Source organism: Selenomonas sp. oral taxon 149 str. 67H29BP (assembly GCF_000146365.1).
Lineage (GTDB): Bacteria > Bacillota > Negativicutes > Selenomonadales > Selenomonadaceae > Centipeda > Centipeda felix.
Genome location: NZ_GL397087.1, coordinates 429,472 through 487,142 on the forward strand (window position 1 = coordinate 429,472; position 57,671 = coordinate 487,142).

54 protein-coding genes and 1 tRNA gene (1 of these 55 running past the window's edge) are annotated in these 57,671 nt (G+C 58.3%); 4 read left to right on the plus strand and 51 right to left on the minus strand.

The window, feature by feature from the left end; genetic code table 11:
* Positions 1-38: 38 nt before the first annotated feature.
* The 16 genes from lexA to ychF form a co-directional block, all read right to left on the minus strand.
* Entirely contained in the window at positions 39-653 is a 615-nt protein-coding gene (gene lexA / locus HMPREF9166_RS02145; RefSeq protein WP_039980857.1) for a transcriptional repressor LexA, read from the minus strand.
* A gap of 92 nt (positions 654-745) precedes the next feature.
* Entirely contained in the window at positions 746-1,636 is an 891-nt protein-coding gene (locus HMPREF9166_RS02150) for a prephenate dehydrogenase/arogenate dehydrogenase family protein (RefSeq protein WP_009442396.1), read from the minus strand.
* Positions 1,633-2,646 carry a 3-deoxy-7-phosphoheptulonate synthase gene (gene aroF / locus HMPREF9166_RS02155; protein WP_009442397.1) on the minus strand — a complete coding sequence of 338 codons (1,014 nt, stop codon included), beginning with the start codon at positions 2,644-2,646 and terminating at the stop codon, positions 1,633-1,635. The genes HMPREF9166_RS02150 and aroF overlap by 4 nt, the downstream gene beginning before the upstream one ends.
* A 12-nt stretch (positions 2,647-2,658) precedes the next feature.
* Entirely contained in the window at positions 2,659-3,108 is a 450-nt protein-coding gene (locus HMPREF9166_RS02160; RefSeq protein ID WP_009442398.1) for an N-acetyltransferase, read from the minus strand.
* Positions 3,109-3,135: 27 nt separating this feature from the next.
* Positions 3,136-3,768 carry an endonuclease III gene (gene nth / locus HMPREF9166_RS02165; protein ID WP_009442399.1) on the minus strand — a complete coding sequence of 211 codons (633 nt, stop codon included), beginning with the start codon at positions 3,766-3,768 and terminating at the stop codon, positions 3,136-3,138.
* Complete coding sequence (locus HMPREF9166_RS02170) at positions 3,768-5,093, minus strand: PFL family protein (RefSeq protein ID WP_371137025.1); 1,326 nt, start codon at positions 5,091-5,093, stop codon at positions 3,768-3,770. The genes nth and HMPREF9166_RS02170 overlap by 1 nt, the downstream gene beginning before the upstream one ends.
* Positions 5,094-5,144: 51 nt before the next feature.
* Positions 5,145-5,417 (minus strand): ACT domain-containing protein, encoded by a 273-nt coding sequence (locus HMPREF9166_RS02175; protein WP_009442401.1) that lies wholly within the window; start codon positions 5,415-5,417, stop codon positions 5,145-5,147.
* 127 nt (positions 5,418-5,544) lie between these two features.
* The gene (locus HMPREF9166_RS02180) at positions 5,545-6,180 is read right to left on the minus strand and encodes a hypothetical protein (RefSeq protein ID WP_009442403.1); all 636 of its coding nucleotides are present in this window, start codon (positions 6,178-6,180) and stop codon (positions 5,545-5,547) included.
* Between the two features lie 20 nt (positions 6,181-6,200).
* Positions 6,201-6,674, minus strand: coding sequence for a hypothetical protein (locus HMPREF9166_RS02185; protein WP_009442404.1), 474 nt, complete (start codon positions 6,672-6,674; stop codon positions 6,201-6,203).
* 225 nt (positions 6,675-6,899) lie between these two features.
* Positions 6,900-7,688, minus strand: a complete 789-nt coding sequence (locus HMPREF9166_RS02190; protein WP_337956953.1) for an NYN domain-containing protein — start codon at positions 7,686-7,688, stop codon at positions 6,900-6,902.
* A 29-nt stretch (positions 7,689-7,717) separates the two neighbouring features.
* Positions 7,718-9,037 carry a dicarboxylate/amino acid:cation symporter gene (locus HMPREF9166_RS02195; RefSeq protein WP_039980858.1) on the minus strand — a complete coding sequence of 440 codons (1,320 nt, stop codon included), beginning with the start codon at positions 9,035-9,037 and terminating at the stop codon, positions 7,718-7,720.
* Between the two features lie 192 nt (positions 9,038-9,229).
* On the minus strand, positions 9,230-12,757 hold the full coding sequence (gene nifJ, locus HMPREF9166_RS02200; RefSeq protein ID WP_009442407.1) for a pyruvate:ferredoxin (flavodoxin) oxidoreductase: 3,528 nt from the start codon (positions 12,755-12,757) through the stop codon (positions 9,230-9,232).
* Positions 12,758-13,162: 405 nt separating this feature from the next.
* Complete coding sequence (locus HMPREF9166_RS02205) at positions 13,163-13,951, minus strand: enoyl-CoA hydratase/isomerase family protein (protein ID WP_009442408.1); 789 nt, start codon at positions 13,949-13,951, stop codon at positions 13,163-13,165.
* Between the two features lie 63 nt (positions 13,952-14,014).
* Positions 14,015-14,239 carry a hypothetical protein gene (locus tag HMPREF9166_RS02210; RefSeq protein WP_009442409.1) on the minus strand — a complete coding sequence of 75 codons (225 nt, stop codon included), beginning with the start codon at positions 14,237-14,239 and terminating at the stop codon, positions 14,015-14,017.
* On the minus strand, positions 14,236-15,189 hold the full coding sequence (locus HMPREF9166_RS02215; protein WP_039981535.1) for a magnesium transporter CorA family protein: 954 nt from the start codon (positions 15,187-15,189) through the stop codon (positions 14,236-14,238). The genes HMPREF9166_RS02210 and HMPREF9166_RS02215 overlap by 4 nt, the downstream gene beginning before the upstream one ends.
* Positions 15,190-15,340: 151 nt before the next feature.
* Complete coding sequence (gene ychF / locus HMPREF9166_RS02220) at positions 15,341-16,447, minus strand: redox-regulated ATPase YchF (RefSeq protein WP_006691359.1); 1,107 nt, start codon at positions 16,445-16,447, stop codon at positions 15,341-15,343.
* A gap of 219 nt (positions 16,448-16,666) precedes the next feature.
* Between ychF and HMPREF9166_RS02225 the strand changes: the two genes are divergently transcribed.
* Positions 16,667-16,879: a DUF1858 domain-containing protein gene (locus HMPREF9166_RS02225; protein WP_009442412.1), complete on the plus strand. Its 213-nt coding sequence runs from the start codon at positions 16,667-16,669 to the stop codon at positions 16,877-16,879.
* A 59-nt stretch (positions 16,880-16,938) separates the two neighbouring features.
* Here the strand turns inward: HMPREF9166_RS02225 and HMPREF9166_RS02230 are convergent, their stop codons facing one another.
* The 10 genes from HMPREF9166_RS02230 to HMPREF9166_RS02275 form a co-directional block, all read right to left on the minus strand.
* Entirely contained in the window at positions 16,939-17,757 is an 819-nt protein-coding gene (locus HMPREF9166_RS02230) for a class I SAM-dependent methyltransferase (protein ID WP_009442413.1), read from the minus strand.
* A 35-nt stretch (positions 17,758-17,792) separates the two neighbouring features.
* Positions 17,793-19,190 carry an AmmeMemoRadiSam system protein A gene (gene amrA / locus HMPREF9166_RS02235; protein ID WP_009442414.1) on the minus strand — a complete coding sequence of 466 codons (1,398 nt, stop codon included), beginning with the start codon at positions 19,188-19,190 and terminating at the stop codon, positions 17,793-17,795.
* A gap of 211 nt (positions 19,191-19,401) precedes the next feature.
* Positions 19,402-19,486, minus strand: a tRNA-Leu gene (locus tag HMPREF9166_RS02240).
* A gap of 15 nt (positions 19,487-19,501) precedes the next feature.
* The gene (locus HMPREF9166_RS02245; RefSeq protein WP_009442415.1) at positions 19,502-21,757 is read right to left on the minus strand and encodes a DEAD/DEAH box helicase; all 2,256 of its coding nucleotides are present in this window, start codon (positions 21,755-21,757) and stop codon (positions 19,502-19,504) included.
* Positions 21,754-23,079 carry an ATP-binding protein gene (locus HMPREF9166_RS02250; protein WP_009442416.1) on the minus strand — a complete coding sequence of 442 codons (1,326 nt, stop codon included), beginning with the start codon at positions 23,077-23,079 and terminating at the stop codon, positions 21,754-21,756. The genes HMPREF9166_RS02245 and HMPREF9166_RS02250 overlap by 4 nt, the downstream gene beginning before the upstream one ends.
* Positions 23,066-24,610, minus strand: a complete 1,545-nt coding sequence (locus tag HMPREF9166_RS02255) for a TerB N-terminal domain-containing protein (protein WP_009442417.1) — start codon at positions 24,608-24,610, stop codon at positions 23,066-23,068. The genes HMPREF9166_RS02250 and HMPREF9166_RS02255 overlap by 14 nt, the downstream gene beginning before the upstream one ends.
* Positions 24,611-25,022: 412 nt before the next feature.
* Positions 25,023-25,817, minus strand: a complete 795-nt coding sequence (locus tag HMPREF9166_RS02260) for an ABC transporter ATP-binding protein (RefSeq protein ID WP_009442419.1) — start codon at positions 25,815-25,817, stop codon at positions 25,023-25,025.
* On the minus strand, positions 25,817-26,698 hold the full coding sequence (locus HMPREF9166_RS02265; protein ID WP_039981537.1) for an ABC transporter permease: 882 nt from the start codon (positions 26,696-26,698) through the stop codon (positions 25,817-25,819). Before HMPREF9166_RS02265 ends, HMPREF9166_RS02260 begins: the two co-directional genes overlap by 1 nt.
* A 389-nt stretch (positions 26,699-27,087) precedes the next feature.
* A complete protein-coding gene (locus HMPREF9166_RS02270; RefSeq protein WP_039981539.1) occupies positions 27,088-28,074 on the minus strand; it encodes an ABC transporter substrate-binding protein in 987 nt (328 codons plus the stop codon).
* 24 nt (positions 28,075-28,098) lie between these two features.
* A complete protein-coding gene (locus HMPREF9166_RS02275; RefSeq protein WP_009442423.1) occupies positions 28,099-29,094 on the minus strand; it encodes an ABC transporter substrate-binding protein in 996 nt (331 codons plus the stop codon).
* Positions 29,095-29,355: 261 nt separating this feature from the next.
* Here HMPREF9166_RS02275 and HMPREF9166_RS02280 point away from each other — a divergent pair, with 261 nt between their 5' ends.
* From HMPREF9166_RS02280 to HMPREF9166_RS02290, 3 genes are read left to right on the plus strand one after another with little or no spacing between them, the layout of a single operon-like run.
* Entirely contained in the window at positions 29,356-29,913 is a 558-nt protein-coding gene (locus HMPREF9166_RS02280) for a DNA-3-methyladenine glycosylase I (protein WP_139062643.1), read from the plus strand.
* A complete protein-coding gene (locus tag HMPREF9166_RS02285) occupies positions 29,910-30,617 on the plus strand; it encodes an AzlC family ABC transporter permease (RefSeq protein WP_009442426.1) in 708 nt (235 codons plus the stop codon). The genes HMPREF9166_RS02280 and HMPREF9166_RS02285 overlap by 4 nt, the downstream gene beginning before the upstream one ends.
* Positions 30,614-30,946, plus strand: coding sequence for a branched-chain amino acid transporter permease (locus HMPREF9166_RS02290; protein WP_009442427.1), 333 nt, complete (start codon positions 30,614-30,616; stop codon positions 30,944-30,946). Before HMPREF9166_RS02285 ends, HMPREF9166_RS02290 begins: the two co-directional genes overlap by 4 nt.
* Positions 30,947-31,233: 287 nt before the next feature.
* Here the strand turns inward: HMPREF9166_RS02290 and HMPREF9166_RS02295 are convergent, their stop codons facing one another.
* The 25 genes from HMPREF9166_RS02295 to HMPREF9166_RS02415 form a co-directional block, all read right to left on the minus strand.
* Positions 31,234-34,425: a multidrug efflux RND transporter permease subunit gene (locus HMPREF9166_RS02295; protein ID WP_009442428.1), complete on the minus strand. Its 3,192-nt coding sequence runs from the start codon at positions 34,423-34,425 to the stop codon at positions 31,234-31,236.
* 12 nt (positions 34,426-34,437) lie between these two features.
* Positions 34,438-35,619 carry an efflux RND transporter periplasmic adaptor subunit gene (locus tag HMPREF9166_RS02300; protein WP_371137026.1) on the minus strand — a complete coding sequence of 394 codons (1,182 nt, stop codon included), beginning with the start codon at positions 35,617-35,619 and terminating at the stop codon, positions 34,438-34,440.
* Between the two features lie 171 nt (positions 35,620-35,790).
* Complete coding sequence (rnc, locus tag HMPREF9166_RS02305) at positions 35,791-36,507, minus strand: ribonuclease III (RefSeq protein ID WP_009442430.1); 717 nt, start codon at positions 36,505-36,507, stop codon at positions 35,791-35,793.
* Positions 36,504-37,754: a beta-ketoacyl-ACP synthase II gene (gene fabF / locus HMPREF9166_RS02310; RefSeq protein WP_009442431.1), complete on the minus strand. Its 1,251-nt coding sequence runs from the start codon at positions 37,752-37,754 to the stop codon at positions 36,504-36,506. Before fabF ends, rnc begins: the two co-directional genes overlap by 4 nt.
* Before the next feature lie 19 nt (positions 37,755-37,773).
* Positions 37,774-38,721 carry a nitronate monooxygenase family protein gene (locus tag HMPREF9166_RS02315; RefSeq protein WP_039980859.1) on the minus strand — a complete coding sequence of 316 codons (948 nt, stop codon included), beginning with the start codon at positions 38,719-38,721 and terminating at the stop codon, positions 37,774-37,776.
* 252 nt (positions 38,722-38,973) lie between these two features.
* Positions 38,974-39,204 (minus strand): acyl carrier protein, encoded by a 231-nt coding sequence (locus HMPREF9166_RS02320; protein WP_009442433.1) that lies wholly within the window; start codon positions 39,202-39,204, stop codon positions 38,974-38,976.
* A 34-nt stretch (positions 39,205-39,238) separates the two neighbouring features.
* On the minus strand, positions 39,239-39,982 hold the full coding sequence (gene fabG, locus HMPREF9166_RS02325; RefSeq protein ID WP_009442434.1) for a 3-oxoacyl-[acyl-carrier-protein] reductase: 744 nt from the start codon (positions 39,980-39,982) through the stop codon (positions 39,239-39,241).
* Positions 39,983-40,019: 37 nt separating this feature from the next.
* A complete protein-coding gene (gene fabD, locus HMPREF9166_RS02330) occupies positions 40,020-40,955 on the minus strand; it encodes an ACP S-malonyltransferase (protein ID WP_009442435.1) in 936 nt (311 codons plus the stop codon).
* 11 nt (positions 40,956-40,966) lie between these two features.
* On the minus strand, positions 40,967-41,914 hold the full coding sequence (gene fabK, locus HMPREF9166_RS02335) for an enoyl-[acyl-carrier-protein] reductase FabK (RefSeq protein WP_009442436.1): 948 nt from the start codon (positions 41,912-41,914) through the stop codon (positions 40,967-40,969).
* Entirely contained in the window at positions 41,914-42,918 is a 1,005-nt protein-coding gene (locus HMPREF9166_RS02340; protein WP_039980862.1) for a beta-ketoacyl-ACP synthase III, read from the minus strand. The genes fabK and HMPREF9166_RS02340 overlap by 1 nt, the downstream gene beginning before the upstream one ends.
* Positions 42,911-43,927 carry a phosphate acyltransferase PlsX gene (gene plsX / locus HMPREF9166_RS02345; protein ID WP_009442438.1) on the minus strand — a complete coding sequence of 339 codons (1,017 nt, stop codon included), beginning with the start codon at positions 43,925-43,927 and terminating at the stop codon, positions 42,911-42,913. The genes HMPREF9166_RS02340 and plsX overlap by 8 nt, the downstream gene beginning before the upstream one ends.
* 27 nt (positions 43,928-43,954) lie before the next feature.
* Positions 43,955-44,509: a transcription factor FapR gene (gene fapR / locus HMPREF9166_RS02350; RefSeq protein ID WP_009442439.1), complete on the minus strand. Its 555-nt coding sequence runs from the start codon at positions 44,507-44,509 to the stop codon at positions 43,955-43,957.
* 155 nt (positions 44,510-44,664) lie between these two features.
* A complete protein-coding gene (rpmF, locus tag HMPREF9166_RS02355) occupies positions 44,665-44,844 on the minus strand; it encodes a 50S ribosomal protein L32 (protein WP_006306287.1) in 180 nt (59 codons plus the stop codon).
* 15 nt (positions 44,845-44,859) lie between these two features.
* A complete protein-coding gene (locus HMPREF9166_RS02360; RefSeq protein WP_009442441.1) occupies positions 44,860-45,360 on the minus strand; it encodes a DUF177 domain-containing protein in 501 nt (166 codons plus the stop codon).
* Positions 45,361-45,424: 64 nt separating this feature from the next.
* Positions 45,425-45,964 (minus strand): hypothetical protein, encoded by a 540-nt coding sequence (locus HMPREF9166_RS02365; protein WP_009442443.1) that lies wholly within the window; start codon positions 45,962-45,964, stop codon positions 45,425-45,427.
* Positions 45,965-46,000: 36 nt separating this feature from the next.
* On the minus strand, positions 46,001-46,492 hold the full coding sequence (gene coaD, locus HMPREF9166_RS02370) for a pantetheine-phosphate adenylyltransferase (protein ID WP_009442444.1): 492 nt from the start codon (positions 46,490-46,492) through the stop codon (positions 46,001-46,003).
* Entirely contained in the window at positions 46,489-47,043 is a 555-nt protein-coding gene (gene rsmD / locus HMPREF9166_RS02375; RefSeq protein WP_039980864.1) for a 16S rRNA (guanine(966)-N(2))-methyltransferase RsmD, read from the minus strand. The genes coaD and rsmD overlap by 4 nt, the downstream gene beginning before the upstream one ends.
* 1,677 nt (positions 47,044-48,720) lie before the next feature.
* On the minus strand, positions 48,721-50,529 hold the full coding sequence (locus HMPREF9166_RS02380; protein ID WP_009442447.1) for a TIGR03986 family CRISPR-associated RAMP protein: 1,809 nt from the start codon (positions 50,527-50,529) through the stop codon (positions 48,721-48,723).
* Positions 50,522-51,124, minus strand: coding sequence for a CRISPR-associated protein Csx19 (csx19, locus tag HMPREF9166_RS02385; protein ID WP_009442448.1), 603 nt, complete (start codon positions 51,122-51,124; stop codon positions 50,522-50,524). Before csx19 ends, HMPREF9166_RS02380 begins: the two co-directional genes overlap by 8 nt.
* Entirely contained in the window at positions 51,121-52,497 is a 1,377-nt protein-coding gene (locus tag HMPREF9166_RS02390) for an RAMP superfamily CRISPR-associated protein (RefSeq protein ID WP_009442449.1), read from the minus strand. Before HMPREF9166_RS02390 ends, csx19 begins: the two co-directional genes overlap by 4 nt.
* Complete coding sequence (locus tag HMPREF9166_RS02395) at positions 52,494-54,098, minus strand: hypothetical protein (protein WP_009442450.1); 1,605 nt, start codon at positions 54,096-54,098, stop codon at positions 52,494-52,496. Before HMPREF9166_RS02395 ends, HMPREF9166_RS02390 begins: the two co-directional genes overlap by 4 nt.
* Complete coding sequence (locus HMPREF9166_RS02400; RefSeq protein WP_009442451.1) at positions 54,098-54,955, minus strand: RAMP superfamily CRISPR-associated protein; 858 nt, start codon at positions 54,953-54,955, stop codon at positions 54,098-54,100. The genes HMPREF9166_RS02395 and HMPREF9166_RS02400 overlap by 1 nt, the downstream gene beginning before the upstream one ends.
* A gap of 2 nt (positions 54,956-54,957) precedes the next feature.
* Positions 54,958-56,547 carry a hypothetical protein gene (locus HMPREF9166_RS02405; protein ID WP_009442452.1) on the minus strand — a complete coding sequence of 530 codons (1,590 nt, stop codon included), beginning with the start codon at positions 56,545-56,547 and terminating at the stop codon, positions 54,958-54,960.
* 95 nt (positions 56,548-56,642) lie between these two features.
* Positions 56,643-57,464: a CRISPR system precrRNA processing endoribonuclease RAMP protein Cas6 gene (gene cas6 / locus HMPREF9166_RS02410; RefSeq protein ID WP_009442453.1), complete on the minus strand. Its 822-nt coding sequence runs from the start codon at positions 57,462-57,464 to the stop codon at positions 56,643-56,645.
* Positions 57,465-57,512: 48 nt separating this feature from the next.
* Positions 57,513-57,671, minus strand: the 3' end of a protein-coding gene (locus HMPREF9166_RS02415; protein WP_009442454.1) for a hypothetical protein. Its footprint extends 207 nt past the window's final position; only the last 159 of its 366 coding nucleotides appear in the window; its start codon lies off the right edge, out of view — the gene reads right to left on this strand; it ends in the stop codon at positions 57,513-57,515.

A 57,671-nucleotide genomic window follows, 5' to 3' on the forward strand; every position in this document is an offset into this window, starting at 1 on the left:
AGCACCGTGCATTTTACACAGTGCTCCCCAGTGTCCTGTCAAATATTACGATAGAGCCCAATCACCTTGCCGAGAATCTGGACATCCGTCTCGTAGAACGGCTCCATGGAATCATTCTCGGGCTGCAGGCGGATGCAGGTCTTTTCACGGAAAAAACGCTTCACTGTCGCCGACTCACCGTTGACGAGCGCCACGACGATATCGCCGTTGTTCGCTGTCGGCTGCTGACGCACGAGCACGAAATCACCGTCGAAGATGCCGACGTTGATCATGCTGTCCCCCTGGATGCGGAGCATGAACACATCCTCCGCCGTCCCGAGAAGCCCGCGCGGGAAGGAGAATACATCCTCCACGTTCTGCTCGGCGAGGATCGGCTCGCCCGCCGTCACAACACCGACCAGCGGTACGGGGATCGTACGCCCCCACGGATTTTCCCCCATGATGTCGATCGCGCGCGGCTTCGTTGCATCACGGCGAATCATGCCGTTCTCCTCGAGCATCGACAGATAGCGGTGCACCGTCGAACTGGATTTCAACCCGACCGCCGTACCGATCTCACGAACCGAGGGCGGATACCCCTTCTCCACCAAGAACTCCTTGATGTAGTCCAAGATCTCCGACTGCCGCCGCGTGGATATTCTTGTCTTCTTCACCGTGATACCCCCTGACAGGTCCGCATACATACTATTATTGATATCATAGCATATATACGTTCTAAAAAAAAGGGGTAAGAGAAGATTTTCCACTAATTCGTATCAAATTTCTGCTCTGCATCGTGAAGGATACTGTCACGGCGTGCCTTCGAAGCGGAAAAATAGTCGTGGATCGCCTGTCGATCTCCTGCATCAATGGCCGTGATGACCTCCCCCATGATCGTCTGCAGCTCGCGCAGGGCATCCGTGATCGCCTCCGCGTTCGTCATGCAGATGTCCGCCCACATATCGGCATTCGAGGAGGCGATGCGCGTCGTGTCCTTGAACCCGCCGCCGATGAGCTTCAGGCAGGAGGAGAGATCATCCCCGCTGCGGTTGAGGAGGGTGACGAGGGCTGCCGCCGCGAGATGCGGCACATGGCTGATGACCGCGGCACAGCGGTCGTGCTGTGCGAGATCAAGTGTCGTAAATCGGGCACGCGTGAGGCGCAGGACATCCATCAGACGCTCCTTGACCTCCTGCGGGACGGCCGGATCGTCGATGATGACGTACGCCTTATGGGCAAAGAGATCCTTTGTCGCCGCCGCTACGCCGCTCTTTTCGCGTCCCGTCATCGGATGCCCCGGGATATAGTAGATATCCGCCGGCAGGATCTCATGCAGCTGCCGATAGAGTTCGCCCTTCGTACTGCCTGCATCCGTCAGGATCGCACCGCGTTTCAGATACGGCAGGATCTTCTGTACCATCGGAACAATCTGGAGGACGGGCGGGCTGAGGTACACGATGTCCGCATCCCCGACTACCTTCGCCAGATCCGCCCCTGCATAGTCCACTGCACCGCAGTCCATCGCTGCGCGCATGGACTGCTCCGAACGGCAGAGCCCTGTAATGCAGATCTCGTCACCGAGAGCCTCTTTGAGGCACAGCCCGAGTGAGCCGCCGATCAGTCCGACGCCGATGATGGCAAGCTTCGTCCGCGTCATGCGCGCCGCCCAACGGCAGGAGCAATCTGCCGCACCTCATCCATCAGCATCTCAAAGTTGCGCGGGATCAAGCTCTGATCGCCATCGGAAAGTGCCAGCTCGGGACGGCAGTGCACCTCGATGATGAGCCCGTCCGCGCCGACGGCGACGGAGGCACGCGCCAACGGGCGCACCATCTGCCACCGACCCGTCCCATGACTGGGGTCGGCAATAACGGGGAAATGCGTCAGCTCTTTGAGTGCTGCAATCGCGTTGAGATCCATCGTATTGCGCGTATAGGTCTCATACGTACGAATGCCGCGCTCACAGAAGATAATGTTCTCGTTGCCGCCCGCCGCAATATACTCCGCCGCGTTCAGCCACTCGCTGATCGTTGCGGAGAGCCCGCGCTTGAAGAGCACAGGCTTCTGCGTCTTGCCAAGTGCCTTGAGCATCTGGAAGTTCTGCATATTGCGCGCACCGACCTGCAGGAGATCGGCATACTCCGAGACGAGTCCGATGTCGTCCTTGTCCACAACCTCCGTAACAACGCGGAGTCCCGTCTTATCCGCGACATCGCGCAGGATCTTCAGCCCCTCCTCGCCGAGCCCCTGAAAGTCGTACGGGCTCGTACGCGGCTTGAACGCGCCGCCGCGCAGGAACTGTGCTCCCGCCGCCTTGACTTTGACCGCAGCGTCATAGACCTGATCGTAGCTCTCGACGGAGCACGGTCCCGCCATGATCGCCAGCTGCTCACCTCCGACAGGGAAGCCCGACACGTAGACAATGCTGCTCTCGGGGTGGAACTCGCGGCTGACGAGTTTGTACTTCTCCGTGATGCGCACCGTCTTTTCGACGCCCTCCATCATATTCATTTCGAGCCCTGAAATGAGCTGCTTGTCCCCGATCACCCCGATGATGACACGGTCCTCTCCCTTCGAGAGATGCGTGCGCAGTCCTGCCTGCTCAATCTTGGCGATCACATGGTCGATGTTCTCCTGCGTAGCTCCTGCGTTCATAACGACGATCATAGCGTACCTCCGTCATACCTTTATCATGGCGATTTCATCACAGTTCGGATACTTGGGGCAGTCGATGCATTCCTTCCAAACTTTCTGCGGCAGCTCCTCCCTGCTGATGCGAAGGAAGCCTAGGGTCTCAAAAAATGCCGGCTTGTAGGTGAGAGTAAAAAACTTCTCAATGCCGAGCGTATCCCCCTCATCGAGGAGGCGGCGCACGATCTCTGCGCCGATCCCCTGTCGTATATGCGTCGGTGCAATCGCCATCATGCACACCTCGGCGAGACGATCCCACATGATGCGCAGTGCCCCGACACCGACGACGGTACCGTTCTCCTCAGCGACGACAATATCGCGCAGGTTCTCATAGAGCGTATTGCGCGAGCGCGGCAGCATATCCCCCTGCGCCGCATAGTCCCGTACGAGCTGATAGATCGGCTCAACGTCGTCAAATTTCGCCTTGCGATAGATCACGCATATACCTCCTCTCTTCCCCGTATCCTATGCCGTGCTGCTCGGGCAGACTGCTGCGAGAGCACACGTATCGCAGTGCGGCTTGCGCGCCTTGCAGACCTGTCTGCCGTGCAGGATCAGCCAATGATGTGCGTCGCTCCAATCCGCGCGTGGAATCGCCTTCTGCAGCCCCTTCTCCACCTCGAGCGGCGTCGTACCGACCGCAAGGCGCAGGCGGTTCGCCACGCGGAACACGTGCGTGTCCACGGCGATGGCGGGCGTATGAAAGGCAACGCTCATCACGACATTCGCCGTCTTGCGTCCGACGCCCGGGAGCTTCTGCAGCGCCTCAAAGTCCGCCGGCACCTCGCCGCCGTAGTCATTCAGCAGGATATGACAGGTCTCTATGATGTGCTTCGCCTTCATGCGGAAAAATCCGCAGTCATGAATCTCCGCCTCAAGTGCGGCCTGTCCGAGCGCAGCAATCGCAGCAGGCGTATTTGCCTTTGGAAAGAGCCGTCCCGTCACCACATTGACGCGTGCATCCGTACACTGTGCCGAAAGGATGACGGCGATGAGGAGCTCGAACGGCGTCTGGAATGTGAGTGCGGGCTTTGCATTCGGATAGAGGGACCGCAGGATACGCAGCTGCTCCACCTTAACGGCCTTCGTGACGCGCATCAGTTCGTCAGGGCGCGCGTCGGCGCCGGGATACGCCCGCCGCGTGCAATGAACGCCGCCGAGCTGAAGGCACTGCGGACGGGGACGATGGGCGAGTAACCTAGGAGCCCACCGAAGGAGACCGTCTCCCCCACCTTTTTCCCGGGCACGGGAATGACGCGCACCGCTGTCGTCTTGTTGTTCACCATGCCGATCGCCGCCTCATCCGCAATGATGCCGGCAATCGTGCTGGCAGGCGTATCGCCCTCAATCGCGATCATATCCAGTCCGACCGAGCAGACACAGGTCATCGCCTCGAGCTTCTCGATGGAAAGACTGCCGCGCTGAACGGCGTCGATCATGCCCTCATCCTCACTGACGGGAATAAACGCCCCTGACAGGCCGCCGACATGAGAGGTCGCCATCAGTCCGCCCTTCTTGACTGCATCGTTGAGGAGTGCGAGTGCCGCCGTCGTACCGGGTGCCCCACACGCCTCGAGCCCCATCTCCTCCAAGATGCGCGCCACACTGTCTCCGACCTCCGAGGTCGGCGCCAGAGAGAGATCGATGATGCCGAACGGGACGCCAAGGCGGCGTGACGCCTCACGCGCGACGAGCTGTCCCACGCGCGTGATCTTGAACGCCGTACGCTTGATTGTCTCGGCGATCTCCGTGAAGTCCGCGCCCTTCAGATCCTCAAGGGCATGCTTGACCACACCGGGGCCGCTGACCCCGACATTGATGACGCGGTCGCCCTCGGCAACACCGTGGAAAGCGCCCGCCATGAAGGGATTATCTCCGGGTGCGTTGCAGAACACGACGATCTTGGCGCAGCCGAGCGCCTCCTGCTCGCGCGTCAGCTCCGCCGTGCGCTTGATCACATCGCCCATCTCGCGCACAGCATCCATATTGATGCCCGCCTTCGTCGAGCCGATGTTGACCGACGAGCAGACAATATCCGTCGCTGCCATCGCCTGCGGAATGGAGTCGATGAGCACGCGGTCGCCGTGCGTCATGCCCTTTTCGACGAGTGCCGAAAATCCGCCGATGAAGTTGACCCCGACCGCCTTGCCCGCGCGGTCGAGCGCCTCTGCCACAGGGACGAAGGAATCCGTCTGACACGCATCCGCTGCAATCCCGATGGGCGTGACCGAGATACGCTTATTGATGATGGGGATGCCGTACTCCGTCTCGATGTCCTCGCCCGTCTGAACGAGATACTCCGCCGAGCGCGTGATTTTCTCATAGACATTCTGACAGAACTTCTCGAGATTTGGATGGGCACAGTCCCGCAGGGAGATTCCCATCGTAATGGTACGCACATCGAGGCGGTTTTCCGTAATCATCCGATTGGTTTCACGGATGTTCTCAAATGTAATCAATCTGCCGCTCCTTGCTCAAATCTTGTGCATGACCTGGAAAATCTCCTGATGCTGAACCTTGATCTCGAGTCCCTGCTCCTCGCCCTTCTTCCGCAGAATCTCCTGCAGCTCCTTGAGCTTGATCTCTGCATCATCCGGCATCTCGGCAATCATCACCATGTTGAAAAAACCGTCCATAATATTCTGGTTCACATTCATGATGTTGACGCGTTGCTCGGCAAGAATCCCGCTCACCATCGCCACAATACCGACCTGATCCCGTCCGACTATCGTTACAACCAGCTTCATCTTTGCCACTCCTCATCCATTTGCCCACATGGGCTATGCAATATCCCCTGCATCATATCAAAAAAGACAGACAGCGTCAAATGCAAATACGGCATGAACCACACTGCAACGTGCTGTCCATGCCGCATCAAAGCCCCAGATCGCCCATCCGCATCTCCGACACATGATCGTCTGTGATGGAGAAGGAAAATCCGACCGTGGGATCCTCCTCGAAGAAATATATGTAGTCTTTTCCATAAATCATGCTCGGCTCGCCGTAGACACGCCGCAGCTCCTCGACGGGCGTGCCGATGCGTACGCCCTTGCCGGAGGCAATGGTATTGTGCGACCGTACGCGCACCATGCGCACTGTACCGTCCACCGTCTCGACGAGAAGGCCATCCTCATATCTGCAGGCAACGATATCCTTGCCCGCATAGCGCATGGATTTCTGCGATGTCGTCTCCTGCGGTGTTCCATAGCTGGCACGCACCTCTGCGTCCCCCGCACCGTACGCGATGCCGCCGAGGAGCAGTGATTTGCGTTCCAGCCGAACGGCCGAGGTCTGCTCCTCTGTACGGTGCTGGCGAAGCAGCTGTGCCTCACGCTTTGCCGCATCATCCGCCATCAACGTCTTTTTGACAGACTCACGTGCAATCGGTACATGTCCGCTATGCGTACCGTCCTGCGGTTCTTCCGCACAGCCCGGAAACATAGAATAGGCGGTAAGAACAGCTGCGGCTCCTGCGATGGCAATTCCCGCATACATTGCGTTCTTTCGCATCTTCACCGACCATCTCTCCCTCAGCGGATTGTGCCCACGCAGAACTCGGCAACGCGGCCGTGCTCGATTTCAAAGGTAAGACCGACGCTGTTATCCCCATCCACGCGGTAGATGTAGTCGTCCCCATGGATCACATCCGGCTGCCCGTATGCCGCAATCAGTGCACTCAGATCACTGCCGACCGTGATGTTATCCTGCGTATAGATGCCGTTGCGCGCACCGACCTCAATCTGCCGAACGACGCCGTCCACAAAGATGATGTCAAAATCGCTGCCGTACTCCCACTCGGTCACATGACTGCCCGCGTACATGGAGTCATACTTCGTCTCCACCTCGCGCGGCGCGCCGTAAATACTGCGCACATAGCTCTCCGACGCACCGTATGCAATCCCGCCGGCAGCGAGCGCATCCTGCGGCACCGACGCCTGCACAGCGGTCATACCGAGGAAACTGATGCCAAGAGCCAATCCTGCGATTTTGCTGTAAAAAATCATCACGTTCTCTCCTTATTTTGTTATTAATAAAAATATAGGATAAAACGCTGAAAAGCCTCTGAATATTTCCTTTCAGAGGCTTTTCATATCTTAGGGAAGCACGGATAAACTCCATACAAGTATCCTGACGCATCTTTTTCGCCCGTTTTTCTTGTGCCCTTTATACCGCTTATGCGGTCCCCCTTCCCCGTAAATAACGGGAAAACTCTGATGATCCGTGATTCCTTAGAGTCGATCTATGTCGATATACACCCGATTCTGTTGGACACAAAGGTGACTCTCGGCGAGTATATCCTTCATTTTTCGCGTTTTCCCATACCCTTTCCGTATCTCCGTGAGTGGGATGAGACGGCAGAAGAGATTCATATCGATCCCGCGTGCAAATGGGACTTCGAGCAGCCCGCTCTGTGTCTTGAGAAAACACGTCGTCATATCATACGCCTGCAACTTTTTCAACTCTTTGGACGAAAGCATCGCATGACATACGAGGTGGGCGCCCATGGGATCAATGTCAATGCGGTCAATCAGTCCGAGGTCGATCGCCAGCCGCTTGAGATGTTCCTCACGCATCTGACGCGCCGCCACCATAAAAACGCGCTTCTTATGTTCTGTCACTACCTTGATGGCGGGCAGAAAATCCCGATCATGGGAAAATATGGCGACCCCGCCGATCTCCGCTTCTTCGTAGATTGCACGTACAATGGCCGCCGTCATAAAGGTATCGGCACTATTTTTTCCGACGAAGGCGCGCACGTAGTTGTGTCCAGCAGCCCACTTGGGACAGACTTTTCCAAATACATCGATCTGAACGAGCTCATGATCTTCCTGCAGACGGCTGCATCCCTCGATAAACAGGCGTTGACTGATATTCTCTGCATCGATAAAAGCGTGTATTTTCATGAGGATGCTCCTCTGCTGTATGTGTCGCAAAACTCCACTCCTGTGTTGCCATACCTCTTTTATTCTACTTGCGAACGCCTGATTCCTTCTTTTTAAAAATGAACTGTTCCGCACGCAGCAGAACAGTTCTATGATATTTTTACTTACACGCTTGGAACCGGCACATCCTCGTCCGACAGAGTTCCCTCAAGGTCGTGATTTGTGATCGCGCAGACAGCCGAATCCGACCAGACATTTTCCGCCGTCTCAATCATATCGATGATCGAGTAGATCGGCAGGATGACCCCCATGAGCCCGACCGGTGCGCCAATCGACGCCATGAGAGAGAGCGTCAGAAAATAGCAGCCCATCGGAACGCCCGCATTGCCGACGGCGGCGAGCACGGCGATAAAGAGCCAGCTGATCATCGTGCCGAGCGAGAGTTCCATCCCTGCATTCTGCATGACGTAGAGCGAGGTCACGAGAATGAACGCAGCACAGCCGTTCATGTTGATTGTCGTGCAGATTGGCAGGACGAAACGTGTCACCGAAGGATGCGCCTTAAGACGCTGCTCGGCAGAAGCGGGTGTCACGGGGAGCGTACCTGCCGAGCTCTTTGTAAAGAGAGCGACCGCGACCGCCGGCATCATCTGGCGGAACACGCGCACGGGATTCAGGCCGCGTACAGCGAGGAAGAACGGAATGACAACGAAGAACTGAATCAGATTGCCGCCGATAACAACCGCGGTATAGACACCGAGCGAGCCAATGATGACACCCGCCTCAATCTGTGCCGCGAGCTGTGCGGCAAAGGCGAGAATTCCCACAGGCAGGACAGTGATCAGCGCGCGAATGAGCGTGAAGAGCAGCTCCTGCAGACCGTGAATCCCCTTGAGGAGCATCTCACGGTTCTCCGTCTTGGGGGCAAAGGCAAGTCCGAGCCCCGCCGCAGCCGCAACGAGCATGACCGAGAGGACGTTGCCCGAGACAAACGGAGCGAGCACATTGTTCGGCACGATGGAGAGAAAGTGATCGTAGTAGGACAGCCCCTCCAGCTTGCCCGGCACATCCGATGCGCCCGCGCCGACGACATCGGCGGGCAGGTTCGCAGGTGCGAGCCAGAGGAAAAGTGCTAGTCCGACCGCCGCCGCACAGATCGTCGTCAGCAGTGTGTAGGTGACGGCGTGGGCAAAGATGCGCCCCGTGTCGCGCTTCGTCCCAAGCGCGGCAAGCGTCGTGATGACGGCAAGAGCAATCGTCGGCACGGCGACGAACTGGAAAAGGCGCGTAAAGACGGTTGCGATAAAGCTGAACAGGTCGTTCAGTGCGGGCACGTTCGCCCAGCCAAGAATACCACCGACGATGAGTGCCGCGATCCACAGCGCGAGCTGACGCTTCTGCCCACTGAGCTTCGCGGCAGAGAGCGCGGCCTGCGCCTGCTGCTCCACCTCATCATGCGGCGTATGTTTATGTTGATCTGCCATAGAGAATCCCTCCATATCCCAAGATGTAAGAAATCGCTGATACGATGATGCTGAGCAGATCATCGATCTTCAAAAACATTGTTTGCATATTATATTTCTATGTTAATGATATGTCAAGTAAAAACTGCCGTGACAGCACGGCAGTTTTTCTCCGCAGGAGCAGCAAAGTGTACGAGAAAATCCGGTACGTCCTTATGCCTTACCTGCAAGTTTCTTGTAGTTGTTGTAGCGCGTCTCCGCGTCCTTCTGCGTCTTCTCAAAGAGTGCATCCGCCGCCTCGGGGAAGCTGCGCTGGAGATTGATGTAGCGGTTCTCACCCAGCAGGAACTCACGGAACTTCGAGAAGTCCGGCTCTTTCGAATCGAGGCTGAACGGATTCTTGCCTGTCTCGATAAGCTGCGGGTTGTAGCGATAGTTCGCCCAGTAGCCGCACTCCACGGCGAGCTTGCCCTCAAGCTGAGCACAGCCCATGCCCTTGCGGATGCCGTGATTGATGCACGGCGAGTACGCAATGATGAGCGAGGGGCCCGGATATGCCTCCGCCTCGCTGATCGCCTTGAGCACCTGATTCTGATCGGCGCCCATGTCGATCTGGGCAACGTAGACGTAGCCATAGGACATCGCCATCATGCCGAGATCCTTCTTCTTCGTCTTCTTGCCCGTTGCAGCAAACTCTGCAATCGCCGCCGCCGGCGTGGACTTCGACGCCTGACCGCCCGTATTGGAGTAAACCTCCGTGTCAAAGACCATGATGTTGATGTCTTCGCCCGAGGCGAGCACGTGATCCACACCGCCGTAGCCGATGTCGTATGCCCAGCCGTCACCGCCGAAGACCCACTGCGAACGCTTGACAAAGTAGTCGTTGTCACTGTAGATGCGGCAGAGGAGCTCGTCCGTCCCCTTCTCCTTCTCGAGCATCTCGCGCAGGAGGTCGGCGCGGTCGCGCGTTCCCTCACCGCTGTTGCGCTTTTCGAGCCAGAGCTGCATCGCCGCCTGGAGCTCCGCCGAGCCCTTCTTGGCCTCCAGTGCCTCCGTCACAGCGGCAGCGAGCGACTCACGTACCGACTTTGTGCCGAGCAGCATACCGAGACCATACTCTGCGTTGTCCTCGAACAGGGAGTTCGCCCATGCAGGACCGCAGCCCTTCTGGTTTTTCGTGTACGGAATGGCAGGTGCACTGGCGCCCCAAATGGAGGAGCAGCCCGTTGCATTGGCGATCATCATGCGGTCTCCAAAGAGCTGCGTGATGAGCTTGGCATACGGTGTCTCACCGCAGCCTGCGCACGCCCCAGAGAATTCAAAGAGCGGCTGCTCGAACTGCGAGCCGATCAGCGTTGTCTTCTTCATCGGGACATTCTTGACCGCGACCTTCGTCGTATCGACACCGTAGTCAAAGTACTTCTGCGCATCGCGGAGCTTGTCATCGAGCAGGGTCATATCAAGTGCCTTGCCCGGGCAGACCTGTGCACAGTTGCCGCAGCCAAGGCAGTCAAGTGTCGAAACGGCGATGGTGAGGTTCATTCCCTTTGCGGGACGCGACTTCACAGACTGCATCCCCTCAGGTGCTGCCGCAAGCTCTTCGTCCGTGGTCAGGATCGGACGAATCGTCGCATGCGGACAAACAAAGGAGCACTGGTTGCACTGAATACACTTCTCAGGGCGCCATACGGGGACAGAGATCGCCGTGCCGCGCTTCTCATAGGCTGTACCGCCCACGGGGAACGTACCGTCCTCCATGCTGAGGATCTCGGAGATCTTGAGCTTGTCGCCCTCCTGACGATTCATGACATTCTGGACGTTCGTGATGAATGCAGGCGTCTTCTCGTTGACCGGCACCTCTTCGTCCACAGCATCCTTCCACGCATCAGGAACATTGACGCGGTGCAGCGCCTCGATGCCCTTGTCGATCGCACCATTGTTCATGTTGACGACCTTCTCGCCCTTGCTGCCGTAGGAGGTGACAACCGCATCCTTGAGATACTTGACTGCATCGTCGAGCGGAATGATGTTGGCGAGCTTGAAGAACGCGGACTGCATGACCATGTTGAAGCGTCCGCCAAGTCCGAGCTCACGCGCGATATGAACGGCGTCCACCGTATAGAACTGGATGTCGTTGCGTGCGATAAAGCGGCGCATTGATGCGGGCAGATGCGTATCCAGCTGCTCATCCGACCAGAACGTATTGAGCAGGAACGTGCCGCCCTTTCTGAGTCCTGCGAGCAGGTCATACTGACGCACATAGGACTGCTGCGAACAGGAGATAAAGTCCGCACGGTTGATGAGATACGGGCTGATGATCGGCGACTTGCCAAAGCGCAGGTGACTCATCGTGATGCCGCCCGACTTCTTCGAGTCGTAGGCAAAGTATGCCTGCGCATACATATCCGTCTTGTCGCCGATGATCTTGATCGCGCTCTTGTTCGCGCCGACCGTGCCGTCCGAGCCGAGTCCCCAGAACTTGCACGCCGTCGTCCCCTCCTTCGTGAGGTTGACATCTCTGTGTGCGGGCTTCAGGCTGCGGTTCGTCACATCATCGACGATGCCGAGCGTAAAGCCGTGCATCGGCTCGTTCTTCTTCAGCTCCTCGTAGACGCCAAAAATCTGATCCGGCGTCGTATCCTTGCCGCCGAGACCATAGCGGCCGCCGACGATGACGGGATCCATGCCTGAGCCATAGTACGCCGCCTTGACATCGAGGTAGAGCGGTTCGCCGAGGGCACCCGGCTCCTTCGTGCGGTCGAGGACAGCAACCTTCTTCACCGTCTTCGGGAGATACTTGAAGAAATGCTCGACGGAGAACGGACGATAGAGATGAACGGACAGCAGTCCGACCTTCTCGCCCTGTGCATTGAGATACTCTGCGACCTCCTCCGCCGTCTGGCAGACCGAGCCCATCGCAATGATGATGCGGTCCGCATCAGGTGCGCCGTAGTAGTCAAAGAGATGGTGCTCACGACCTGTGATCTTTGCCATCTGTGCCATTGCTTCCTCAACGAGGGAAGGAATGGCATCATAGTAACGGTTGACCGCCTCACGCCCCTGGAAGTAGATATCAGGGTTCTGTGCCGTGCCGCGCACCACCGGATGATCCGGGTTGAGCGCACGGCGGCGGAACGCCTCAACGGCATCCCAGTCGAGGATCTTCGCGAGGTCAGCATAGTCCACGACCTCGATCTTCTGGATCTCATGCGAGGTGCGGAATCCGTCAAAGAAGTTGATGAACGGCACACGTCCCTTGATGGCGACGAGATGCGCTACTGCAGAGAGATCCATGACCTCCTGCACGCTCGACTCGGCGAGCATGGCGACACCTGTCTGACGCGCTGCCATGACATCCTGATGGTCGCCGAAAATGTTCAGCGAGGAGGCGGCAATGGCGCGTGCACTGACGTGGAACACGCCCGGCAGCAGCTCACCTGCAATTTTATACATATTGGGGATCATCAGCAGAAGCCCCTGCGATGCTGTGTAGGTTGTCGTCAGCGCACCCGCCTGCAGAGACCCGTGGACAGCACCTGCAGCACCGGCCTCCGACTGCATCTCAATCAGACGCAGCTTCTGTCCAAAGATATTTTTCATTCCTTTGGCAGCAAGGCTGTCGACATACTCCGCCATCGGCGACGAGGGCGTGATCGGATAGATCGCTGCCACGTCCGTAAAGGCATAGGAAATATAGCCCGCGGCGGTATTTCCGTCCATCGTCTTCATCTTTTTTGCCATAGTACTGCTCTCCTCTCTTTAGAGAAGCGCCGATAAATTCGGCACGACCATCTTGACGCATCTTTTTCGCCCGCTTATCGTTAGCAAATCCTCCACATAGCCCTTGCTATGCGTCCGGTTTGCTGCTCAATCGGACAAAAAATCTACGCCAATCTGAGAGACTGTTTTATCAGCGATTCCCTAGAAATGCTTCTGCACTTCATCGAATATTAAAATATATACACATGAGCAAAGAATTTCTTCCCCTCCGTCGAACGAGAAACAATATCTATGGAGAAGTATCAATTCTATACTTTCTGTTTATTATACAACGGAACACCCGCCTTGTAAACAAGACAGGTGCTTTGTATCTCCGATATTACGGTGTTCTATCATTGTTTTTTATGATGCAAGCATCCGAACACCCTATTTCGTTTCTGTTTCCTTCTGATTAAAGCGCGGTTCGCGTCTTTCCAAGAATGCTGTCACAGCCTCACGATGATCCGCAGAGGCACCCGCCTTCCCGAGATTTTCCGCCTCGATGCGGCTGTATGCCATATAGTCGCGGTAAAAAACCTCATAGTAAAGCTGTTTCTGCATGGCGATGGCACCAAGAGGACGGCGCAGGAGCTGTATGGCAAAGGCACGCGTTTCCTCTTCCAGTTTTCCTGCGGCAGCGACCCGCGTGGCCAGTCCGAGACGCAGTGCCTCCTCACCATAGACGGGGGTACTCAACGCCATGAGCTCAATCGTCTTCGCGAGTCCAACAATCTGATGTAGATGATAAATGCAGCCCGTGTCCCCGGGCAGGGCGACGTTCGAGAACGCTGTGAGCAGGCAGCTCCCTTCCGTCATGATGCGGAAATCTGCGCCGAGCGCGAGGCCGCAGCCGGCGCCCGCAGCCGTGCCGTTCACCATCGCAATCACAGGTTTTCGGCACTTTCGCAGAGCAAGCGACGCCTGCCCTGTCAGCATGGAGAGTTCATAGCTGATGAATGAAAAGGTCGCCATCTCCTTGATGTCGCCGCCTGCAGAGAAATTCCTGCCCGCGCCCGTAAGGATGATCACCTTCACCGCTTCGTCCGTATCACAATGCTCCACAGCCGCAATCAAATCGCGGAACATCTGCGCGTCCAGTGCATTATTTGATGCGGGACGATCCATAACGATCTGCGCGATCCCATCCTGAATGGATTGCTTGATATGCTGATCCATGGGAAACCTCCTATCGGAATACACAAAGGACGATGTCCCGCTCGGGCAGCGCACGGGACATTCTCAGCAGCTTGTCCTGCCAAGGAGCGGATGTGTGGTCGGGCGCAGGTCACGCACGCGGATGAGGTGCAGTGCCTCCGCGAGATCAATGTCTCGACGTTCGGAGCCGTTCTCGTACACGTAGACAGGATACTCCACGCCGACCTCGCTGCCCGGCATATAGACATACTCCGCCGTATGCGCATCACCAAAGATGATGCCGCGATCCAGCTGTGCTTCGCGTATCAAAACATATCCCTCCGCCAGAGCAGGTAGACCGCCAGCGTCGATACGCAGACAGCAAAGATGAGTACGCGCAAAAAGCCCGTCGGATCATCCTGATACGGCACCGGCACATTCATCCCTAGGAAACTTGAGATCACCGTCGGGATGGCGAGAATAATCGTAATCGCGGTCAGAAACTTCATCACGAGGTTCAGATTGTTCGAGACGATGGACGAAAACGTATCGGCAAGGCGCGCCAAGATCGTGCTGTATAGATCCGCCATCTCACGCGCCTGCTTGTTCTCGATGATGACATCCTCCAGAAGATCCTCGTCCTCCTCATACATGCGAAAGATATGATGGAGGGAGGTATTCGTCCGCAGGCGCATCAAGCGGTCGAGCACCGCTCCGTTCGAGCGCAGTGCCGCATTGAAATACGTCAGGCCCTTCTGCAGCTGCAGCAGGCGCAGGATTTCGCTGTTCTTCATATCGTGCCGCAGCCGATCCTCGATCTCCTCGGTCAGCTTGCTGATCTGCCGCAGATAGCGCAGGTAGAACACATCGGATTTATAGAGAATCTGAAAGAGGAACCGCGTCCGCTTGTACGTGCGGAACATCTTCGCTGTCCGCTCGTTGAACTCCGCGATGACGGGCGTCTCTTCGAGACAGACGGTGATGACATGCTCATCCGTAAGGATGATCGCGAGCGGCAGTGTATCGTAGCTGTCCTCGCCGCGATAGACGGGGACATTGGTCAGGATCATGACGGAGTCATCCTCAACATCCGTATGCGAACGCTCCTCATCGTCGAGAGCGGAACGCAGGAAATCGGGATCAACCTCCGTGAGGGTACTGACGACCTTCAGCTCGTACGGCGTCGGATTGACGATATTGATCCATGCCCCTTTGGACAGCGTCTTGAGTGACAGCTCCTGCAGCGGGCCGGATTCCATGGATTTATAAATCTGCAGCAAGGGAGAACGCTCCTTTCCGATCATCCTCCCCCACTGTCACAGCATCATAGCTGCGCAGCGAAGGGAGGACAAAATACACGTATGCGGCGGAGGCTGCAAAGGTGTATCGTCCATGCTCTTCACTTCCTTTCATCGTGCTCAGAAATTACGCTCAAACATTAAAACGGAAATTCACCACATCACCGTCGCGCATGACATAGTCCTTGCCCTCAAGGCGCACCAGACCCTTGTCACGCGCTGCCGCGACACTGCCGAGCGAGACGAGATCGTCATAGTTCACGATCTCCGCACGGATGAACCCGCGCTCAAAGTCCGTGTGAATCTTTCCTGCCGCCTTCGGCGCGGTCGTTCCGCGCGTAATCGTCCACGCACGGCACTCATCCTCTCCCGCCGTAAGGAATGTCTGCAGGCCGAGCAGGGCAAACGCACCGTGGATCAGGCGATCCAGCCCGCTCTCCGCAAGACCAAGATCTTCGAGGAACGCCGCTGCTTCCTCGTCATCGAGCTCGGCGATCTCCTCCTCGAGGCGTGCCGATACCGTCACCACCTGCGCGCCCGTACGTGCAGCATACTCCTTCACCTTTTGCACATGGGGATTCTCCGCATCCGCTGTCGCCGCCTCATCCTCGCCGACGTTCGCGATATAGAGGATGGGCTTGCGCGTGAGGAGATTCAGATCGCGCAGGATCCCCTGCTCCTCCTCGGAGAGCTCCACCTCGCGCGCAGGCCGCCCCGCATCGAGTGCCTCCTTCAGGCGCTCCAGTGCCGCGTGCTCCGCCTTTGCCTCCTTGCTCCCCGATTTCAGGAGTTTCGTCACCTTGACCAGGCGTTTTTCCACCGCCTCCAGATCGGCAAGGCACAGCTCCGTCTCGATGATGTCAATATCGCGCAGCGGGTCAATGCCGCCCTCTACATGCGTGATGTCCGAGCTCTCAAAGCAGCGCACCACATGGGCGACAGCATCCACTTGGCGGATGTGCTCGAGGAACTTATTGCCCAGCCCCTCGCCCTTCGAGGCGCCCTTCACAAGCCCTGCAATATCGACGAAGCGCACACTGGCGGGCGTCGTCTTTTTGGAATGATAGAGATCCGTCAGCACCTTGAGGCGCGCATCCGGTACGGCCACGACGCCCACGTTCGGCTCAATCGTGCAGAACGGATAGTTCGCCGCCTCTGCGCCCGCCTTCGTGATCGCGTTAAACAGCGTGCTTTTCCCCACATTCGGCAGACCGACGATTCCGACTTCAAGGTTGCTCACAGATATTCCTCCAAAACACGTTATGACAGATATACACGTTATGTTATAGCACACAACCCATGCACAGGTCAATTCCAACACAGTTTTCCGACGCTTTTCTTCACAGCATGGACGTATATGTTGCAAATGGTACTTTCAATTTTTATATCTTGTGCTATAATGTGAAAAAGTCAAGGATATTTCCCTTGCTTTCACTGTATTTTCCCATAGGAGGTCATTATGGCGATTACCAAAGATATGAGCATCATCGAGATTGTGCAGAAGTACCCCGACACGGTCGAGGTTCTGATGAACGCAGGCATGGGCTGCCTCGGCTGCGCGGCAGCACATTTCGAAAACATCGAGCAGGGCGCACTGGCACACGGCATCGACATCGACGCGCTTATCGACAAACTCAACGAGACGGTCGGCGAGACAGCCGCGGCACAGTAAGCAAAATACATACGAAAAAGCCACCTCACGACAGCGAGGCGGCTTTTTTGATGCAGTTGTTAGAGCATTTCCCGCACATCCCACCAAATCACGGCCGAGCGCGTCGCAACAGTGCATTTTCCGTTCTTTGCCTCCGTACAGACGGCACGGTGCAGCTCCTCACGCACGGCATCCGTGACATCGCCCTCATACTGCTCATAGGCGAGCAGCCGATACCGCAGCTCATCCTCAATACTGCGCTCACAGCGATAGTCAATTGTGCGCACGTTGGCAAACCGTCCCTGCGCAGCAAGCATATTGTAGAGAATCTGGAACTCCTCCACGTCACAGCTGCTCGCCGAGCGCGGGTTTTTCTTGTCGGGGATCTCGGCAACGATGGCGCAGTATGCCTTCGTATATGCCTCCATCTGAAGGATGAGAGGCCATACATCCGCATACATCCAGAAGACGAGCGACACCGTCACGAGATCAAACGCGCGGTCAAGTGCCCCGCCGACGGGAAGATCCTGCACCAGCTCCTCTATCACCGCATAGTTGGACACTCCTGCCGCAGCGGCATTTTCCCGCAGGAGGCGGACCATCTCGTGCGACGGTTCCACTGCCGCAGCAAATTTGATCTTCTCGGCAAAGGGAATAATAAAGGAGCCGGGTCCTGCGCCGATATCGAGCATCGTCGTGTCCGCGCTCAGAATGTGCCGCAGTGCCGCATAGGTTTTCCGCCCGTAGTCATAATCGTTGCTGCGGCGCATGGCGGAGAAATCCCGTGCGCGCTTGTCCCAGTAATCCACCTGCGGATTCGCCCGTATGTGCTCCGTACGTTCGTGAAATTTCTCCTTCCACCAGGCATTCCAAAAGGAAAAGTCCGGCTTATCTCCCATCCAAATACTCCTCTCACGCGGCGAAATGCTCCTGTTCAATGATGCCGAATGACGGTAAATCGTGCGAGGGAAATCGGCTCTTTCGGCATGATGTGTGCCTTCTCCCGTGCAATGGCGATCTGCTGCTCCGCCGTGTCGATCCCCGCGAGATCGGGCAGCAGGAGTCCGCGCCGACGGTCCGCCACGCTTTTTACGATAACGCCGTAGACATGTGGATCCAGTTCCTCTGCCGACGTGATCGGCTCAGGCGTACTGAGCACATCCACGCTGTAGACGAGACGATCCAGTTCCTCCACGGCAATCGGCTCAAATCGGCTGTCGTGTGCCGCTGCCGAGACTGCATTGTAGAGAATCTCCTCGGCGAGACTCTGCTGTGCGGGCAGAAACGTCCCGATGCAGCCGCGCAGTTTGCCATATTTCTTGATGGAGACAAAAACCCCCGCACGTCCCTCCGTCAGCTCCTCCGGCATATCCGGCGGCAGAGCGGCATAGCTATGCGTCCGCACAAAGTGCTCCACGCTCGCCCGCGCGAGACGTACATACATATCCTCCGATGCACGCAGCTTCTCCATCGCCGCATCCTCCGCACGAACAAGCTGTGCCGTATAGTCGCGGCTCTCATCCGTTCCCGTGACCGTAAAGGAAGCCACTGCATAGCCGACACCGAAGGGGCCTTCATAGCTGCAGAGACGGCTCTCTATCGCACTGCCGTCGAGCACTCCGGCGAGCACCCAGAGGCCATTCAGCCCACAGTGCCCTGCCGTCTCGGCAAAGCTCCCCGGAATCTGCAGCAGGGAGAAAAAATCTCCTGCCCCCATAAACGCCGTACAAAGGCGGTCAAACTCCGGTCCCTCCGCGGCGAAACCATTCGGTGCCGCAGGACTGAGCCGATGCGAGAGATCGCCGCTCGCGATACACACCGTGCGCCGCCCCAGTCGCTCTGCCACGGCAGCAATGCACTGACCGAGCCGCGCGTGCAGATACGCCGACAGCCCCGAAACACCGATGCGCACCACCTTGACCGGCGCATCTCCGAGATAATCGCTCAAAAAGGCCAACGGAATCATCGTGCCGTGATCGAGTGCCGGCACCCGCTCACCGAGGGTTCCCGCCGGAATATCGTGATCCATCGCCGTCGCGGCAAGCGCCCGTACGAAATCCTCGTCATAGTCGACACCGACAGAGATCGCGGGATGTCCAAATGCCGCAAAATTTCCTTCCGCACGCTCTCCCGGTGAGATATGAAAGTAATCCTCATAGACGACAGCATGCGGACTGATGACAACAACGGTATCGGGACGGAGCTCTGCCGCCGCACGCATGACCTCACGATAGGCGGCGACGGTGTGCGCAATCTCCTGCTCGCGTCCCGCGCCGATCGCGGGAAGAATGAGCGGCGGATGCGGTACAGCATAAGCAGCAAGAACAGACATAATATTCACACTCCTATAGAACGAATGATGGACTTCATCTTATCAACCTAAAAAAATACCGACTGCACTGCAGTCGGAAGGAACTGTGCACCATGGGTGCGGCTTCGTCCTGCCAAGGAAAAGAAGACGACATGACCCTGCAGCGAACCCACGAGGACAAAGGAAAGGAAGCACTGACCACGATCCCGTCAGCGGTTCCGATAAGCCAAAATGGTGCGGATGAAGGGGGTCGAACCCATACGCCTTGCGGCACTGGATCCTAAGTCCAGCGCGTCTGCCAGTTCCGCCACATCCGCATAGAAATCATTCTATCATGCACGCGCCATACTGTCAATCCGCGCTCCCCGCCACGAGAGAACGGTTTCCCGCATCTCCGCCGTATGCAGCACGCCCTCCGCGAATCCGCGCCGTACCAGTTCCGTAGGGAGATACTCATCGTATTTGTCAAACACAGGCACCTCATCCGGATAGAGGAGCTCCATCGACGTAAAGTCTGCCGCAGCCTCCTCCGCGAGAATGCGGAAAAAATCGGCAGGAGACGCCTTCATCGTAAACTGCATAAAATACGGCCGCATGGATTCCAGCCCACGCAGGCCAAGCCGCGCGGCACAACGGATTCGCAGAAATCGCTCCAACGCGAGGAAGGCATAGCTGCCGAGCCACGGCAGGAGTGCATACATCGCTCCGCCCAACGGTATGAGTACATCCCGTGCCGCCCCTGAATGCTGTGCCGCCCTCCGCGCCCCCATGAGACGCGCTGCGGCATTTTTCAGCAGATACGGAGGGAGAAGATCCTCGGCGAGCACCTGCCGCATCCGATGCAGGATATGCGTATGGATGTCCCCGGGACACTCGCCGAAATACGCGGGCACATTCCCCTTGACCATTTCACAGTAGACGTGATGCCGCTTGCGGTCCACCTCCAGTACACGCCATACATGTCCCGCGATGGCAATTTTCTCACCGACCGGCGGCGGTGTGACAATCGTTCCGATCTCTTGGGACTCACAGCGAACCGTGTACTCCTCGTTTTCCTGAAAGACACCGTAAAAGCGATAGGACTGCACGACGCGCTCCCCTGCCAGCCCGACGATCAGTCCGCCGCGCTCCGTCCGCTGGATATGTTCCTCCTGCAGGAGATGGCGCAGGAGCGTGCGATAGTCCTCCTGCGTCACGCGCGTGAAAACAGGCAGTGTGAGCACCCGTTCCGCCAGTGCGCGCGGAGAGAGCTCTCCACAGGAGGCGAGTGTGCTCATCGTCTGATGATAGAGGAGGCTGAACGGGAGACGATGAAGGCGCGGCGGTTCCACCCAACGCTCCTCAAGATAGAGCTGGATCAGGGCAATGCCCTGCAGGAGTTTCCACGGGATCGTCGCAGGCAGGAGAGCCCGTGCGTCGGGAACATCCTCGCGCACGACAAAGTGCATCTCCTGCGGCTGCCCGCGCCGCCCCGTTCGCCCCATGCGCTGGAGGAAGGACGACACCGTCCACGGCGCATCGATCTGAAACGCGCGCTCAAGTCTGCCGATGTCGATGCCGAGCTCAAGCGTCGCCGTCGTGCACGTCGTGAGACAGCTCTCCTCATCCTTCATACGCGCCTCTGCCGTCTCACGAAAGGTGGCCGAGAGATTGCCGTGGTGGATGAGGAACCGATCCGGCTCATGCCTGCGCTCGCAATATGAGCGCAGGGTATTCGTCACGGCCTCGCACTCCTCGCGCGAATTGACAAAAACGAGACATTTTTTCCCGCGTGTATGCTCAAAAATATAGGCAATCCCCGGATCCGCCCCCTCCGGTGCCATATCGGTCGGTACATCCGGCACGGTGGGCAGATCAATATCCGTACGTCCTTCTCCCGCCTGTGTGTCCTGTACGTAGAAATGCTCCATGGAAAGCCGCCAGCGACTCCCCTTCGCCGCGATCTCCGGCACCAGTGTCCCGCGCCCCGTCCCTGCCGCAAGCAGCGCCCCCGTCTCTGCGGGCGTGCCGATGGTTGCCGACAGCCCGATGCGGCGCGGCTGCACACCGGCGATACGCGAAAGACGTTCGATCAGGCAGAGCGTCTGCCCGCCGCGATCCCCGCGCAGGAGAGAATGCACCTCGTCGATCACGACGAAGCGCAGATCGCCGAAGAGCTTCGGAATCGCCGCATGCCGATGCAGGAGGAGCGCCTCAAGTGACTCGGGCGTGATCTGCAGAATGCCCGACGGATGCTTCATCAGCCGCGCCTTGTGCGTCTGGCCGACATCGCCGTGCCAATGCCGCACGGGAATGCCCGCCGCCGCGCAGAGCGGCGTCAGCCGCTCAAATTGGTCATTGATGAGCGCCTTCAACGGGCCGATGTAGATGCAGCCGACGGAGCTGGGAGGGCTCTCCAGCAGCAAGGTGATGATCGGAAAGAACGCCGCCTCCGTTTTCCCCGACGCCGTTGAGGAGGTGAGGAGGACGTGCTCCTCCGACCCAAAGATTGCCTCGCCTGCCGCGACCTGAACCCCGCGCAGACTGCGCCAATCCTGCCCGTAGATGTACTCACGGACACAGGGCGCATAGCGGTCAAACACGTTCATAGATCAAACTCCGCAAACTGCGCGCTGACCTCCGCCCCCTCCACCGCATTGGCGGCATAGGAAAAGTTCTCTGACAGGAGCAGATCTGCCATCTTGAGCGTCGGTGTCTGATAGATGATATCCAGTGCCTGAATGAAGTCACGAATCACTTCACGCGGCGTAATGTGGTCATCTGCGCCGATGCGCCCGAACTCGATGCGGATAAAGTCCGCCAGATCCTCCTGCGTGACGGTCGTCTCGTATCCGTACAGCTCCGCATGGATGCCTGACAGCTTTTCAACCAGCACCAGCATCTCCTCATGTGTCAGGGGCGACAGCTTGATCACGGGCGAGAGCAGATCGCGGTGCTCGCCTGCAAAGCGCCCCTCGGCAAGGCGCGAGCGCAGCGCCTCATAGCTGTATACGCCGCGGCGCGTATCCTCCATGCAGGCAGGCGTGCCGCAGAGAACCATCCCGAGATACTTGGCGCGCCCCTGCATGGCATCGTTGTACATCGTGAGGATCTTCTCATAGTTATACTGGCGCGTAATCGCATGGGGAATCTTGTAGATATTGACCAGCTCATCGATAAAGATGAGCATCCCCGCGTAGCCTGCCTGCCGCAGAAATGCGGCGAACAGCTTCAGATACTCATACCAGTCATCATCTGTGATGATGATATTCACGCCGAGCGCATGACGTGCCTCCGTCTTGGTCGTATACTCCCCGCGAAACCATCGCGCTACCTGTGCACGCAGTGCCTCGTCACCGTCGCGGTAAGCATGATAGTAGAGCGTCAGAAGACGCGTAAAATCAAAGCCGTGGACAAGATCATTCAGACCGTAAATCATCGCAGCGATGCGCCGATCCACTGCCGCCGAGAAGTTCGCACTGTCCGGCGGCGTTTCGTCCGCCGTCTCCTGCTGGATTCGGCTGATCCAGCGGTCGAGGATGAGGGTGAGCGCCCCTCCCTCGGGCGTCGTCTTGGTCGCCATATTGCGGATCAGCTCACGGTAAGTCGCGAGCCCCTGCCCGCGCGTCCCCTGGAGACGGCGCTCCGGGGAGAGATCTGCGTCCACCACGACGAAATTCTTCGCCATCACATAGCTGCGCAGGGTCTGAAGGAGGAAACTCTTGCCGCTCCCATAGCGCCCCATAATAAAACGAAAGGATGCGCCGCCCTCCGCAATCATATCCACATCCGACAGGAGCGCCTCGATCTCACGCCGACGCCCCACCGTGATATAGGGAAGCCCGACACGCGGCACAACGCCCCCCTTGAGCGCATTGATGAGCGTCTGTGCGATGCGGCGCGGAACCTTCCGCGTTTCATTCGATGCCATGACTGTACCGCCCTTCCAATTCATCACGATAGTCCTCCACAACGGCAGGCGGCTCGCCCTCAATCACCGTATCGGAAAAGTCCTCATACAGCTTCTCGTTGATGCTGTCCACGAGCACGGAGAGGATCTGTCCCTCCGCGCGCACCCAGTCAAGCGTCCCACCAGTGAGGAGTGCACAGAGGAGACGCTTCTCCGCCTGTGTCAGGCCATAATCGACGGACGACGAGGACGGTGTATACTGCTGCTGCGGATTCGTATATGGCGCTGCCGCTGCATCCTGCGCTGCAGGGGGTTGCGGAGAATGCTCCTGCATAAGAGGTGATATGTTCTCCCCTGCGACGGGGAGCAATTCATCATCCTCATCCACAATCAGGCGCTCCTCGGTGACAGCAGCATCGGCGCGGATGCGGTCAAGCTGACTGAAATCCAAATGAACGCGGCGTGCCTCGATCTCACGCTGCGCCGCGAAAAATTCTGCTGTCTCCTCATGGATGATCTTCCACTGCCATTTGAGAAGCTGCGGCAGACGAATCTCCGTGAGCCCATAGTACTCGCGCAGCTGCGTATCCACCCCGCGCAGGAGCCCACCGATACGCTGCGCCGCACCATCCGCACGCTCATAAGAATGCAGCTGCCATGCGCCGCCTGCGCACTCATACTGCCGCAGAGGATGCACGGCATAGATGCGGTCCTCCTCCGCGCGCGGCGGATGAAATACGGCCGACGCAAAGAGATCCACCGACCTCGTACAGGAATGTGCGATACAGTCCGAGAAAAAATCGCAAATGCGGTGTTTCTCGTAGTATTCTTTGACACGTGCAAGGACGCGGAGAACAATGGCATCCGCTTCCGCCGTATGTGCACGATAAAGTTTGGAGCGCTCCAAACGATACGAGGAAAGCGTACACACTGCCGCCATGATCTCCTCTGCCGTATGCTCCTCTTGATGCAGCATCACATAGACAGCATCATCCTGTCTGCGCTCCTGCACCGCCCTGTCATGCTCCTCCAACAGCGCAGGACTGAGCCCATAGTAGATGATGAGCGCACGCTCCCAATCCTTGAGGTAGCGCAGAATCTGCGGATCAAGAGCACCATAGCGCTGCCCGAAGGAATGCAGTTTCTCATAGGCGTCCATCGGCGATGTGCAGCCAACGAGGGCCAAAAGCTCATAGACGTAGAGTGCCGCGTAGGACATCCCCCGCCGCTCCACCGTCCCGCGCCGCACCTTCGTCCGCCATGTAAAATACCCACGCAGCTCTGGATCGGTGAGCGAATCATACGTCGGGAAATACTGATTGACCGTCCCCCGATAGTCATAGTCGTCCTCGTAGTTCGCCATGAGACGTGCCTGCTTGAGAAAGAGCTCGGAACGGGACTGCCAGAAGTTCGTCGAGGTTTTGACGAGAGAGCGCATGGCACGGAGCAGTTTCGGTGTTTTCTCCGCCGGCGGCTGCGGCGGGATTGCCTCATCGCCATAGAGATTCCCCCCTGTATGCCTGCCGTCTGCAGGCCTCCACTCCCATACCATATTGCTCCCTCCTCCCGTTCATGCGTTCGATTCTATCCTTTTATTGTACTACGAATTAACGAAAAGGCAAGAATTGCACACAAAGAAAATACGCCTCCCGCCGGGCAGCGGAAGACGCTTTTCGATAGAGAGAAAGAAATGTAGGGAATGTATGTGAACCCTGCGGAAGGGAAGACCGCAGGAGATTCACCGGAATCGGTCGTAAGCGTTTGGTTCAGCATGCTCTGCGTCGCTCTCTCGCTTACATTGATTACTATAACGGAGCGATTTTAAAACGCCTTGTGAAGCGCGTTAGGTTTTAATTAAGAACTATCGTTTGCCTATTGTTTTACGCGCTGGGATCGGGATTTCGCGTCAAATCGCGATCAAAAATCAATGCTAATTCAGCTGTGCCGAATTTATCCGTGCATCTCTAGCTCAGCAGGAGGCTGTCACTCGCCAGCTCGCTGCCCGCCGCCTGTTCAAACATGGAGAGCAGGTCGCGCGTGGTCAGCCCCTCCTTTTTCTCCTGCGGCACATCGAAGAGAATGCGTCCCTCGTGCAGCATGATGAGGCGGTTGCCATAGCGCAGGGCATCCTTCATATTGTGCGTAATCATCAGTGTCGTCAGCTGATCCTCCGCGACGATCTGCTGCGTCAGTTCCAGCACCTTCGCCGCCGTCTTCGGATCAAGGGCTGCCGTATGCTCATCGAGGAGGAGCAAATTCGGCTTGACGAGCGTCGCCATGAGAAGTGTCAGTGCCTGCCGCTGTCCGCCCGAGAGAAGCCCGACACGCGAGGAAAGGCGATCCTCCAGACCAAGTTTCAGGCGTGCGAGCTTCTCACGGAACACATCGCGCATCTCACTCGTCGAGCCCCATTTGAGCGTCGGCGTCTGCCCGCGCCGCGCCGCGATGGCGAGATTTTCCTCGATCATCATGCGTGCCGCCGTCCCCATCATCGGGTCTTGGAAAACGCGTCCGATGAACTTTGCACGGCGGTGCTCCGGCCACTTCGTAATGTCCTCGCCCGCAATGTAGATCTTCCCCGCATCGACCGAAATCGCCCCCGCGATAGCATTCATCAGCGTGGACTTGCCCGCACCGTTGCCGCCGATCACGGTGACGAAATCACCGGGGCGAAGGTGAAGGCTGATGCCCGAGAGCGCCTTTTTCTCCGTAATCGTCCCGGGGTTAAATGTTTTCTTAATATCCTCGATCTGCAGCATCACTCTGCCCCCTTCCGCATTGCATGGTACTTCTCCTGAATGAGCGGGAGCGAGAGCGCAATCGCCACGAGGATCGCCGTAAAGAGCTTGAGGTCATTCGGCTGCATACCGAGCTGGAGCACGATCGCGATGACGGCGCGATAGACGACCGAGCCGAGCACCACGGAGATCAGCCAGTTCTTAAAGCTGCGCGTGCCAAAGAGCACCTCGCCGATGATGACGGAGGCAAGTCCGATGACGATCGTCCCCGTCCCCATGCCGACATCGGCGAAGCCGTTGCTCTGCGCGACAAGGGCGCCGCAGACCGCGACCATCCCATTCGAGAGGAGCAGACCAAGAACGATCATCACATCCGTGTTCACGCCATTTGCGCGGATCATGTGCGGGTTCGCGCCCGTCGCGCGAATCGCCGTCCCGAGCTCCGTGCCGAAGAACCAGTACGTCAGCAGGATGGCAAGAACAACAACGACCGTCCCGATGAGGAGAATATTGGTCGAGGCATCCAGCCCCCAGATGTTCCACTGGGTAAACAGCGTCTCACGCTGCAGGAGCGGCAGATTCGCCTTTCCCATGACGTGCAGATTGATGGAGTACAGCCCGATCATCGTCAAAATACCGGCGAGCAGCGCGGGAATCTTGAGTTTCGTGCAGAAAAATCCCGTCACGATTCCGGAAACGCACCCTGCCATGCAGGCGGCAAAGATCGCCGTGATCGGCGCATAGCCCGCCATCAGCATCGAGGCGGCGACTGCCGCACCGAGAGGGAAGCTGCCCTCCACGGTCAGGTCGGCAATATCCAGTACGCGATAAGTCAGATAGACGCCAAGCGCATAGAGTCCCCAAAGGACACCCTGCGCAGCCGTCGCTACAACGAGATCCATAATGTCACTCCCAAACTCCGTAAAAAGAAGCTGTTGCACGAAGGTATTCACCTCGTATAACAGCCCTTTCTTGTGCCCCTTCCACCGCTTCGCGGTCCCCCTTCCCCGTCATACGGGGAAGGCTTTACGACCTTTCTAAGGAATCACTGATAAAATGAGGTCTGCCAGATTGGCGTAGATTTTTTTGTCCGAACGAGGTGGAAAACCGGACGCAGAGTGGTGCTCTGTGGAGGATTTTCCGCCGAAGTGCGGGCAAAAAAGATGCGTCAAGATGGTTGTACCGAATTTATCAGTGCTTCCCTAAATTGCTTCCCCCGTTTACGGGGGAAGTGGCGAGCATGGCGAGCCGATGGGGGGATGCAATAGTTCCTCTTTGTGTCGATTGCTTGTTACTCGACGATGGTCGCACCGTTTAGCACATCCGCAGGAATCGTCAGCCCGATCTTCTCTGCATTCTTCTTGTTGATGACCACTGTGAGGTCATGCGCCGTCTCGATCGGCATCGTGGCTGGCTTCTTTCCTTCAAAGATGTCCGCCGCCATATTGCCCGTCTGTACGCCGAGCTTGTAGTAGTCGATACCCTTTGTCGCAAGCGCACCTGCCGCAACACCGCCGACATAGCCGCAGATCACACCTTTGCCCGCAGGATCCGTAATGCTCGTGAGCGTCGGAATCGCCGATGCGATCACGTTATCCGTCGGCTCATAGAACACATCTACGTCGTTCACCATGCTCTGTGCTGCCTGCTGGATGTCGTTGACCGTCGAGATCGTCGCCGTACGCACCGTCAGTCCCTTGGACTGTGCATACTCCGTCATGGCCTTGACCTGAATCTCCGAGTTGATCTCACTCGATGAGTAGATCGTGCCGATGGTCTTGGCATTCGGATAGAGCTGCATCAGGAGGTCAATCTGCTCAGCGATGGGCGCGAGATCGCTCGTCCCCGTCACGTTGCCGCCCGGAGCATCATTCGATGCGACGACCTTCGCACTCACGTAGTCCGTCACAGCCGTACCGACGATGGGGATATCCTTCGTCGCATTCGCGGCAGACTGTACTGCCGGTGTCGCAATCGCGCAGATCAGGTCAACCTTATCGCTGATAAAGCGCTGAACGATATTCTGGAGGTTGGACTGATCCGCCTGCGCATTCTGGCGGTCAATCGTGAGGTTCTTCCCCTCCTCATAGCCGCGTTCCTTCAGCCCGTCAACAAACCCGCGGTTTGCGTCGTCAAGCGAGCTGTGCTCCACAAGCTGAACAATCCCGACCTTGTAGGTCTTTTCCCCCTGCTGCGTCTGCTGTCCGCAGCCCGCCGCCACAAGTCCGAGTGCCGTCAGTCCAAGCGCGGCACATTTCATCCAATTATTCATCCGCATCAACGTCCCATCATCATCCATTCATCAGTCCACCAGTGTTGCATCCTTCAGAACCTCCTCTGGAATCGTCAGCCCGAGCCGCTCTGCGTTGCCCTTGCTGACCACCAGCGTCAAGTCACGTGCCGTCTCAATCGGCATATCTGCGGGCTTGGCCTTGCCGTCGAGAATGTCGGCCGCCATATCGCCTGTCTGGACACCGAGCTTGTAGTAGTCGATGCCGTAGGTCGCGAGACAGCCGCCCGTGACCATGTACGGCTCGGCGCAGATAACTGCCTTGCCCGCCGCATCCGTAACGCTGACGAGCGTCGGGATCGAGGAGGAAATCACATTGTCCGTCGGCTCATAGAATACATCGACATCCCCGACCAGACTCTGTGCCGCCTGCGGGATGTCATTGACCGTCGATACCGTCGCAGCGCGTACCGTCAGCCCCTTCGACTCCGCGTACTCCTTCATCGCCTTGATCTGCGTCTCAGAGTTGATCTCGCTCGAGGAGTACACCGTCCCGATGACCTTTGCATTCGGGTAGAGCTGCATGAGGAGGTCGATCTGCTTCTTGATCGGATTCAGATCGCTCGTGCCCGTCACATTTCCGCCCGGCTTCTCATTCGACTGGACGAGCTTTGCGCTCACATAGTCCGTGATCGCCGTCCCGACGATGGGGATATCCTTCGTCACATTTGCTACCGATTGTGCCGCGGGCGTTGCAATCGCGCAGATCAGATCGACCTTGTCGCTGACAAAACGCTGTGCAATGTTCTGGAGATTGGACTGATCCGCCTGTGCATTCTGGCGGTCGATCGTGAGGTTCTTCCCCTCCTCGTAGCCGCGCGCCTTCAGGCCATCGACAAAGCCACGGTTCGCCGCATCGAGCGCATTGTGCTCCACCAGCTGAACGACACCGATCTTATAGGTCTTCTCTCCACTCGCCTGCTGACTTTTCCCACAGCCTGCGAGAGTCAGAAGCCCGAGGGCGGCGACGCCAAGAGCAACTGCCTTCATTGCCGTTTTCATCCGCATCGAATCTCCACCTTTTCTTTCCTATCAAATTTTGAATCTTTTTCATTATACATGGACAACAAGAAAAAAGCTAGTGGGATAGCGTCAAATGATGCGCTAATCTATCGAATCTATTGCTATCGCACGGAAGATGCGCTGCCCTCTGTCCTTGACAACGCGCTCCAGGCCTACTAGAATACGACGTATCGCAATTCAGAGTGAAATAGAGGACAAAGGCCGAAGTCCTAGGGGCATCGGCTTTTCTTAATGGAGCGTGTATATATGGAGAAAAAATGCAGACGATGTGCATGGGTCAATCCAGAGGATCCCATCTATATCAAGTACCATGACGAGGAGTGGGGCGTCCCGCTCCACGACGATCACGCACTCTATGAGCTCTTCCTCTTGGAGACATTTCAGGCGGGGCTCTCGTGGGCGACGATCCTGCACAAGCGCGAGAATTTCCGCCGTGCCTACGAGGGATTTCTCCCGGAGCGCGTCGCCGCATTCGACGCAGGAAAGATAGATGCACTCATGCAGGATGCGGGCATCGTCCGCAACCGCCGCAAGATCGAGGCGAGCATCACGAACAGCCGCGTCTTTCTCGACATCGTTCGTGAATACGGCTCGTTCGACGCCTATATCTGGGGCTTCACCGAGGGGAAGTCCATCCGCGAGAGCTGGGAGCTCCGCACAACATCCCCCCTCTCCGATCGCATCACAAAGGATTTGAAGCGGCGCGGGATGAAATTTGTCGGCTCGACGTCGATCTACTCGACACTGCAGGCCATCGGTGTGCTCGCCGCACACGCAGAGGACTGTGACTGGAGGCAGCCATGAAAGAAATGACAAATGTTCCGCTCGCTGCCCTGCGGGCCGCCTTTCCCTACACCATCCCCATCCTCGCAATTTTTTTCCTCGGGATTGCCTATGGCATCTACATGAATGCATTGGGCTTCTCCTTCCTCTACCCGATGGCAATGAGTGCGATCATCTTCGGCGGTTCGCTTGAGTTCATTGCCACGGCGCTCCTCCTCGCCCCCTTTGCCCCGCTCGAAACGTTTCTGCTCGCTCTCATGGTGCAGGGGCGGCATATCTTCTACGGCATCTCCATGTTTGAGAAATACCGTGGAACGGGATGGAAAAAACCGTACCTGATCTACGGAATGTGTGACGAGTCATTCTCTATCAACTACACGGCAAAGATCCCGCCGCATATCGACGCAGGCTGGTTCATGTTCTTCGTTACCCTGCTGAACCAGCTCTACTGGGTCACGGGAGCCACGCTCGGCGGACTGATCGGAAGCGCACTGCCCATCAACACATCCGGCATTGAGTTTGCCATGACCGCACTCTTTGTCGTGATCTTCATCGAACAGTGGAAGAACGATCCGCAGCATCTGACGGGCATCCTCGGTATCGCTGCCGCTGCACTCGCGCTCATAATGTTCGGCCGGGATGCGTTCATGCTGCCGACCATGGGAATGCTCCTCCTCGGCTGCCTCATCCTGCGCCCCATCATCGAGAGGAGGGAAACGGCATGAGTTTTACCGAGCAGTGTATCACGATCGGGCTCTGTGCACTCGCGAGCATACTGACGCGCGCGCTCCCCTTTCTCATACTTTCGGAGAAAAAGCCAACGCCGCCGCTCGTTCGCTACCTTGGCAACGTCCTCCCCGCCGCCGTCTTCGGGATGCTCGTCGTTTACTGCCTGAAGGATGTGTCTCTCCTCAGCGGGACGCACGGTATGCCTGAGGGGATTGCCATCGCCGTCACAGCACTCCTGCATTTGAAATTCCGTCAGATGCTTCTCTCCATCGGCGGCGGAACGGCAGTCTATATGCTCCTCGTTCAGTTCATATTTACTACATAAAGATAATAAAGAAAACAAAAAGGCTGCTTCACGAAGCGTGAAACTTCGTGAAGCAGCCTTATCTTTGTGCCCCTTCCACCGCTTGCTGACCTGTCCAAGAAGCAAGCCCATCGGGCGCAGCTGATTAGGAAACAGGTCGTATGCGAAAACGTCCCAAGAACACGAGCGTTAGCGACGTGTGATTGGTTGACGTTGACCGCTCGCGGTCCCCCTTCCCCGTCATACGGGGAAGGCCTTTAAGAATACCGGCACAGCGCGCCGATAGAGGGATATGAAAGAGTCACTTTTTACATATAATCGTCCGCCGTGCGTGTCTTCGCTTTCTTACGGATGCCGAGCATCCGCGAAATGCGGTCGACAATGACGTAGAACACAGGGATGAGGAACACGCCGAGCACCGTCGCACAGAGCATTCCGCCGACGACGGCAACGCCCATGCCGTTGCGTGCCGCTGCGCCCGCACCGGACGCCATACAGAGCGGCAGACAGCCGATGATGAACGCGAACGAGGTCATGAGGATCGGGCGCAGGCGCAGTCCTGCCGCCTGGATGGCCGCCTTCAGCGGATCCATGCCGCGATCTACGCGTACCTTTGCGAACTCGACGATCAGGATGGCGTTCTTCGCGGCAAGACCGATGACCATGATGACACCAATCTGCATGTAGACGCTGTTCTGATAGCCCGGTGCAGGAATGCCGATCGCCCCGAAGATCGCGGCAAGAATGTACTCGGCAAAGAGAGCACCGAAGATGCCCGTCGGCACGGTGAAGAGCACGGCAAACGGCACGCTCCAGCTCTCATAGAGAGCCGCCAGACAGAGGAAGACAAAGAGCAGTGCGAGCGCGAGAATCTGCATCGTCGAGTTCGCCGACTTCTGTTCCTCGCGGCTTTGACCAGACCATGCGATCGAGAAGCCGGAGTTGATGTGATGCTGCACCACCTCGGTGATGGCGTTCATCGCCTGGCCCGAACTGTATCCCGATGCCGCATTCCCCTGTATGTTGATCGAACGTGCGCCGTTAAAGCGGCTGATCTGTGTCGGACCAGTTGTGAGTTTCGGCTTCAGGAGGGTATCGAGCGGTACCATCTCCCCCGCCGAATTGCGGACAAAGATGAACTTCGCCGCCTCCGCCTCCGTACGATACTGTGTCGCGGACTGGAGCACGACCTTATAGGTGCGGCCGAACTGATTGAAGTCGTTGACCTCATAGCCGCCGAAGTTGGTCTGCAGTGCCGTAAACACGTCCGAAAGCTGCACACCAAGGTTTTTGACCTTCTCGCGGTCAATCTCGTACTGATAGCTCGGCGCGTTGATCTTGAACGTGGTACGGACGCCCTGCAGCTCAGGACGCGTCCGCGCCTCAGCGAGGATGGCATTCACGATGTCGTTCAGCTCGGTATCCGAGTGACCGCTCATATCCTGCAGCTGGAGCGACCAGCCGCCGACGTTGCCAAGCCCCGGCAGAGCCGGCGGATTGATGGCGACGACGGTCGCCTCCGGTGCCTCCATCGCCCCCACGCGGAACATCGTTCCGACGGCGGCGGCAACAGACTCGCCCAACCCGGGACGCTGCGACCAATCCTTCATGCCGACAAAGACAACTGCGCCGTTGGAGTTTGCCCCATCGGCGAGAATATCAAAGCCGTTGATCGACATGACGGCATCCTGCCCCTTGATCTCCTTCTGCGCCGCCTGCTGGATCTTGTCCACGACCTTTTGGGTCTGATTCGTGGATGCCCCGGACGGAAGCTGGATGGCGATCATCAGATAGCCCTGATCCTCATCGGGGACAAACGTCGACGGGAGGTTGCGGTAGATGATGGCCGTCAGGCCGCAGACGATGAGCAGGAACACGACGGCCGTGCGCGCCTTGCGGATAAATCTTGAAACGATGCCGAGATAGCCCTTGCGTGTACGGTCAAAGACACGGTTAAACCAAGCAAAGAAGCGGTCGAGTACGCCCTCTGAATTGCTCTCCTTCTTTGGCTTCAGCATCAGTGCACAGAGCGCGGGCGTCAGCGTCAGCGCAACGAAAGCAGAGAGCCCCATCGCGATCGCAATGGTCAGTGCGAACTGCTTATAGAGCACGCCCATCATGCCGCCTAGGAAGGCGACGGGGACAAAGACAGCCGCAAGGACGAAGGCAATCGCCACAACCGGCCCCTGCACCTCCGCCATGGCACGCTCCGTTGCGTCAACAGGCGAGAGGCCGCTCTCCATGTGATGCTCTACGTTCTCAATAACGACGATGGCGTCATCGACGACGAGACCGATGGCGAGCACCATCGCAAAGAGCGTCAGCGTATTGATGGAAAAATCCAAGAGGACGAATGTGCCGAATGTACCGATGAGCGAGACCGGCACGGCGAGCAGCGGGATAATCGTTGCGCGCCAGCTCTGCAGGAAAACGAAGATGACGAGCACGACGAGCAGCAATGCCTCGACGAAAGTGTGAACCACCTCTTTGATGGAGGCATTGATGTAGTCCGTGCTGTCAAAGACGGACTTCATCTTGAGCCCGGGCGGGAACGTCTTCTCCGCCTCCGCAAGCACCTTACGCACCTCGGCGAGGGTAATCATCGCATTCGCGTCCGAGGTGAGCTGGATACCGAAGCCAACAGCAGGATAGCCGTTGAACTTCGCGACGATATTGTTTTGCCGCTGGCCTGTCTCGATGCGTGCCACATCCTTCAGGCGGACGAACGAGCCATCCTTCCCCGAGGCGATGATGACGTTGCCGAACTCCTCCGGCGTCGTGAGTCGTCCCTGTACCTTGCCCGTAAACTGTTTTTCCTGCCCATTCTCTACCGGCATACCGCCGACCGTTCCGGCAGGAGCCTGCACGTTCTGCTCCTTGATCGCCGCCGTGACGTCTGCGACGGTCAGGCCGAGCTCAGCGAGGCGGTCGGGGTTCAGCCAGACGCGCATCGCATAGTCTGCGCCAAAGACCTGCACGTCGCCGACACCGCTGATGCGCTTGATCGCATCGAGGAAGTAGAGCGTCGCGTAGTTCTTCATAAAGGCACGGTCATACCTGCCGTCCTCGGAATATAGCGAAACAAAGTACGCCATCTGCCCCGAGGATTTACGCGTTGTGACACCCGCAGACTGCACCGCAGAGGGCAGGCTGGCGTTGGCACCGGCGGCGTTGTTCTGCACCTTGACCGCGTCCATATCGCCGTCCGTACCGACATCAAAGGTGACAGAGAGGCTGTAGCGTCCGGTATCATCGGAGGTGGAGCTCATGTAGTCCATCCCCTGTGTGCCGTTGATCTGCTCCTCGATGACCTGTGCGACCGTCTCATTGACAACGGCGGCACTCGCGCCCGTATAGGATGCCGACACCGAAACCGTCGGCGGAGAAATCTGCGGATACTGCGCAATCGGCAGAGAAAACCCAGCCAGCGTTCCGACGATAACAATGATCAATGCGATAACGATCGCAAAGATCGGTCGGTGAATGAAAAATTTTGCCAACGGATTTCCTCCTTACTGCGCGGGCGTCGGTGCGCTCGCATTAAAGTCAGAGGAATCTCCCTCAAGCGTGAATCCCATATCGTCCGGCGTCACCATCGTCACCGCGAGATCGCCGCCCTCCTGGAGTGTCGTGAGCCCTTCGACAACGACCGTGTCCGAGGCCTCCAGACCGTCCTTCACGACGTAGTAGCTGCCGATCTTATCCCCGAGGGTGATCGTGCGGGCTTCTGCCTTGTTGTTTGCGCCGACGACCATGACGAAGGATTTGCCAAGGAGCTGCTGCACAGCACGCTCGGGAACGAGGAGTGCATTCGGAATCGTATCGCCGATCAATGTGACACGCGCGAACATCCCCGGCAGGAGGAGTCCGTCGGGATTGTCAAAGAGTGCCTTGACCGTCAGCGTACCCGTCTGTGCCGTCAGTGCGCGGTCAGCCGTGGCGATACGACCGGTGATCGGATACTTCGATCCGTTCGAGAGGGTCAGCTCCACCACGACGGAGCCAATGCCGCCCTGCTGTGCTGCCTGCTCGACAAAGTTCAGGTACTCGTTCTCCGAGAGGCTGAACTGTGCATAGATGGGGTTCGATGCGCCCATCGAGACCAGCGTCGTCGTGCCTGCCGACACGAACGTACCGACAGCGACATCATTGACGGAGAGCTGCCCTGACATCGGCGCGTAGATCGTCGTATCGTCGAGGTTCTCCTGCGCCTGCTGCACCATTGCCTGATGCGCTGCAACCGCAGCCTCATAGGCATTCACCTGTGCCTGCTGGTTGCTCACGGTCTGCTCGGAGATCGCCGCGTTTGCGTAGAGCTGCTGGTAGCGGTCGAGATCCATGCGCGCGTTGGCGAGCGTCGCCTCCGACTGTGCGAGGTTCGCCTTTGCCTGCAGGAGTGCGCTCTCATACTGGCGCGCGTCGATGCGGTAGAGTGGCTGTCCCGCGCGTACAGGCTGGCCGCCGGTGATGTATTTCTCCACGATGTTGCCGGAGACGCGCGACTGGATCTTCACCTCGTCCGTGCCCATGATCTGTCCGGCATAGACGTGCGTCAGCGGCGCGTCCTGCCGCAGGACATTCATCGCCTTGACGGCAGTGGGACGTGCGCCCCCCTGCTTTTCTCCGCCACAGCCCGTGAGCACTAGGCTGAGTGTCAGCGCAGCAGCAGCAAATACGCCAAGTCCTTTCCTCATCTCAAACAAGTGAATAACCTCCTCTTCCCATTTCCCGCAACGAGGTACAAAATGCTTCAGTCCTTCATAGAAGAAGGGCAGGTATCCATCGTCGGAATCCCTGCCATAGTAAGTTTATCTTATCGAAATCCACGGCAAAAGTCAAGATTGATGCATGCTTTCACCGTATTTTTACCGTTTCCTCAAACGTTCCAGCGCTGCCGCCGCAGCGTGCTGCTCTGCCTCTTTCTTGCTGCGTCCTGTCCCCTCACCCAACGGTGCTGTGCCGATGCGGACGCGCATCGTGAAACGCTTGTCGTGATCGGGGCCGCTCTCAGCAACCTGCTCATAGGCGATGGGCTCATGATCATGTCCCTGCACGTATTCCTGCAGCATCGTCTTGTAATCCTGTGCGACGTGTTCCTGCCGCAGATGCGGCAGCTCGTCGGCAAACTGACGCTGCACATAGGCGCGTGCGGCATCCCAGCCACGGTCAAGGTAGACCGCGCCGATCACCGCCTCAAAGACGTTCTCAAGGTTGTTCTGCCGCTCTGCTCCGCCGCCGAGCATCTCGCCGCGCCCCATGCGCAGATGTGCTCCGAGATGCAGCCGGCGCGCCAGCCGTGCGAGCGTCTCGCTCTGCACGAGACTCGCGCGCATCTTCGTCAGCTCCCCCTCCGCACAGTGCGGATAGGCGTCGTAGAGATACGTACTGATCGCGAGCTCGAGAACGGCATCGCCCAGAAACTCCAGCCGCTCGTTATGTGCTGCGTGTCCCCGTGCCTCGTTGGCATAGGAGGGATGGGTCAGCGCCTCGTCGAGGGTGGAGAGATCGGCAAAATCTACGCCGAGGGACGCAGAAAGGCGCACGAGTTCCGCGCACCTTTTTTCCGTTATCGGATATGTCATGATTCTTTCGCGTATTTCTTAACGACGAGGCAGGCGTTGTGTCCGCCGAAGCCAAACGAGTTGGAAATCGCCGCACGCACTGTCTTAGCGCGTGCTTTGTTCGGCACATAGTCCAGATCCAGCCCCTCATCCGGCGTCTCGTAGTTGATCGTCGGCGGGAGCATATCGTTCTCCACCGCAAGAGCACTCGCGATCAGCTCCACACTGCCAGCCGCACCGAGGAGATGTCCCGTCATGGACTTGATCGAGGAGACAGCGACATCCTTCGCCGCCGCGCCCCAGACCGTCTTGATCGCCTCGGTCTCACAGAGATCGTTCATGTGCGTAGACGTGCCATGTGCATTGACATAGTCGACGTCCTCGGGGCGCAGCCCTGCATCATCGAGTGCCAGCTGCATGCACTTTGCCTGATACTCGCCGTGCGGCGCCGGGCTCGTGATATGATAGCCGTCCGAGTTCGAGCCGTAGCCGACAAGCTCTGCGTAGATATGCGCACCGCGCGCCTCGGCGTGTTCGAGTGTCTCGAGCACGACCAGTCCCGCACCCTCGCCCATGACGAACCCCGAGCGGTTCTTGTCAAAGGGACGCGAAGCGTGCGCAGGATCGTCATTGTGATCCGTGCAAAGCGCCTTCATCGCCGCAAAGCCCGCACTCGCCGCCTCAGAGATGCTCGCCTCCGTGCCGCCCGCGATCATGACATCCGCCTCGCCGCGCTGCATGACGCGATAGGCGTCACCGACACAGTTCGCGCCCGTGGCGCACGCCGTCACGATGCAGGACACGGGGCCGTGCAGACCGTAGTTGATCGCAACCTGCCCCGCTGCCATGTTGGCGATCATCATGGGGATGAAAAAGGGGCTGACACGCTCGGGGCCCTTTTCAAAGAGACGCTCATAGGTGCTGTGCATCGTCTCGATGCCGCCGATGCCCGCGCCGACATAGGCGCCGATGCGGTCACGGTTCTCCTTATCGAGATCGAGCCCCGCATCCTTCAATGCCATGCCCGCCGAGACGACGGCAAACTGCGCATAGCGATCCATGCGCTTGGCTTCCTTCTTGTCGATGTAACCGTCAATGGAAAAATCCTTGACCTCGCCGGCAATCTGCGCGGCGTAGCGTGTCGCGTCGAAGCGGGTGATGCGGTCGATGCCGTTCTTTCCTGCGAGAAGCGCATCCCAGAACGCCTCCTTGCCGATGCCGATCGGTGTGATCGGGCCGACCCCCGTAACGACTATCCTCTGTTTCAAACCAACCGACTCCTTTCCGCTAATTCGCTGCTGCGAGCTGCTGTTTCAACTCCTCAAATATCTCATGAACACTCATAATCCGATCAATACGCGGCATAAATTCGCCGGTAAAGACAAGTCCCGTCTCCACGTCGCCCTGCTGTGCACGCGAGAGTGCACGGATGATGCAGAAGTGGTGATCGCACTGCTTGAGGCAGTGGTCACAGACCTTCGGCGGGACGGGTCCTTTCATGATCCGCGCGGAGAACGGAGTGCGCACAGCACGCCCGGGAAGCCCCACGGGACTGTGGATGATGACCACGTCCTCCTGCTTCGTCTTCAGATAGTACTCTTTCAGCGACGGTGCCGCATTGGACTCGACGCTCGCAGCAAAGCGCGAGCCGAGCTGCACGCCGTCCGCACCCATCTTGTGCAGATCGGCAATATCCTGTCCCGTCAGAATGCCGCCGGCAGCGAACACGGGGATCTTCACAGCGGCGCGGACATCGGAGATGATGCTGCGCACCGACTGATCCGTACCGAGATGCCCGCCTGCCTCCTTGCCCTCGACCACGACGGCAGCCGCACCGAGTTTTTCGGATATCTTCGCCAGTTTGGCCGAGGAGACAATCGGCACGATCGGCGTCCCCGATTCCTTGCCATACTGGAACATATCACGGGAGAATCCAGCGCCTGCGACGACAAGATCAATGCCCTCGTCGATGGCAATTTTAACGGCATCAGCAAAGTCTTTTGCCGCGACCATCTCGTTGATGCCGATGATCCCATGGGGAGAAAGTGAGCGTGCGAGCCGGATCTCATAGCGCAGCTCCTTCGGCTTCATGCCGGATGCTGCGATGAGCCCGATCCCTCCCTCGTTTGCAGCGGCAGCAGCGAGACGCGCTGTCGTGATGCGAATCGCCATGCCGCCCTGAATGATGGGGATCGTGGCAACCTTCTTGCCGATCCTCACCTCGGGTAGTCTCATATAAGCCCTCCAATCGGGAAAGTGCACTGCCTCCGGCAGGTCTCTCCGTAGAAGTTTCGGCTCCCCCTCCACCCATTGCTGTTCGTTTGTACCGCCGGATGGAAGGCGGATCTATTCATGCAGGGCACACAGAAGCCCTGGTTTTATACATAATTAATTCCGCCTTTTGAGAAAAATCCCGTGCGCCTCAGCTGTCACGGGATTTCCCAAAAAGACCGATATGGTGCAGTGCCGCAGCGCGGCCGCAGTCCATTACTTGTGCTGGTCGATGTAATTGACGACATCCTGAACCGTCTTGATCTTCTCAGCAGCCTCATCAGGGATCTCGACGTTAAACTCTTCCTCAAATGCCATGATGAGCTCAACGATGTCGAGGGAATCAGCACCAAGATCGTCAATGAACGTCGACTCCAAGGTGACCTCATCAGCCTCCGAGCCAAGCTGCTCAACGACAATGTCGCGAACCTTGTCAAACGTTGCCATGTGTTCTCACCTCCTTTAAATAGGATGTTATATGCTACATCACCATGCCGCCGTCTACGTTGAGTACCTGGCCGGTAATATACGACGCCGCATCGCTTACAAGGAAGAGAACGGCATCGGCAACATGCTCCGGTTTGCCGAGTGCTCCGAGGGGGATGCCCTCGATGAGCTTCTCGCGGATGCTGTCCTTCAGGACAGCCGTCATATCGGTGTCGATGAAGCCGGGCGCAACGACGTTGACCGTCACATGCCGCGCGGCGAGCTCCTTTGCCGCCGCCTTGGAAAAGCCGATCACGCCCGCCTTTGCAGCAGCGTAGTTCGTCTGTCCAATATTTCCGATCTCACCGACAACGGAGGAGAGATTCACAATACGTCCGCTGCGCTGCTTCGTCATGAACTTGGCAGCGGCCTTCGTGCAGGCGTAAATTCCCTTGAGATTCGTATTGATGACAGCATCGAAATCCTCATCCTTCATACGGACAAGGAGCGTATCGCGCGTGATGCCCGCGTTGTTGACGAGAATATCCAGCCCGCCGAGCTCCTCATGCACGCGTGCGACCATCTCGGCCGCCGCCGCACTGTCGGAGACATCGGTCTGAACGATCATCGCCGTACCGCCGTGCTGCTCGATGATCGCCTTGACCTCCTCGGCAGCCGTCTGATTGCCGGCATAGTTGATCGCGACTTTCGCCCCCTCTTCGGCAAGACGTAGTGCAATCGCACGTCCAATCCCGCGGGATCCGCCCGTAACAAGAGCAATTTCCCCATCAAGAAGCATGAAAGCCCTCCTTCATCATAACGAATTTATTTAATCATTACTTGTTAAGTGTGTCAAGTGTTTTTTGCAGAGATGCTTCGTCCTCGACGTTCATGCTCGTCAGCGTCTTGTCGATGCGCTTGTTGAAGCCTGCGAGCGTCTTGCCCGGTCCGCACTCGATGTACGTATCCGCACCGAAGTCACGCATCGTCGCAACACATGCGATCCAGCGCACGGGATGATCCGCCTGCGCGACGAGGTTCTCCTTGATCTCCGCTGCCGTCTGCTGCAGTCCGCCCGTATAGTTCGAGACGACGGGGAACGCTGCGTCATGGAGCGCCACCTTGTTGAGCTCTGCGGCGAGCTTCTTTGCCGCCGGTGCCATGAGCGTCGAATGGAACGGTGCGGAGACGGGGAGAATGACCGCCTTCTTTGCGCCCTTCTCCTTGAGCAGTTCGACCGCAGCAGAGACGCCCTTTTCGGCACCGGCGATGACCGTCTGCCCGGGGCAGTTGAAGTTGACGGCCTGTACCGCTCCCTGTGCACTTGCTGCGGCACAGGCGTCGATGATCGTCGCGTCGTCCAGACCGATGATCGCCGCCATCGCGCCCTCGCCCACGGGCACAGCCTCCTGCATATAGGCACCGCGCTTGTGCACGAGCACGACGGCGTCACGGAAGGAGAGCGCACCCGCGAGAACGAGCGCTGCATACTCACCGAGGCTGTGTCCGCCCGCGATCGCCGGGGAAACGCCGCGTTCCTGCAGCAGCTGCGCCGCAATCACGGAGACGGTGAGGATGGCCGGCTGGGTATTCTCGGTCAGCTGGAGCTGATCCGCAGGACCCTCAAAGCAGAGCTTGCTGATGGAGTAGCCGAGGGCCTCATCCGCCTCGGCAAAACGCTCCTTTGCGAGGTCATAGGCATCGTAGAAGTCTCTGCCCATGCCGACGACCTGTGCCCCCTGTCCCGGGAACAAAAATGCAAGTTTTCCCATTCTGGTACTCCTTAGTCACAGACCTTGCGTGCGGCATCCATCGCGCCCGGCAGATCCCGCACAATATCCTCGATGATCTCCTTGACCGGCTTGATGTCCGAGAGCATGCCCGAGATCTCACCGATCATGACCGAGCCGTTCTCGACATCGCCCTCATGGGTGGCGCGGTGCAGACTGCCGACACCGAGCTGCTCGAGCTCCTCGTGCGACGCCCCCGCCGCCTCCATCTCCTCGTACTTGCGCGAGAGCTTATTGTGGAGGACGCGCGCAGGATGCCCGAGCGAGCGTCCCGTGACGACCGTCGAGCGATCCTTTGCCTTCAGAACGGCATTCTTGTAGTTCGGATGCGCAATACACTCCGTGCTCAGGACGAAGCGCGACCCCATCTGGATCGCCTGTGCGCCAAGGGCAAACGCCGCCGCCATACCGCGTGCATCACCGATGCCGCCCGCGCCGATGACGGGAACGTGGAGCGCATCCACCACCTGCGGCAGGAGTGCCATCGTCGTGATCTCGCCGATGTGACCGCCGGACTCCGTGCCCTCAGCGATCACGGCATCGACCCCCGTACGCTCTAGGCGGCGTGCGAGTGCCACAGAGGCGACAACAGGAATGACCTTCGAGCCGATTTCCTTGAGTGCGGGAACGTACTCGCCGGGATTGCCCGCGCCCGTCGTGATGACCGGCACGCGTTCCTCGAGGACGACCTGCATGACCTCTTTGACAAACGGACTCATGAGCATCACATTGACACCGAAGGGCTTATCCGTCCATCCCTTGACCTTCTGAATCTCGGCGCGGAGTGCGTCGGGCGGCATGTGACCTGCGCCGATGAGTCCTAGCCCGCCGGCATTGGAGACGGCGGAGGCAAGCTCCGCTGTGCCGATCCACGCCATGCCTCCCTGAAAAATAGGATACTTGATGCCAAGCATCTGACAGATCGGATTATGTTCAAACATTAACCGTTCTCCTCCTTCGCCCACTTCATAATACACGATGCCCATGTGAGTCCCGCACCGAACCCCGCGAGGGCGATATTGTCTCCCTTTTTGAACCGATGTGCGTGCGCCGCCTCCGCGAGGGCGACAGGGATGGACGCGGCAGACATATTGCCGTAATGATGAATATTTATAATAACTTTTTCCATCGGCATCGTCAATCGCTTGGCTGCCGCCTGGATAATACGGATATTCGCCTGATGCGGAACGAGATAGTCCAGCTCCTCCCTCTCCATCCCTGCACGATGGAGGGATGTCTCAACGGTCTTTCCCATGACCTTAGTGGCAAAGCGGAACACCGCCTTGCCGTCCATGTGAACGAAGTTGAGCCGCTGCTCAATCGTCTCCGGCGTAACGGGACAAAGGCTGCCGCTCGACGGGATATCGAGGGCATCCGCCCCCGAGCCGTCGCTGCCGAGATCGAACGCGCGCATGCCGTAGCCGTCCTCGACGGCACCGAAGACCGCTGCCCCTGCCCCATCACCAAAGAGGATACAGGTGTTGCGATCCGTCCAGTCAATGACCTTCGAGAGGGTCTCGCCGCCGATCACGAGGACGTGACGATAGACGCCGCTCTCAATGAACTGCGCCGCGATCGACGCAGCATAGACGAATCCGGAGCACGCCGCCGAGAGATCAAACGCTGCCGCGTGCTTCGCGCCGAGACGATCCTGCAAAACGCACGCCGTCGCGGGAATGATGCGGTCGGAGGTGAGCGTCGCCATGATGATGAGATCGAGATCCGCTGCCGCAACACCGGCATCGGCAAGCGCCATCTCGGCAGCGCGCTGTGCCAGCGCCGAGACAGGCTCATCCGGTGCAGCAATACGTCGCTCGTGAATGCCCGTCCGCTCAACGATCCAAGCATCGTTCGTCTGCACCATCTTCTCCAGATCAAAGTTCGTCAGCACCCGTTTGGGGACATAGTACCCCGTTCCGAGGATGCCTGCACTAATCTTAGACACGGCCTGTTTCCTCCTCATCCTTTGCGAGTGCATCGCGAATCTGATCGAGCACCTTGCCGTTGACATAGCTGACGGTCACACCGATCGCACTCGCGATGGACTTTGCGTCCGAAGAGCCATGCCCGATCACACAGCAGCCGTTCACGCCGAGGAGCGGCGCGCCGCCGTACTCACGGACATCGAGGCGCTTGCCCAGATGCCGCAGGGTCGGCATGAGGAGCAGCGCGCCGAGTTTTGCCATCAGGCCTGCCCCGCGAATCTCCTCGCGGATCAGTCCCAGAATCGTCTTGGCAAGCCCCTCGGCGAACTTCAACACGACATTTCCGACAAAGCCGTCGCAGACGACCACATCGAAATTTCCCTTGGGTACATCGCGCCCCTCAGCATTCCCGCAAAAGTATATATTCGGATCGGTCTTCAGGAGCGGGTACGTCTCCTTTGCCTGTTCATTCCCCTTCGTCTCCTCCTCGCCGATGTTGAGCAGGCCGACGCGCGGACGCTCGACGCCGAAGACATACTGGGCGTAGAGCGAGCCCATCACCGCGCTCTGCACCAGATGCTCGGGCTTCGAGTCTACGTTGGCGCCCGAGTCCAGCATTAGCGTCACACCGTCCGGGGTCGGCATCGGTGTTGCGATCGTGGGGCGGCTGACCCCACGGATGCGATGGAGGATGAGCTGTGCCGCCGTGACCGCAGCTCCCGTCGAGCCCGCGGAAAACACGGCGTCGCACTCTCCATCCTTCACCATGCACGTAGCGACGACAATCGAGGCGTCCTTCTTGGAGCGCACTGCCTCCGCCGGAGCCTCGTCCATGCCGATCACATCCGCCGCATGGACGATGGAGATATGCAGGGCATCCGTATCCGCTCCGCCCAGCTCCGCGCGAATCTTTGCCTCATCGCCGACCAGTACGATCTCGCAGTCGTATTTCTTCGCCGCATCAATCGCCCCACGGACAATCTCCTTCGGCGCAAAATCGCCGCCCATCGCATCAACTGCTATACGCATCCTGCACTCCCTTCTCCCCTGTCGTCCTCATTTTCCGAGTGAAACCACGATAAATTTGGCGCGGAAGACCTCCCGCCCATCACGGTAGGTCTTGACCCAGACAAAAATTTTATTGCCGCGTATCTTCACGATCTCCGCCTGTGCGATGACCGTATCCCCCTTGTAGATAGGGGTTTTATATTTGACGTTCGCGACCCCCGTGACCGCGAGCGGCGCATCGACAATCGCAAGTGCCAGTGAGTTTGCCTGTGAAAAGAGCGCCGTCCCGCGTGCGATCTCCGAGTCGGCAAAGAGGTGATCGTCCGTCACCTTCAGCGCCGACGTCCCACGCACTCCCAGCTCAAGGGACAGCAGATCGCCGACCACCTCCGCATGCGGGATGGCGCGCACCTTCTCACGCGCATTCTCGGCGAGCGTCCGCACACGGGCACGCAGCTCTGGGATCCCCAGCTCTGTGCGGTCGAGCCGTACCGTCTGCACGCTCACAGAGAGCCGTCGCGCCAGTGCCTCATCGGTCAGGAACGGCTCCTTGCGCACGGCAAGCACCAACGACTCCTGACGCCGTCGTTTCTTCTCCGTCATCGCGCCGTTCCCTCCTCTCGCTTCACTATCACTTTAGCACCTACTGCTATCAGTATGAAAGCATTATACTAGGTACTAAAAAGAAAAGCAAGAGAAAATCGCAAAAAAACAGCTGCAAAAAGCCTTTCGACTTCTTGCAGCTGTTCGCTTCGTCCTCATTCAGCCGCCTCGGCCACAGGTTTTCCGTCATAGTAACCGCACTCCATGCACACGTGATGCGGGAGCTTCGGCTCATGACACTGCGGGCACGATACATAGTGCGGTGCTTCGAGCTTCCAGTTGGCACGGCGACGATCGCGACGTGCCTTCGAGGTCTTTCTCTTTGGTACTGCCACTTTGGATACACCTCCTTAATCGTTCTTGAGCAGGCTCTCTAAAGCCGCCAGTCGGGGATCGGGGACGAACGTATTGCACGTACATGTCCCCTCATTCAGGTTCTGTCCGCAGACCGGACAGAGCCCCTTACAGTCAGACTTACACAGCTCACGCAGCGGCTCAGCCACAAGGAGGGTATCGCGCACGAGCGGGTCAAGCACGATGGTCTCACCATCGTAGCCCTCCGTCTCATCCGCTTCTCCCGGAGTCTTCGCATAGTCCTCAGAAAAATCATACGTATTTTCCCGCTCGCCTTCGGCAAGACAGCGGTCACAGACAAACGCACGGACAGCCCGCACCGTCCCCACAATACGGAAGGACGTTCCGGTATCCATCACCGTTCCTTCAACATGCACCGCCCCACGATAGGCAGCGGTGCTGTCCCCGAGATCCAGAGATTCCGGCGTCACCGAAAATGTGAATTCACGGCTTTCCCCCGGAGCAGATGCCAAAGCGGCGACATCCAGCTTCATCATGACGCATGACCTTTCACATTATAGCGGTGGTTTTCCCCATTGTCAAGGCTGGTTTTCATGCTGCTCAGAGTTCCTGTCCGTCGCCCTGCGGCGCATTCATCTGTGCCTTGGCCGTGCGCAGGACATTGAGCGCCTGATTCAGTCCGGCCTCCGCCTGCTGGACGCCCTTGAACGTGCTGCCGACGTGGGCGATCAGCTGCTCGAACACCTGATTTGCATAGGCATCCGCATCGCTCTGCAAACGCGTGGCATTCGCCTGCGACTGCTCCATCAGCTCGCGCGCCTGATCCTGCGACTGCTGCATGATCGCCCGCGCACGCTCCTTCGCCTGGATGACGATCTCGCTCTCTTCGAGGAGCTGATTGGCGCGCGCCTCAGCGGCACTGACGATATTCTTCGCCTGCTCATTGGCGCGGGCGATGATCCCCTCCTGCTCCTGCATGATCTCCGCCGCACGGTTCAACTCCTTGGGGAGATCCATGCGCAGCTCCTCCACGAGATGCACAATCTCATCATCATTCACCAGTGCCTTATCGCTAAAGGGAAGATGCGAGGCATCCGCAACGAGGTCTTCCAGTTTCTTCAGCGTATCCGTTACTGCCATAAATCTAGCTCCTTTTCCTGCGCACCATACGGCACGTTATCCCCGTCGGGTTTTTTCATACAGTTTCAGAATCGCCTGCTCCACAGGCGGCGGGACAATCCCCTGCACCGGCCCACGGAAGCGGATCAGCTCGCGCACCCCCGAGGAACTGATGAACGTCAGATCCGGGCGCGTGAGCAAAAAAATCGTATCGCTCTCGGGCATGAGGTGGCGCACCATCGCCGCATGATTCTCCTCATACTCAAAATCCTTCACCGAGCGCAGGCCGCGCACCACGACATGTGCTCCCTCCCGCCGCATATAGTCGGTCAGCAGACCGGAGGACACATCCACGCGCACATTCGGCACATGTGCCGTCGCCGTGCGGAGAAAATCGACGCGCTGCTCCAGAGGAAAACATCCCTCCTTGGCGACATTGTGGAAAATGCAGACAATGAGCTCATCGAACATGGACGCTGCGCGCTCCACAATATCAATGTGCCCCGTCGTCACGGGATCGAAACTCCCGGCAAAAACCGCCCGTCTCATCCCTGCTCCTCCTCTGCATAAAAACAGATCCGCGCCGCACCGTAGCGCCGCTCGCGCACCATGCGGAGTGATCCCGCCTGCGGAACGATCTCCTCTCCCGCCCCCTGTTCGAGGACAAGGAGGCCTCCCGCAGCGAGCAGCGCGCCGCGAGCCGCCGCCTCCAACATGCGGGCATTATCGCCGTGCGCATAGGGCGGGTCGGCAAAGATGAGGTCGAACGTACGTCCCTCACGTGCGAGCTCTGCGGCGGCGGCATAGACATCACTGCGGCGGATCTCCGCGCGCCCTGCGAGCTTCGTGCGTGCCGCATTCTCCGCGAGAATGGCCTGCGTCGTGCGGTCGACGAGCACGGCGGACGCCGCTCCGCGCGAGAGTGCCTCCAGCGCGAGCGCCCCCGTCCCAGCAAAGAGATCGAGCACGCGCGCATCGACCACACGGCTGCCGAGCATACTGAAAAGTGCCTCACGTGTGCGATCGGCAGTCGGGCGCGTCCCATCCCCCGCAGGAGATTTCAGGCGCGTACCGCGTGCGCTCCCCGTGATGATCCGCATCGCATTCCTCCTGCCAGTCATTAGACTTTCCTATTTTACCACAATTCGCATTCGCATTTCAACCTGCTTCCCGTATCACACGAAACGAAAAAACAGCTGCCGCTCTGAGGGAAAGAATTTCGCGCAGCAAAAAGCCAGAACGATGCAGCTCGTTCCGACAATATTGACAACGATATCTCACAGATCATGTTGAAGCTTCTGTGCAAACGCTTCTATAATAAGAAGCGATACGCGAATGTTTCCTTTCGCCCCCACCACCGCTTCGCGGTCCCCCTCCCCCGCTCGCGCAGGGGAGGCTTTTCGTTTACGGCATGTCGGCTTCTCGCCCCGATGCGCGGGACGCGGACTGCTGCAAAGTCCCGTCGCAGCGCGAAGGGCTACGGTATTTTAGCTTCCCCCGCCGATGCGGGGGAGCGGTCAACGTCTGCCAATCACACTTCGTTTTACTCGTGTTCTTGGGACGTTTTCCCATACGACCTGTTTCCCGTTCAGCTGTGCCCTATGGGCTTGCTTCTCGGACAGGTCAGTAAGTGGCGAGCGCAGCGAGCCGATAGGGGCGCTCATGCCGCACGCGGCTTTGTTTGTGGTGCAACCCTGCATGGTGGGAGGCACGCCCTCTTTACGGCTAGTTTCAATGCCGCACGCGGCTATTCCCTTTCGCCCCCACCACCGCTTCGCGGTCCCCCTCCCCCGCTCGCGCAGGGGAGGCTTTTCGTTTACGGCACGTCAGCTTCTCGCTCCGATGCGCAGGATGCGGGCTGCTGCAAAGTCCCGTCGCAGCGTGAAGGGCTACGGTATTTTAGCTTCCCCCGCCGATGCAGGGGAGCGGTCAACGTCTGCCAATCACACTTCGTTGTACTCGTGTTCTTGGGACGTTTTCCCATACGACCTGTTTCCCGTTCAGCTGTGCCCTATGGGCTTGCTTCTCGGACAGGTCAGTAAGTGGCGAGCGCAGCGAGCCGATAGGGGCGCCCATGCCGCACGCGGCTTTGTGTGTGGTGCAGCGGACAATAGGAGGTTTTCCTCATGAAAAGAAAGTTTCAATGCCGCACGCGGCTTTGTGGGTGGTGCAACGAACAACCCGTGTGACCAAACAGCTTGATGCTTTTGGTTTCAATGCCGCACGTGGCTTTGTGGGTGGTGCAGCCTCATCGCTCGCAGCCCTTGTCCCCCTAGGGGGAAAAAGCCCTTTTGGAAAGTCTCCGGAAATTTGAGCGTTCTGACGGAAAATATGTGAAATATCTGTTCCTATTCAGCTGCTCTCTCCGGCGCAATCCCTTGCGCGATCGGCACCTAGCACGTCCATGAGCAAATTGGAAAGTCTCGACGGTGTTATGCGGCTTTGCGGCACATCCCCACGACGTTCCATTTCGTTCTCTGCACCGTCTATATCATAGCAGAGACTACGCCAAATGACAAGTGTTTGCCCATGCAAAGAGGGTGCTGCACAAAGCGAAAACCTTCGTACAGCACCCCCTTGGCATTATGTCGGCGGTGTCGCTGCAAGCACCCCTTCCACCGCGTCCTTTACTTTAGGAAGCACTGATAAATTCGGTACAACCATCTTGACGCATCTTTTTTGCCCGCACTTCGGCGGAAAATCCTCCACAGAGCACCACTCTGCGTCCGGTTTTCCACCTCGTTCGGACGAAAAAATCTACGCCAATCTGGCAGACCTCATTTTATCAGTGTTTCCTTTACATCCAGTGCTGTTGGCAGTATCGCGCGTCCTTGGAACCGTTTGTCCCCTTGTCCAATAGTCATCTGTGCGATTTTCTCCTCCCATTTCGGGTCTTTCGTGTGATCCCATCGGAGGAGGTGGACGAGTTCCTTTTGCGCTTTGTCATAGCGTGCGCGTACGTCTTTACCGAGACGATCCAGTTCTCTCTCGAACGCCTGTATGTAGGCGTTCATCTCGGTTTCCCGCTCTGCGGTATTCCAGCCGCCCTCTCCATCAAAGGCACTGTGGTAGGAGTCCTCCGTATCGGTGAGGAATAGCCGCGGGGTGATCTCTATGCTGCCAAGTCCGATGGGTTTCCCCTTGCCAATCTTGCAGAGGAGGCGTCCGTCGCACAGGCAGAGCACCTTGAGCAGTGCACCGAGTTCATCCTCGGACAGGCGCTCGAAGCGGATGCTGCCGTAGAATGTGTTTCCGGCGGCCACGGGTTGGATCTTGCGCTGGGTTTGTGTGTTCGGCTGATCCTGTTCTCTGTTCATCCAAGCTGTCCCATTTTTCTGATGCCAGTAGAGTTTGTAGCCGCGAATGGGGACACCTGCAGAGTCCCAATGGGCGAGCCGATTCGCCCCGTTTTTCTGTTCGAGGTAGAGCTGTACGGCGGTGGGTTTCGGTGCGCTGAGGATCTGCGGGAAGTGCGGGGCTTCGGTCCGCGGGGTCTCTTTTGGCACGGCGTCGGCAAAGGCAAGGCGGCTCGCCCAGAGTTCTTTACACCCGCTGCGGCGATTCGTCTGCTCCCTGCCTACTCGCGCACATTCCCGCTCTTCCCGGCGTCCGAAGAGGGCATCGGTGTAGTCGATCCGTTCACTCTCCATGCGTAGGACGTGATCCCCGATGCTCATGTGGTAGGCAATGCGATAAAATCTGCCAAAGCCAAAATGTGCAATCTCCCCCTGCGCATCTGTCTTGTAGAAGCAGGGGGCAACAAAGCGGATGTCGTCCCATCCGGTAAAAGACGCTGCGGCATTCCCCTTTTTTGCACAAAATTTCCCATTCTTGTCATCCAGCAGTTCGACGCCCTTGCGGCTGCTGTCCTCACGATATGCCTGCACGACGTGGTCGGGGACGGGGATGCGCTGCGTCCAGTCCGGGTCACGGTGGCGGGTATAGGTGCCTTTCTTAGACATCCGCCCCGTGTGGCAGTCCGCCCGTCCACTCCCCGGTTCGCCCCAGCGGACTTCATTCTCCGGCTGTCTGCCCCCTCCGTAGTTCATGATGTCAAATTCCGCCGGACAGATATAGTAGCCGTCGTCGCCGGTCTGCTGCACGAGATAGCCCGCCTCTGCCTTGGTTTCGGATATGGTGTTCGTCCCCTTCCGAACGGTCGTCGCCATCTCCGTCGTGTAGAGTTTGCGCATATTGTCCTTTTTTTCTGCCATGGTGCGGAAGTAGAGCACCTGATCGTGATAGTCCTCGCCCGCCCGCATGGCGCTGCAGGTGACGATCTTAAAGAGGTTTTTGATCATGCCGCGCAGCGAGCTGCCAGGGAAGATGGGGATGCCCGTCGGCGCGAAAAAGTTCTCGACGGCACCCCCCGCATCGATGCCTGTGCCAATAAAGACGGGTGTCAGTGTCTTGATCTCTAGGTCGATTCGTCCACTCAGGCGTCCCTTTGCAAGAACATGGGCGCGATAGTTCTCGACGCGCTCCGCATCGCTCATGGCATCCCCTTCGATGGGCGAGGTGAGTACGCCCTGCGGCAGGGATACGAAGTTGTACGGTGCTGTTGCCGTATCGTAGTCCTTAGCCATTGGTCTCCTCCTCCATATCCGCCGCTGTGATGCGGCAGTACCGATGATCGACATACCCCGCCTGTCCTGTGGTATGGATGCCGATGTAGCTGCGCGTCACGAGTCCGACATATACGGTATTCTCTGCGCTGTCCTCCATTTTTGGCAGGGTCAGCTCCAGTTTACGCTCGGGGTCGCGCAGGGTCATCCATGCGCTGTGTTTCTCCTCTTCCCGCGTGGCGTCGCTCCTGCTTCCCCAGAAGCGTGCGAGGGTGTCGACGTACTCCGCCGCCTCTCCCTCCTCGTCGGTGCGAAAGCGTCCGATGAGCCGGTCATTCTTGCGCTGCAGATGGAGTTCGCTCGTTTCGTTGAAGATGCGGAGTTCGATGAGCAGTTTCGTGTTCAGTGGCGCCTCATCGGGAAAGGAGAATGTGCCCTGCTGCCATGTCCCGCAGCGTATTTCGTTCACCTGCCAGAGGATGGCGGTCGCTTTCTGCACGTTCTGTCGCGTAAGTTCGCGGGAAAGTTCTTCCGCTGAGGCAGGGATGTCGACGGTCTCTACTGCGCTTTTTCCCGCACAAATGCAGCGCATTTTCTGTTTCTTCTCCTTGCTCATGTCGCATCCTCCTCGCACAGTGCGGTCACATATCCCTGCAGGGTCTGCACGGTGTCCGCAGCAAAGCTTTGTCCCTGCGTGAGCTCGTAACAGCGCCCATGGTAATGGATGACGGCGTGCAGTCCCTCCAGTGTGCCGCGGCCGATGGATTTCTCCCCGCCGATTGCCGTACGCCCCAGCCAGAGGTCCTTGAGGAGAAGGACGCAAAGCCCTGCCTCCTGCTCACTTGCCTGCCGCACGCCGAAGCGGAGGGTGACGGAGCGCCCCCCGTCTTTCTCCCGCCATACCGGCGCGGTAGAGAAGAGTGCGGACGGGATCGTCCCGCCTGTAAAGCGGTCGATGCGGCTGCGCATCTGTGTGTGCATCTCGGCGTCGACGACGGCTTCCTCGACGATGAAGCGGCCGCGGGCGGCCGTCGTCCCCATGAGGCGGTCGATGAAGGCCTCCGCCTGTGTCTGTTCTTTTCCCAATGCGTGTAGGATGTATGCGGCGCGATGGCGCAGGACGCCCTTGAGGCTTGTGCCGGGGATGATGTTCTGCCCTGCAGCATTCGTCTTCATGCGGGCGTCAGGGTTTTTCTCACCGTCCGCCGCTAGTGGATCCACACTGTCGCGCACGATCAGTGCGCCGGTGAGTGCAAAGTCCGCTGTGATGACGAAGTCGCCATCCGCAGGCGGCGGTTCTGTCTGCGCCGCATCGTCATACGCCATGTGCCAAGCGGCATTGCCACGCTGGGGCGAGAGCCACGCGATGGCGTCCTCTGTCCTGCGGAAGTCATAGCAGTCCACGACCATATCCCGCAGCTGCATGCGTCCAAATCCCTTGGTGGTGAGCGCACCGACATGAAAGCCGCCGCGCAGGAGTTCGCTCAGGCGGAGAAGGTTTTCTTTCAGCATGTGCTCGTCTTTCTGATGGACGCGGCGCAGGAGGATCTCGGCATAGAACGGGCCGCCTGCCCCGCTCTCGACGATTTCGTAGTCGTATTTATGTGCGTCGATTGCCGTCCCTGTCACGTCGTCGATGTGGACGCCGTCACGGGATCCGATCACTGCATCGTTGAGCTCTACGTCATAGAGGGAGACAGCGCTCTGACGCTCGTCGCATACGCTCTCCCCACCGGTGCGGTGCATTGTACCGAACAGGATGTCTGCCGCACATGGGGTGTCTGCTTCGATGAAGCTGCGCAGCGCTCCTGCCAGCGATGTGCCGGGGATGAACGGTACGCCGTCCTTGCTGCGCAGGACGTGGATGTCTCGATCGTTCCGGTCCTCCCCGCTTTCTCCTTCGCCGATGAGCAGCGGCGCCGCAAGGTGCAGTCTGCCTCGTACGGTAATGCGTCCCAGTATTTGCGCTGGGTTCACGTTCGTATTCATGCGCTTTCGCCCCCCTTCTCCGGCTTTCCTGCCGTTTTTCTTGCAAATCGGAAGAATGTGTGCCAGTATGCGTAAAACACTTCTTCCTGCTTCAGGAGTGCCGCCGTGCCGCCCCATACGCCGATTTCTTTTCCTGCGTCGATGAGGTCTTGATCTGCGGTGACGTTCTGTCGCTCCCGTGCAGCATAGGGCATTTCCTCGTGTATGATCTCTCCGAGGTAGGATCGGAGGGGACGCCCTTCGACCCTGACGTTCTCCAGCATTTTGCCGAGCGGCATCTCTTTTTTTGTGTCCAATACGATCTGCCGTATACGCTCACATGCGCCCTGCGGGCGTATGCCGAGAGCACTGTCTAGTCGTGCAAATGCGTGAGATGCATTGGGAGGGAATGTCCTGCGGGCGCGCCCTGCATCCTCTGCCGCCAGCACGCGGATCTGTTCGATGATGTGGGCGAGGATGATCTGCTCTGCGATGCGTCTGCTCTCTGTGCAGAGCTCGCGTGCTTCGGGTGTGGGCGGGTCCTGCGCGATGCAGCAGAGCCCCCTGCCGTCCCAGATGCGCAGCTGTCCGAACCCCTCCTCTGTGCGGCGCCCAACGCCGCTGCACAGGATGGCGTTCACCGCCTCCATGTCACAGGGCTGCCAGCCGCCTGTTTTTCGGACGGCAAACACGGTTCCCGCGCTGAGCGCCGTCTCGCGTGGGCGGCGCATTCCCCATACGCCGACAAAGTTGTCAATGTCCTCCGCCTGCGCATAGATGCTGCGCTGTTCCTCTGCCAGTAGGAAGCCGCCATCTGTCCCTGCATTGAGCGCGTCGACGACTTCGTCGAGCATGGAGCGTGCATCCCCCGGCACGGCTCTATGCGGCAGGAAGGGTGTCTCGCATCGGAGGCAGAAGCGTTCCTCGGTCGGGATGGGCGGCGGGAGTATATCCTCTGCCGGCATCACGGTGATCTCGCATTGTCCATACTGTGTATATTTGGAGCGTCCTGCACAGCAAGAGAATGTCTCTGTGCCGATGGTGCCGCAGAGAAGGCGTAGCTCTTCCTCTGCGCCGCAGATCAGTCCCTCAAAGCTCTGCCCCTGCGCAATCGCTTCGTAGTTGTATATGCCGCCGTCCATGCTCCTGCCGGCGAGACGTTCCTTGCCGCTGCCGCCATTCAGATCACTGCGGCTGATGTGGAGACGGATCTCCTTCTGCACGGCGACGGGATGCAGTCCTTTGTCGCAGACGGCGGCAAAGCCCCGCATGCTCTTGAAGCCCCCATCGCGCGGAGCCTCTCCGTACATGAGGTCACAGATCGAACTGCCGTCCTTCGAACGCTGCACGGAGAGCGGCAGCGGGATTGCGCGCGTCTGTGTCAGAGGCTCGACGAGATAGGCATTAACGAAGCGCAGGCCGCCATAAAAGAGGCGCATGAAGTCGTCATTCTCATGCGCCGCATTCCCAAGCGCAGCAGCCTTGATGAAGCGTGCGGCAAAGATGCCGCGCAGTACGGAGCCACTGAAGCTGTCCTGCGTCGCGGTCATGACGGATGTATGTCCCGGTGCGGAGAGGATCATCGGTGCTTTTGTTCGGATTCGAACCTTCATCATCTGCATCAGCGTCTGCCCCCTTTCCGCCCCTGACGCCCGAGCGCCTTCGTTATGAGCGCAGGTACGATGTCTTTGCCGTTCTGCCGCAGGGTACATCCGATCCTGCCAAATCCGCGTGTCCGTTTTCCGCCGCACTGCGAGAGGTTACGTACGGCAAGGGCGAGGATGCACAGATGCTCTATGTCTGCGTTGACTAGCCGGATTTCTCCACTGAACTCTGCCCCCTTTTCGATGACGCGCATGTTGTGCAGTGTGGTCTGCTCTGCTATGCCCGTCTCACGGTTGATCCGTGTTTGCCAGCGCAGGTTCGCGTAGACGCCGAGGACGTCTTCCGGACGAAAGATGGAGGGATACTTTTCCTCCAGATGCTTGAGATCTGCATGGATCTCCTCGTACTGTTCCATATAGAGGTTGTGTAGGATGAGCTGCACCTGCCCCACACGTCCGCGCTGAAAGAGTGTATCGAGCGCCGCCCTGTCAAAGAGGTCGAGTTCCGCCGTCTCTGCCATCTCTGCAACCTCGCAGCCACTCTCATAGAGCAGTCCTTTGAGCCGCTTGGCGGGGAAATACGGCAGTCCGACATCATCCTGTACCACGTCCGCATCGACGTGGATATCTGCGTAGCCTGTGCCGAGATGGAGCGGGGAGAATGTTCGGATGTGGATGCGAATCGGGGCAGCGGGGTCGATATCTCCGAGGCCAGCAGGCTGTGCCTGCATCATGGCAAACGGATCTACGGTGTCGGCCTGCCGTATCTGCGGTTCATCTGGTTCTCGGGTGCTCTGGCGGACAATTGGTTCTTTCTTTCCATACTTGATTTTTTTCTGCCCTGTTTTGCCGTCTTTATTCCGGTTCTTTGCCATCACTACACCTCCCCATCCATGACATAGTCCATGAGTTCAATCGCATCCATATAGGGTGTGTGCTCCTGTTCCCACAGGTTCTCCGCGTAGGCACGCCACGCAGGTACATCGGGCAGCTGCAGGTTCAGATGACCTAGTTGTGTCATAAACTGCTGCTGCTCGTGTTTTCCATAGGCAAGGACGCGCCGCAGTTCCTTGACCTTGTTCCGCGGAAGCCTACGCAGCCCCCGTACGCCCGCAAGGAGTGCGGTGATGTGCCGCTCATCCGTCGCACCCGCTCCGTCCGTATCAACGCGGTACGGGCCAAAGTGCAGATCGCCGCGCGCACCGCGATACTCCCGTGCCCGGAACTGTTCCAGTGTCGGCGGCTGCTCGCCGTGCAGGATGGCAAAGTCGAGCCAGCAGGAGTCCACCTCGTGTCCTGCCGCACGTTCCAGCGCACGCATCTCGTTCTTCGCTGCGCCGCATAGCTCCTCTGCCATCTCGTAGGCACGAAAGAACGGGTATGAGGTGTTCATGATGGTGATGCCAGCGCAGGAGGCAATGTTTTTCTCCATCAGGTGCTGCATCAGAAATGCCGAAAACTCCACGGCAGCCTTGCCCGCGCAGACGAAGGTCATATCGTCGCCGCCCAGAACGATAGGACGAACGGGAAGGGTGCAGAGCCCATGCTCGTCTCTGAGATCGAGACTGTCCTTGTACCGGTCAATATGCTCCACGATGTGTTTGACGAGTGCGGCAAAGGCGGCAAGGGTATCGTGACGGATGCCACGCGAACGTCGGATGTATGCGGTCAGTGTTTCGCAGCCTTGAAATTTCCGCCCCATGTTGTTGCCATCGATATGCACGACGGCAATATCATTCTTCGGCGTTTTCTGTCCAAGGCGGGCGAACTCGACGGGGAAGTCATAGCGTCCGATAAAGTGTTCCTGCTCTTCGGGTGTGAAAGCGGTCATGAGTTTGTCCATGAGTGCCTGCTGCACATCCGCCTCTTCACTTCCCGACGGGAATGTGGGATGCAGTTTGGCGGCGACTTCCCACGAGCAGAAGCGACCGCCTACCCATGCGTTTGCCGTCTCCCCGGTCTCGCTGCACGCAAGGGTCAGCCCGGTGTAGGGTACGTTGACTGCCGGAAATACGGTGTTCTGCCCCTCCTTGAGTCGGTCGAAGAGAGGGTTCAGCCGCTCCACTCCAATGTAGCGTCCGTCCGCCGCGAGTTCGAGGGTGCCGGTCGCCGCACCGGTATGAAGCCCGGGTGCATGGATCAGGAGCTTTTTCGTGAACGCAGCGATGACGGCGCTCAGGATGTCGTCGTCCACATGCTCCGCAAAGAGAAGCAATGCCTTGCCGCCGCCGATGTAGCCCACACGCGCTGCTGCCGTCATGGACGACCAATCGGTGTCCTCCGGCCGCTTCCACGACATGTCATCCAGTGTATCCGCCCCTAGGATTTCACGCACTGCCGGCAGAAGTATCTCCTCGAAGACAGCCTCCACAAGATAGGACGCACCGATGTTTGTCTTGAGCTGATTGCTCGAGAAGATGTACTTCTGTATGGAGCGCGTATCAAAGAGTATTGCCTTGTACTGCATAGCTCGACCTCCTCAATATAGAATACATTCTATTTCGGCATTTCTACTCTTTTCCCTTCATCTTTGATAGCAATTCTATAAGACAATCCTTATTTTTATCCGAGTGCCACGATGGTCTCCCCAAAGCCCTGTGCGGTCAGGCGACCTACGCCACAGAACGGGGCGAACTGCGCGAGCAGAAGGATGATTTCCCGTTCCTCTGGGGAGAGTCGTCCTATGCTGAACGCAAACGTCCCTGTGAACCCCGGCATCGTTTTGCGCTCACTCTGACGAATCCTGACACCCGCGCCCCGCCAGTCCAGCGGTATGAGTTTCGCCGCGATCGCGCGTACGATGTCTTTGTCCACGGCAAAGGGAAGCCCCTGCCATGTCCACTTGTCCGCGAGGGAGGCGAAGATGAGCGCGGGACGTGGGACGGCACAGTCGTCCTTGTCCACGCGAAAGACGGTCGGCGAGCGGAATGAAACGCGTATTTTCTGTGCATCCTCCGCCGAAAGTGCCGCAGCGATCAGTTCCTCCTCCGCGATGACACCCGTGTTTTCCCGTCCGTCGGCAAGGATTTCCTCGACGATGAAGGAGAGCTGCCCTGCCGCCAGCACTGTTCCGAGTGGAATCCGAAGGAGTGCCGCAAGTACGTTCTCGTCGAGTGCCGTCAGCCGCAGCAGCAGTTCCTCCCCCTCTGCGTAGTGCGGTTCGTTGAGCTCCTGTGCGCGGAGGACGGCTGTGGCACTTCTGCCAGTGCGCCGAAAAAATCCGATGGTGAAGGGTTTCATCTTCCGTGCATGAAGCTCGCTCGCGAACGCCGCATCGTATGTAGCGATGCAGCGAAAGAGCGCTCCGTGCAGCAGCTTGCCGGGGAACATGGAGTAGTGTCCGCCGCGCTCCGTGCGCAGGCGGAGGACAAGGATGCCTAACATATTTTCCTCCTAAGGGCGCAGGTACTCTATGCAGAGGGGTGCCTGCAATCAGTAGGCGCGGAAGCGGCGAAATAGAAAGCGTGACTCGCGTACAATCTCCCCGTTCTCATCCGTGCGCTCGCGTACAAGGCGTTCGCTGCACGCGGAGAGGACGGCAATCCCTGCCGCTTTCAGCAGGCATACGAGTGCAAAGGTATAGGTAAACTC

What these genes read in the sequence shown, in the direction of transcription:
- HMPREF9166_RS02150 (WP_009442396.1), bottom strand. Translation starts at nt 1,636, where the DNA reads ATGACGCGGACGAAGCTTGCCATCATCGGCGTCGGACTGATCGGCGGC.
- aroF (WP_009442397.1), bottom strand. Translation starts at nt 2,646, where the DNA reads ATGATCGTCGTTATGAACGCAGGAGCTACGCAGGAGAACATCGACCAT.
- nth (WP_009442399.1), bottom strand. Translation starts at nt 3,768, where the DNA reads ATGCGCGTCACGAAGGCCGTTAAGGTGGAGCAGCTGCGTATCCTGCGG.
- HMPREF9166_RS02170 (WP_371137025.1), bottom strand. Translation starts at nt 5,093, where the DNA reads ATGATTACGGAAAACCGCCTCGATGTGCGTACCATTACGATGGGAATC.
- HMPREF9166_RS02175 (WP_009442401.1), bottom strand. Translation starts at nt 5,417, where the DNA reads ATGAAGCTGGTTGTAACGATAGTCGGACGGGATCAGGTCGGTATTGTG.
- HMPREF9166_RS02180 (WP_009442403.1), bottom strand. Translation starts at nt 6,180, where the DNA reads ATGCGAAAGAACGCAATGTATGCGGGAATTGCCATCGCAGGAGCCGCA.
- HMPREF9166_RS02185 (WP_009442404.1), bottom strand. Translation starts at nt 6,674, where the DNA reads ATGATTTTTTACAGCAAAATCGCAGGATTGGCTCTTGGCATCAGTTTC.
- HMPREF9166_RS02195 (WP_039980858.1), bottom strand. Translation starts at nt 9,037, where the DNA reads ATGGCAGATCAACATAAACATACGCCGCATGATGAGGTGGAGCAGCAG.
- nifJ (WP_009442407.1), bottom strand. Translation starts at nt 12,757, where the DNA reads ATGGCAAAAAAGATGAAGACGATGGACGGAAATACCGCCGCGGGCTAT.
- HMPREF9166_RS02205 (WP_009442408.1), bottom strand. Translation starts at nt 13,951, where the DNA reads ATGGATCAGCATATCAAGCAATCCATTCAGGATGGGATCGCGCAGATC.
- HMPREF9166_RS02225 (WP_009442412.1), top strand. Translation starts at nt 16,667, where the DNA reads ATGGCGATTACCAAAGATATGAGCATCATCGAGATTGTGCAGAAGTAC.
- HMPREF9166_RS02230 (WP_009442413.1), bottom strand. Translation starts at nt 17,757, where the DNA reads ATGGGAGATAAGCCGGACTTTTCCTTTTGGAATGCCTGGTGGAAGGAG.
- amrA (WP_009442414.1), bottom strand. Translation starts at nt 19,190, where the DNA reads ATGTCTGTTCTTGCTGCTTATGCTGTACCGCATCCGCCGCTCATTCTT.
- HMPREF9166_RS02245 (WP_009442415.1), bottom strand. Translation starts at nt 21,757, where the DNA reads ATGAACGTGTTTGACCGCTATGCGCCCTGTGTCCGTGAGTACATCTAC.
- HMPREF9166_RS02250 (WP_009442416.1), bottom strand. Translation starts at nt 23,079, where the DNA reads ATGGCATCGAATGAAACGCGGAAGGTTCCGCGCCGCATCGCACAGACG.
- HMPREF9166_RS02255 (WP_009442417.1), bottom strand. Translation starts at nt 24,610, where the DNA reads ATGGTATGGGAGTGGAGGCCTGCAGACGGCAGGCATACAGGGGGGAAT.
- HMPREF9166_RS02260 (WP_009442419.1), bottom strand. Translation starts at nt 25,817, where the DNA reads ATGCTGCAGATCGAGGATATTAAGAAAACATTTAACCCCGGGACGATT.
- HMPREF9166_RS02265 (WP_039981537.1), bottom strand. Translation starts at nt 26,698, where the DNA reads ATGGATCTCGTTGTAGCGACGGCTGCGCAGGGTGTCCTTTGGGGACTC.
- HMPREF9166_RS02270 (WP_039981539.1), bottom strand. Translation starts at nt 28,074, where the DNA reads ATGCGGATGAATAATTGGATGAAATGTGCCGCGCTTGGACTGACGGCA.
- HMPREF9166_RS02275 (WP_009442423.1), bottom strand. Translation starts at nt 29,094, where the DNA reads ATGCGGATGAAAACGGCAATGAAGGCAGTTGCTCTTGGCGTCGCCGCC.
- HMPREF9166_RS02280 (WP_139062643.1), top strand. Translation starts at nt 29,356, where the DNA reads ATGGAGAAAAAATGCAGACGATGTGCATGGGTCAATCCAGAGGATCCC.
- HMPREF9166_RS02285 (WP_009442426.1), top strand. Translation starts at nt 29,910, where the DNA reads ATGAAAGAAATGACAAATGTTCCGCTCGCTGCCCTGCGGGCCGCCTTT.
- HMPREF9166_RS02290 (WP_009442427.1), top strand. Translation starts at nt 30,614, where the DNA reads ATGAGTTTTACCGAGCAGTGTATCACGATCGGGCTCTGTGCACTCGCG.
- HMPREF9166_RS02300 (WP_371137026.1), bottom strand. Translation starts at nt 35,619, where the DNA reads ATGAGGAAAGGACTTGGCGTATTTGCTGCTGCTGCGCTGACACTCAGC.
- rnc (WP_009442430.1), bottom strand. Translation starts at nt 36,507, where the DNA reads ATGACATATCCGATAACGGAAAAAAGGTGCGCGGAACTCGTGCGCCTT.
- HMPREF9166_RS02315 (WP_039980859.1), bottom strand. Translation starts at nt 38,721, where the DNA reads ATGAGACTACCCGAGGTGAGGATCGGCAAGAAGGTTGCCACGATCCCC.
- HMPREF9166_RS02320 (WP_009442433.1), bottom strand. Translation starts at nt 39,204, where the DNA reads ATGGCAACGTTTGACAAGGTTCGCGACATTGTCGTTGAGCAGCTTGGC.
- fabG (WP_009442434.1), bottom strand. Translation starts at nt 39,982, where the DNA reads ATGCTTCTTGATGGGGAAATTGCTCTTGTTACGGGCGGATCCCGCGGG.
- fabD (WP_009442435.1), bottom strand. Translation starts at nt 40,955, where the DNA reads ATGGGAAAACTTGCATTTTTGTTCCCGGGACAGGGGGCACAGGTCGTC.
- fabK (WP_009442436.1), bottom strand. Translation starts at nt 41,914, where the DNA reads ATGTTTGAACATAATCCGATCTGTCAGATGCTTGGCATCAAGTATCCT.
- plsX (WP_009442438.1), bottom strand. Translation starts at nt 43,927, where the DNA reads ATGCGTATAGCAGTTGATGCGATGGGCGGCGATTTTGCGCCGAAGGAG.
- fapR (WP_009442439.1), bottom strand. Translation starts at nt 44,509, where the DNA reads ATGACGGAGAAGAAACGACGGCGTCAGGAGTCGTTGGTGCTTGCCGTG.
- HMPREF9166_RS02360 (WP_009442441.1), bottom strand. Translation starts at nt 45,360, where the DNA reads ATGATGAAGCTGGATGTCGCCGCTTTGGCATCTGCTCCGGGGGAAAGC.
- HMPREF9166_RS02365 (WP_009442443.1), bottom strand. Translation starts at nt 45,964, where the DNA reads ATGGCAGTAACGGATACGCTGAAGAAACTGGAAGACCTCGTTGCGGAT.
- coaD (WP_009442444.1), bottom strand. Translation starts at nt 46,492, where the DNA reads ATGAGACGGGCGGTTTTTGCCGGGAGTTTCGATCCCGTGACGACGGGG.
- rsmD (WP_039980864.1), bottom strand. Translation starts at nt 47,043, where the DNA reads ATGCGGATCATCACGGGGAGCGCACGCGGTACGCGCCTGAAATCTCCT.
- HMPREF9166_RS02380 (WP_009442447.1), bottom strand. Translation starts at nt 50,529, where the DNA reads ATGGCTAAGGACTACGATACGGCAACAGCACCGTACAACTTCGTATCC.
- csx19 (WP_009442448.1), bottom strand. Translation starts at nt 51,124, where the DNA reads ATGAGCAAGGAGAAGAAACAGAAAATGCGCTGCATTTGTGCGGGAAAA.
- HMPREF9166_RS02390 (WP_009442449.1), bottom strand. Translation starts at nt 52,497, where the DNA reads ATGAATACGAACGTGAACCCAGCGCAAATACTGGGACGCATTACCGTA.
- HMPREF9166_RS02395 (WP_009442450.1), bottom strand. Translation starts at nt 54,098, where the DNA reads ATGCAGATGATGAAGGTTCGAATCCGAACAAAAGCACCGATGATCCTC.
- HMPREF9166_RS02400 (WP_009442451.1), bottom strand. Translation starts at nt 54,955, where the DNA reads ATGGCAAAGAACCGGAATAAAGACGGCAAAACAGGGCAGAAAAAAATC.
- HMPREF9166_RS02405 (WP_009442452.1), bottom strand. Translation starts at nt 56,547, where the DNA reads ATGCAGTACAAGGCAATACTCTTTGATACGCGCTCCATACAGAAGTAC.
- cas6 (WP_009442453.1), bottom strand. Translation starts at nt 57,464, where the DNA reads ATGTTAGGCATCCTTGTCCTCCGCCTGCGCACGGAGCGCGGCGGACAC.